The organism is Aestuariicoccus sp. MJ-SS9, from assembly GCF_032586235.1.
Classification (GTDB): domain Bacteria; phylum Pseudomonadota; class Alphaproteobacteria; order Rhodobacterales; family Rhodobacteraceae; genus Aestuariicoccus.
Genome location: NZ_JAWHTD010000024.1, coordinates 1 through 54326, shown reverse-complemented (window position 1 = coordinate 54326; position 54326 = coordinate 1). Strand labels below are relative to the sequence as shown.

60 protein-coding genes and 1 pseudogene (1 of these 61 running past the window's edge) are annotated in these 54326 nt (G+C 66.1%); 29 read left to right on the top strand and 32 right to left on the bottom strand.

The features are described from left to right. From RXV88_RS15295 to uvrC, 5 genes are all read left to right on the top strand, one after another. Window positions 1-614, top strand: the 3' portion of a protein-coding gene (locus RXV88_RS15295; protein ID WP_316294360.1) for a S49 family peptidase. 184 nt of this gene lie to the left of the window's left edge; only the last 614 of its 798 coding nucleotides appear in the window; its start codon lies off the left edge, out of view; it ends in the stop codon at window positions 612-614. Between the two features lie 4 nt (window positions 615-618). Further along, window positions 619-786: a hypothetical protein gene (locus tag RXV88_RS15290; protein ID WP_316294359.1), complete on the top strand. Its 168-nt coding sequence runs from the start codon at window positions 619-621 to the stop codon at window positions 784-786. A gap of 1 nt (window position 787) precedes the next feature. Next, window positions 788-1735, top strand: a complete 948-nt coding sequence (locus tag RXV88_RS15285; RefSeq protein ID WP_316294358.1) for a calcium/sodium antiporter — start codon at window positions 788-790, stop codon at window positions 1733-1735. An 11-nt stretch (window positions 1736-1746) separates the two neighbouring features. After that, complete coding sequence (locus tag RXV88_RS15280; RefSeq protein WP_316294357.1) at window positions 1747-2526, top strand: SDR family oxidoreductase; 780 nt, start codon at window positions 1747-1749, stop codon at window positions 2524-2526. A gap of 316 nt (window positions 2527-2842) precedes the next feature. After that, the gene (uvrC, locus tag RXV88_RS15275) at window positions 2843-4711 is read left to right on the top strand and encodes an excinuclease ABC subunit UvrC (protein ID WP_316294356.1); all 1869 of its coding nucleotides are present in this window, start codon (window positions 2843-2845) and stop codon (window positions 4709-4711) included. A 133-nt stretch (window positions 4712-4844) separates the two neighbouring features. Here uvrC and fsa read toward each other — a convergent pair whose 3' ends face one another. Next, a complete protein-coding gene (gene fsa / locus RXV88_RS15270; RefSeq protein WP_316294355.1) occupies window positions 4845-5498 on the bottom strand; it encodes a fructose-6-phosphate aldolase in 654 nt (217 codons plus the stop codon). Between the two features lie 55 nt (window positions 5499-5553). Here fsa and RXV88_RS15265 point away from each other — a divergent pair, with 55 nt between their 5' ends. Continuing rightward, entirely contained in the window at window positions 5554-7761 is a 2208-nt protein-coding gene (locus tag RXV88_RS15265; RefSeq protein ID WP_316294367.1) for a primosomal protein N', read from the top strand. Window positions 7762-7825: 64 nt separating this feature from the next. On the opposite strand, the gene RXV88_RS15260 is transcribed toward RXV88_RS15265, so the two are convergent. The 5 genes and pseudogenes from RXV88_RS15260 to RXV88_RS15240 all read right to left on the bottom strand — a co-directional run. Beyond that, window positions 7826-8746, bottom strand: coding sequence for an OmpA family protein (locus tag RXV88_RS15260; RefSeq protein WP_316294354.1), 921 nt, complete (start codon window positions 8744-8746; stop codon window positions 7826-7828). A 7-nt stretch (window positions 8747-8753) separates the two neighbouring features. After that, window positions 8754-9323: a peroxidase-related enzyme gene (locus RXV88_RS15255; RefSeq protein WP_316294353.1), complete on the bottom strand. Its 570-nt coding sequence runs from the start codon at window positions 9321-9323 to the stop codon at window positions 8754-8756. Window position 9324: 1 nt separating this feature from the next. Beyond that, entirely contained in the window at window positions 9325-10071 is a 747-nt protein-coding gene (locus RXV88_RS15250; RefSeq protein WP_316294352.1) for a GNAT family N-acetyltransferase, read from the bottom strand. 148 nt (window positions 10072-10219) lie between these two features. Next, the gene (locus tag RXV88_RS15245) at window positions 10220-10945 is read right to left on the bottom strand and encodes a competence/damage-inducible protein A (protein ID WP_316294351.1); all 726 of its coding nucleotides are present in this window, start codon (window positions 10943-10945) and stop codon (window positions 10220-10222) included. 395 nt (window positions 10946-11340) lie between these two features. Further along, window positions 11341-12163 (bottom strand): annotated as a pseudogene (locus RXV88_RS15240) (IS5 family transposase); the annotation flags it as partial. Window positions 12164-12193: 30 nt separating this feature from the next. Here RXV88_RS15240 and RXV88_RS15235 point away from each other — a divergent pair. The 3 genes from RXV88_RS15235 to map all read left to right on the top strand — a co-directional run bounded on the left by RXV88_RS15235 (window position 12194) and on the right by map (window position 14819). Then, window positions 12194-13030, top strand: coding sequence for a M48 family metallopeptidase (locus RXV88_RS15235; protein ID WP_316294350.1), 837 nt, complete (start codon window positions 12194-12196; stop codon window positions 13028-13030). Between the two features lie 34 nt (window positions 13031-13064). After that, complete coding sequence (gene sfsA, locus RXV88_RS15230; protein ID WP_316294349.1) at window positions 13065-13775, top strand: DNA/RNA nuclease SfsA; 711 nt, start codon at window positions 13065-13067, stop codon at window positions 13773-13775. A gap of 231 nt (window positions 13776-14006) precedes the next feature. Beyond that, the gene (gene map / locus RXV88_RS15225) at window positions 14007-14819 is read left to right on the top strand and encodes a type I methionyl aminopeptidase (protein WP_316294348.1); all 813 of its coding nucleotides are present in this window, start codon (window positions 14007-14009) and stop codon (window positions 14817-14819) included. Between the two features lie 301 nt (window positions 14820-15120). On the opposite strand, the gene RXV88_RS15220 is transcribed toward map, so the two are convergent. The 4 genes from RXV88_RS15220 to RXV88_RS15205 all read right to left on the bottom strand — a co-directional run bounded on the left by RXV88_RS15220 (window position 15121) and on the right by RXV88_RS15205 (window position 18158). Further along, window positions 15121-16086, bottom strand: coding sequence for an MBL fold metallo-hydrolase (locus tag RXV88_RS15220; RefSeq protein ID WP_316294347.1), 966 nt, complete (start codon window positions 16084-16086; stop codon window positions 15121-15123). A gap of 75 nt (window positions 16087-16161) precedes the next feature. Continuing rightward, window positions 16162-16350, bottom strand: a complete 189-nt coding sequence (locus RXV88_RS15215) for a hypothetical protein (protein ID WP_316294346.1) — start codon at window positions 16348-16350, stop codon at window positions 16162-16164. Between the two features lie 45 nt (window positions 16351-16395). Then, on the bottom strand, window positions 16396-16956 hold the full coding sequence (rsmD, locus tag RXV88_RS15210; protein WP_316294345.1) for a 16S rRNA (guanine(966)-N(2))-methyltransferase RsmD: 561 nt from the start codon (window positions 16954-16956) through the stop codon (window positions 16396-16398). Next, the gene (locus RXV88_RS15205; protein ID WP_316294344.1) at window positions 16953-18158 is read right to left on the bottom strand and encodes an NAD(P)/FAD-dependent oxidoreductase; all 1206 of its coding nucleotides are present in this window, start codon (window positions 18156-18158) and stop codon (window positions 16953-16955) included. The genes rsmD and RXV88_RS15205 overlap by 4 nt, the downstream gene beginning before the upstream one ends. 85 nt (window positions 18159-18243) lie before the next feature. On the opposite strand from RXV88_RS15205, the gene RXV88_RS15200 reads away from it, so the two are divergent. Together RXV88_RS15200 and RXV88_RS15195 are read left to right on the top strand one after the other, a co-directional pair. Further along, a complete protein-coding gene (locus RXV88_RS15200) occupies window positions 18244-18732 on the top strand; it encodes a peroxiredoxin (protein WP_316294343.1) in 489 nt (162 codons plus the stop codon). Window positions 18733-18824: 92 nt separating this feature from the next. Next, a complete protein-coding gene (locus RXV88_RS15195) occupies window positions 18825-19643 on the top strand; it encodes an N-acetyltransferase (protein WP_316294342.1) in 819 nt (272 codons plus the stop codon). Between the two features lie 9 nt (window positions 19644-19652). Here RXV88_RS15195 and RXV88_RS15190 read toward each other — a convergent pair whose 3' ends face one another. The 6 genes from RXV88_RS15190 to RXV88_RS15165 form a co-directional block, all read right to left on the bottom strand. Then, complete coding sequence (locus RXV88_RS15190) at window positions 19653-19943, bottom strand: 4a-hydroxytetrahydrobiopterin dehydratase (RefSeq protein WP_316294341.1); 291 nt, start codon at window positions 19941-19943, stop codon at window positions 19653-19655. After that, complete coding sequence (locus RXV88_RS15185; protein ID WP_316294340.1) at window positions 19940-21139, bottom strand: GNAT family N-acetyltransferase; 1200 nt, start codon at window positions 21137-21139, stop codon at window positions 19940-19942. The genes RXV88_RS15190 and RXV88_RS15185 overlap by 4 nt, the downstream gene beginning before the upstream one ends. A gap of 45 nt (window positions 21140-21184) precedes the next feature. Next, window positions 21185-21937 (bottom strand): glycerophosphodiester phosphodiesterase family protein, encoded by a 753-nt coding sequence (locus tag RXV88_RS15180; RefSeq protein ID WP_316294339.1) that lies wholly within the window; start codon window positions 21935-21937, stop codon window positions 21185-21187. Further along, window positions 21934-22398, bottom strand: coding sequence for a RidA family protein (locus RXV88_RS15175; protein WP_316294338.1), 465 nt, complete (start codon window positions 22396-22398; stop codon window positions 21934-21936). The genes RXV88_RS15180 and RXV88_RS15175 overlap by 4 nt, the downstream gene beginning before the upstream one ends. 164 nt (window positions 22399-22562) lie before the next feature. Further along, complete coding sequence (locus RXV88_RS15170; RefSeq protein ID WP_316294337.1) at window positions 22563-23867, bottom strand: HlyD family type I secretion periplasmic adaptor subunit; 1305 nt, start codon at window positions 23865-23867, stop codon at window positions 22563-22565. After that, entirely contained in the window at window positions 23864-25597 is a 1734-nt protein-coding gene (locus tag RXV88_RS15165; protein ID WP_316294336.1) for a type I secretion system permease/ATPase, read from the bottom strand. The genes RXV88_RS15170 and RXV88_RS15165 overlap by 4 nt, the downstream gene beginning before the upstream one ends. A gap of 205 nt (window positions 25598-25802) precedes the next feature. Here RXV88_RS15165 and RXV88_RS15160 point away from each other — a divergent pair, with 205 nt between their 5' ends. Both RXV88_RS15160 and RXV88_RS15155 read left to right on the top strand, forming a co-directional pair. Continuing rightward, on the top strand, window positions 25803-26546 hold the full coding sequence (locus RXV88_RS15160; RefSeq protein WP_316294335.1) for a VacJ family lipoprotein: 744 nt from the start codon (window positions 25803-25805) through the stop codon (window positions 26544-26546). 11 nt (window positions 26547-26557) lie between these two features. Further along, window positions 26558-27151, top strand: coding sequence for an ABC transporter substrate-binding protein (locus RXV88_RS15155; protein WP_316294334.1), 594 nt, complete (start codon window positions 26558-26560; stop codon window positions 27149-27151). 27 nt (window positions 27152-27178) lie between these two features. Here RXV88_RS15155 and RXV88_RS15150 read toward each other — a convergent pair whose 3' ends face one another. Next, window positions 27179-29350, bottom strand: coding sequence for a transglycosylase domain-containing protein (locus RXV88_RS15150; protein WP_316294333.1), 2172 nt, complete (start codon window positions 29348-29350; stop codon window positions 27179-27181). Between the two features lie 255 nt (window positions 29351-29605). Here RXV88_RS15150 and RXV88_RS15145 point away from each other — a divergent pair, with 255 nt between their 5' ends. The 3 genes from RXV88_RS15145 (at window position 29606) to RXV88_RS15135 (ending at window position 32202) form a co-directional block, all read left to right on the top strand. Further along, the gene (locus tag RXV88_RS15145; protein WP_316294332.1) at window positions 29606-29944 is read left to right on the top strand and encodes a P-II family nitrogen regulator; all 339 of its coding nucleotides are present in this window, start codon (window positions 29606-29608) and stop codon (window positions 29942-29944) included. A gap of 27 nt (window positions 29945-29971) precedes the next feature. Then, window positions 29972-31312 carry an ammonium transporter gene (locus RXV88_RS15140; RefSeq protein ID WP_316294331.1) on the top strand — a complete coding sequence of 447 codons (1341 nt, stop codon included), beginning with the start codon at window positions 29972-29974 and terminating at the stop codon, window positions 31310-31312. Window positions 31313-31440: 128 nt separating this feature from the next. After that, the gene (locus RXV88_RS15135) at window positions 31441-32202 is read left to right on the top strand and encodes a hypothetical protein (RefSeq protein ID WP_316294330.1); all 762 of its coding nucleotides are present in this window, start codon (window positions 31441-31443) and stop codon (window positions 32200-32202) included. Between the two features lie 52 nt (window positions 32203-32254). Here the strand turns inward: RXV88_RS15135 and RXV88_RS15130 are convergent, their stop codons facing one another. From RXV88_RS15130 to pgsA, 4 genes are all read right to left on the bottom strand, one after another. Next, a complete protein-coding gene (locus tag RXV88_RS15130; protein WP_316294329.1) occupies window positions 32255-33025 on the bottom strand; it encodes a FadR/GntR family transcriptional regulator in 771 nt (256 codons plus the stop codon). Window positions 33026-33106: 81 nt separating this feature from the next. After that, complete coding sequence (locus RXV88_RS15125; RefSeq protein WP_316294328.1) at window positions 33107-33550, bottom strand: molybdenum cofactor biosynthesis protein MoaE; 444 nt, start codon at window positions 33548-33550, stop codon at window positions 33107-33109. Window positions 33551-33554: 4 nt separating this feature from the next. Next, window positions 33555-33800 (bottom strand): molybdopterin converting factor subunit 1, encoded by a 246-nt coding sequence (moaD, locus tag RXV88_RS15120; RefSeq protein WP_316294327.1) that lies wholly within the window; start codon window positions 33798-33800, stop codon window positions 33555-33557. After that, window positions 33800-34465 carry a CDP-diacylglycerol--glycerol-3-phosphate 3-phosphatidyltransferase gene (pgsA, locus tag RXV88_RS15115; protein WP_316294326.1) on the bottom strand — a complete coding sequence of 222 codons (666 nt, stop codon included), beginning with the start codon at window positions 34463-34465 and terminating at the stop codon, window positions 33800-33802. The genes moaD and pgsA overlap by 1 nt, the downstream gene beginning before the upstream one ends. Window positions 34466-34536: 71 nt before the next feature. On the opposite strand from pgsA, the gene RXV88_RS15110 reads away from it, so the two are divergent. Further along, complete coding sequence (locus tag RXV88_RS15110; protein WP_316294325.1) at window positions 34537-34932, top strand: META domain-containing protein; 396 nt, start codon at window positions 34537-34539, stop codon at window positions 34930-34932. On the opposite strand, the gene recO is transcribed toward RXV88_RS15110, so the two are convergent. The 3 genes from recO to era all read right to left on the bottom strand — a co-directional run bounded on the left by recO (window position 34910) and on the right by era (window position 37035). Next, entirely contained in the window at window positions 34910-35641 is a 732-nt protein-coding gene (gene recO / locus RXV88_RS15105) for a DNA repair protein RecO (protein WP_316294324.1), read from the bottom strand. The genes RXV88_RS15110 and recO overlap by 23 nt on opposite strands. Window positions 35642-35801: 160 nt before the next feature. Continuing rightward, a complete protein-coding gene (locus RXV88_RS15100; RefSeq protein ID WP_316294323.1) occupies window positions 35802-36134 on the bottom strand; it encodes a DUF1491 family protein in 333 nt (110 codons plus the stop codon). Beyond that, window positions 36127-37035 (bottom strand): GTPase Era, encoded by a 909-nt coding sequence (gene era, locus RXV88_RS15095; protein WP_316294322.1) that lies wholly within the window; start codon window positions 37033-37035, stop codon window positions 36127-36129. The genes RXV88_RS15100 and era overlap by 8 nt, the downstream gene beginning before the upstream one ends. Before the next feature lie 139 nt (window positions 37036-37174). Between era and RXV88_RS15090 the strand changes: the two genes are divergently transcribed. Beyond that, window positions 37175-38044 carry an NAD(P)-dependent oxidoreductase gene (locus RXV88_RS15090; protein ID WP_316294321.1) on the top strand — a complete coding sequence of 290 codons (870 nt, stop codon included), beginning with the start codon at window positions 37175-37177 and terminating at the stop codon, window positions 38042-38044. Window positions 38045-38098: 54 nt separating this feature from the next. On the opposite strand, the gene rnc is transcribed toward RXV88_RS15090, so the two are convergent. From rnc to RXV88_RS15070, 4 genes are all read right to left on the bottom strand, one after another. Next, window positions 38099-38776: a ribonuclease III gene (rnc, locus tag RXV88_RS15085; RefSeq protein ID WP_316294320.1), complete on the bottom strand. Its 678-nt coding sequence runs from the start codon at window positions 38774-38776 to the stop codon at window positions 38099-38101. Continuing rightward, window positions 38773-39609 (bottom strand): signal peptidase I, encoded by an 837-nt coding sequence (lepB, locus tag RXV88_RS15080; protein WP_316294319.1) that lies wholly within the window; start codon window positions 39607-39609, stop codon window positions 38773-38775. The genes rnc and lepB overlap by 4 nt, the downstream gene beginning before the upstream one ends. Window positions 39610-39682: 73 nt before the next feature. After that, on the bottom strand, window positions 39683-40645 hold the full coding sequence (locus tag RXV88_RS15075) for an acetyl-CoA carboxylase carboxyltransferase subunit alpha (RefSeq protein ID WP_316294318.1): 963 nt from the start codon (window positions 40643-40645) through the stop codon (window positions 39683-39685). An 81-nt stretch (window positions 40646-40726) separates the two neighbouring features. Then, window positions 40727-41320: a LysE family translocator gene (locus tag RXV88_RS15070; protein WP_316294317.1), complete on the bottom strand. Its 594-nt coding sequence runs from the start codon at window positions 41318-41320 to the stop codon at window positions 40727-40729. Between the two features lie 72 nt (window positions 41321-41392). Here RXV88_RS15070 and RXV88_RS15065 point away from each other — a divergent pair, with 72 nt between their 5' ends. Continuing rightward, a complete protein-coding gene (locus RXV88_RS15065; RefSeq protein WP_316294366.1) occupies window positions 41393-41845 on the top strand; it encodes an Lrp/AsnC family transcriptional regulator in 453 nt (150 codons plus the stop codon). Between the two features lie 12 nt (window positions 41846-41857). On the opposite strand, the gene RXV88_RS15060 is transcribed toward RXV88_RS15065, so the two are convergent. After that, the gene (locus RXV88_RS15060; RefSeq protein WP_316294316.1) at window positions 41858-42817 is read right to left on the bottom strand and encodes an L-malyl-CoA/beta-methylmalyl-CoA lyase; all 960 of its coding nucleotides are present in this window, start codon (window positions 42815-42817) and stop codon (window positions 41858-41860) included. On the opposite strand from RXV88_RS15060, the gene RXV88_RS15055 reads away from it, so the two are divergent. The 3 genes from RXV88_RS15055 (at window position 42804) to dgcA (ending at window position 46394) form a co-directional block, all read left to right on the top strand. Then, entirely contained in the window at window positions 42804-44180 is a 1377-nt protein-coding gene (locus RXV88_RS15055) for a hypothetical protein (RefSeq protein WP_316294315.1), read from the top strand. The genes RXV88_RS15060 and RXV88_RS15055 overlap by 14 nt on opposite strands. A 130-nt stretch (window positions 44181-44310) precedes the next feature. After that, on the top strand, window positions 44311-45312 hold the full coding sequence (gene dgcN, locus RXV88_RS15050; RefSeq protein ID WP_316294314.1) for an N-acetyltransferase DgcN: 1002 nt from the start codon (window positions 44311-44313) through the stop codon (window positions 45310-45312). Window positions 45313-45428: 116 nt separating this feature from the next. Then, the gene (dgcA, locus tag RXV88_RS15045; RefSeq protein WP_316294313.1) at window positions 45429-46394 is read left to right on the top strand and encodes an N-acetyl-D-Glu racemase DgcA; all 966 of its coding nucleotides are present in this window, start codon (window positions 45429-45431) and stop codon (window positions 46392-46394) included. A gap of 6 nt (window positions 46395-46400) precedes the next feature. Here dgcA and RXV88_RS15040 read toward each other — a convergent pair whose 3' ends face one another. Next, window positions 46401-47405: a DUF5671 domain-containing protein gene (locus RXV88_RS15040; RefSeq protein ID WP_316294312.1), complete on the bottom strand. Its 1005-nt coding sequence runs from the start codon at window positions 47403-47405 to the stop codon at window positions 46401-46403. Between the two features lie 163 nt (window positions 47406-47568). Here RXV88_RS15040 and RXV88_RS15035 point away from each other — a divergent pair, with 163 nt between their 5' ends. Continuing rightward, window positions 47569-48432 (top strand): D-amino-acid transaminase, encoded by an 864-nt coding sequence (locus RXV88_RS15035; RefSeq protein ID WP_316294311.1) that lies wholly within the window; start codon window positions 47569-47571, stop codon window positions 48430-48432. A gap of 184 nt (window positions 48433-48616) precedes the next feature. Here RXV88_RS15035 and RXV88_RS15030 read toward each other — a convergent pair whose 3' ends face one another. Further along, window positions 48617-48931, bottom strand: coding sequence for a DUF1244 domain-containing protein (locus RXV88_RS15030; RefSeq protein WP_316294310.1), 315 nt, complete (start codon window positions 48929-48931; stop codon window positions 48617-48619). Window positions 48932-48949: 18 nt separating this feature from the next. Next, entirely contained in the window at window positions 48950-49687 is a 738-nt protein-coding gene (locus tag RXV88_RS15025) for an N-formylglutamate amidohydrolase (protein WP_316294309.1), read from the bottom strand. Window positions 49688-49819: 132 nt separating this feature from the next. On the opposite strand from RXV88_RS15025, the gene pyk reads away from it, so the two are divergent. The 6 genes from pyk (at window position 49820) to pheS (ending at window position 54192) form a co-directional block, all read left to right on the top strand. Next, window positions 49820-51265 carry a pyruvate kinase gene (gene pyk, locus RXV88_RS15020; protein ID WP_316294308.1) on the top strand — a complete coding sequence of 482 codons (1446 nt, stop codon included), beginning with the start codon at window positions 49820-49822 and terminating at the stop codon, window positions 51263-51265. A 39-nt stretch (window positions 51266-51304) separates the two neighbouring features. After that, window positions 51305-51529, top strand: coding sequence for a hypothetical protein (locus RXV88_RS15015; protein ID WP_316294307.1), 225 nt, complete (start codon window positions 51305-51307; stop codon window positions 51527-51529). Window positions 51530-51646: 117 nt separating this feature from the next. Further along, entirely contained in the window at window positions 51647-51847 is a 201-nt protein-coding gene (gene rpmI, locus RXV88_RS15010) for a 50S ribosomal protein L35 (protein ID WP_316294306.1), read from the top strand. 17 nt (window positions 51848-51864) lie between these two features. Then, the gene (gene rplT / locus RXV88_RS15005) at window positions 51865-52230 is read left to right on the top strand and encodes a 50S ribosomal protein L20 (protein ID WP_316294305.1); all 366 of its coding nucleotides are present in this window, start codon (window positions 51865-51867) and stop codon (window positions 52228-52230) included. Window positions 52231-52332: 102 nt separating this feature from the next. Continuing rightward, window positions 52333-53052 (top strand): gamma-glutamylcyclotransferase, encoded by a 720-nt coding sequence (locus tag RXV88_RS15000; RefSeq protein WP_316294304.1) that lies wholly within the window; start codon window positions 52333-52335, stop codon window positions 53050-53052. Between the two features lie 66 nt (window positions 53053-53118). Beyond that, complete coding sequence (gene pheS, locus RXV88_RS14995; RefSeq protein WP_316294303.1) at window positions 53119-54192, top strand: phenylalanine--tRNA ligase subunit alpha; 1074 nt, start codon at window positions 53119-53121, stop codon at window positions 54190-54192. Window positions 54193-54326 lie beyond the last annotated feature (134 nt).

Sequence of the window (54326 nt, the reverse complement as noted above, 5' to 3'; positions counted from 1 at the left end):
CGCCGGTGCAATCCTCGCTGATCGGGGCGCGCATCCGGCGGCTGGCCGACGAAAACGAGGTGCCGGTCTATGCCTTCGTCGAGGACGTGGCGGCGAGCGGCGGCTACTGGATCGCCTCTGCCGCCGACGAGATCATCGCCGATCCCAGCTCGATCCTGGGGTCGATCGGGGTCATCTCGGCGGGCTTCGGGGCGCATGTGTTCCTGCAGCGGCAGGGCATCGAGCGGCGGGTCTATACGGCGGGCAAATCCAAGAGCATGCTCGACCCCTTCAAGCCCGAGAACGAGGAAGACGTCGCGCGGTTGAACCGCATCCTGCTGCAACTGCACGAGAATTTCATCGCCCAGGTCAAAGAGCGGCGCAGCGGCAAGCTGAAAGAAGACCCCGATCTATTCACCGGCGAGGTCTGGCTGGGGCAGGCGGCGGTCGACGTGGGGCTTGCGGATGGCATCGGGCATCTGGCGCCCTTCATGGAGGACAAGTTCGGCGACAAGGTGCAGTTCCGCCGCTACGACATGCGCCGACCGCTTTTGTCGCGGCTGGGGGCGCAGATGGCGGGCGACGTGCTGGGCGGTCTGGAAGAGCGTGCGGGTTTCGCGCGCTACGGGTTGTGACCGCATGATCATCAAGATCGTGACGCTGTTTCTGATCGGCATGGGGGTGCTGGCCATGTTCGGCAAGCTTCGTGTGCCCGGGGCCCGGCGTCTGGCCGCGGCCAAATGCCCGAAATGCGGACGCTACAGGATCGGCAAGGGTCCGTGCCCTTGCGGCAAGGGGAACGCGTAGCATGGTCTGGATGATGGCGGTTCTGGGGCTGGCCATCCTGCTTTTGGCCGGCGACGCGCTGGTCAAGGGCGCGGTGAACCTGTCGCTGCGCGTCGGCATCCCGGCGCTGATCGTCAGCCTGACCATCGTGGCCTTCGGCACCTCGGCCCCCGAGCTGCTGATCTCGATCAAGGCCGCGCTCGAGGGCGTGCCGGGCATCGCGCTGGGCAACGTGGTCGGGTCGAATACGGCCAATGTGCTGATGGTGCTTGGCATTCCGGCCCTGCTGGCGGCGATGCACACCAGCGCGCATGACACCCGCAAGAGCTATGTGCTGATGGTCATGGGCACGCTTTTGTTCATCGCGCTGGCGTTCCGCGGCGTGTTCGACTGGATCGCCGGGCTGATCCTGCTGGTCGCATTGGCGCTGATCCTGGCCGATTCCACCCGCGACGCGCTGAACCACAAACGCGCAGGCGCGGCCGAAGAGGATCTGGAAGAGCCCGAGGGCGCCGATCCCGACATGCCGTGGTGGAAGATCGCGGTCTTTCTGGCTCTGGGCCTGATCGGGCTGCCCCTGGGGGCCGACCTGCTGGTGGACAGCGCGACCGAGATCGCCTTGCGCTTTGGCGTGTCGGACACGGTGATCGGCCTGACGCTGGTCGCGGTGGGCACGTCGTTGCCCGAGCTGGCGACCACCGTCATGGCCGCGCTGCGCCGCCAGGCCGACGTGGCGCTGGGCAATGTCATCGGGTCGAACATGTTCAACCTGCTGGCCATCATCGGCATCGCCTCGCTGATCGCGCCGATGCCCGTCGATCCCGAATTCCTGCGCTTCGATCTTTGGGTGATGCTGGCAAGCTCGCTGATCCTGATCCCCTTCGTCTTTCTGGGCCGCGATCTGGGCCGCCGCTGGGGTGTGGTCTTGTCGGTGCTGTATCTGGGCTATCTGGCCGTGGTACTAAGCTGAGGAGGCATCGCATGACACGAGCATTGGTCACCGGCGCGGGAAAACGGCTGGGCCGCGCCATGGCGCTTTATCTGGCGGATCGCGGCCACGACGTGGCGGTGCATTACAACGCCTCCGCCGACGAGGCCGAGGCCGTCGCCGACGAAATCCGTGCGCGCGGCCGCAAGGCCGCCGCCGTGCAGGGCGACCTGCTGAACGAGGATGACACCCAGGCGCTGACCGCCCGCGCCGTCGAGGCGCTGGGCGGGCCGTTGCAGGTGCTGATCAACAACGCCTCGATCTTCGAATACGACAATATCGGCACTGCCACACGCGACAGCTGGGACCGCCATCTGGAAAGCAACCTGCGCGCCCCCTTCGTGCTGACGCAGGCGCTGGCGGCGCAGGTGCCCGAGCCACTGACCGACGACATGGGCGAACCGGTGCCGCAGGGGCTGGTGGTCAACATGATCGACCAGCGGGTGCGCAAACTGACACCCGAATTCATGACCTACACCATCGCCAAGATGGGGCTGTGGGCCTTTACCCAGACCGCCGCGCAGGCGCTGGCGCCAAAGGTGCGGGTCAATGCCATCGGCCCCGGCCCGACGCTCCGCGGTGGCCGCCAGTCCGAGGCGCATTTCGCCAAGCAGCGCGCGGCGACGGTACTCAGCCGGGGGGCGAATGCCGATGACATCACCGGGGCGCTGGGATACTTTCTGTCGTCTCCGGCGGTGACCGGGCAGCTTTTGTGCATAGACGGTGGACAGCACCTTGCATGGGAAACGCCGGACGTCATCGGGGTCGAATAGCAGCCACTGCGACAAGTTGTGCACCGATGGCCGTGGCGTTACCAAATCGTTACAAAAGTCCTAATGATTTCAGTATTTTGGCGACTGCGCAAGAAAATATCTATGAAAAACAATATGTTAATAAGGTGCGTAAAAAATGAGCAAATTAACGAACCATGCCGAAAACAACGGAAATTTCCGGTTCCCGGAATTTTGTCCGCGGACTTGTCCACAGGTTGGGTGGATGCTTTCAGGGTTGCATTGAAATGGCTTGCAATGCAGCCAGACCAGAGAATCACGGGTTTGTGAGGCCGGACCCGACGAAACCGCGAAGACCATGACCGACGACAAACAATCCACAGAGCACCTGACCGGCCACGCCTGCATCCAGAGTTATCTGAAAACCCTGGACAGCAGCCCCGGTGTTTACCGCATGCTCGATGCGCAGGCGCGGGTTCTCTATGTCGGCAAGGCCCGCAACCTCAGGTCGCGGGTGTCGAATTACGCCCGGCCCTCGGGGCACTCAGGCCGCATCGCGCGGATGATCCGCGAGACCGCGCAGATGATGTTCCTGACCACGCGCACCGAGACCGAGGCGCTGCTGCTGGAACAGAACCTGATCAAGCAGCTCAAGCCGCGCTACAACGTGCTCTTGCGCGACGACAAGAGCTTTCCCAACATCCATGTCAGCGACCACGCCTTCCCGATGATCAAGAAGCACCGGGGCGCCAAGAAGGAGAAGGGCAGCTATTACGGCCCCTTCGCCAGCGTCGGCGCGGTGAACCGGACGCTGAACCAGCTGCAAAAGGTCTTTCTGCTGCGCAATTGCACCGACGCGGTGTTCGACAGCCGCACACGGCCCTGCCTGCTCTACCAGATCAAGCGCTGCTCGGCACCCTGCGTCGGCAAGATCTCCGAGGCCGATTATGCCGAATCCGTGCGCGATGCGCAGCGATTCCTGTCGGGCCGGTCGACGCAGATCCAGGAAACGCTGGGCAAGCAGATGGCCAAGGCCTCCGAAGAGATGGAATTCGAACGCGCCGCCGCCCTGCGCGACCGCATCCGCGCGCTGACCCAGGTGCAGACCGCGCAGGGCATCAACCCCCGCGGCGTGGCCGAGGCCGACGTGATCGCGCTGCATCTGGAAAAGGGGCAGGCCTGCGTGCAGGTCTTCTTCATCCGCGCGAACCAGAACTGGGGCAACCGCGATTTCTATCCCCGCGTGGGCGAGGATGTTGACGAGGCCGAGGTGCTCGAGGCCTTCCTGGGCCAGTTCTACGACACCAAGGAACCGCCGCGCCTGCTCCTGCTCAGCCATCCGATCGAGAACGCCGACCTGATGTGCGAGGCCCTGTCCGACAAGCTGGGCCGCCGGGTCGAGATCGCCGTGCCGCAGCGGGGCGAAAAGGCCGAACTGGTCGAGGGCGCGGCCCGCAACGCCCGCGAATCGCTCGCCCGCAAGATGGCCGAAACCGCGACCCAGGGAAAACTGCTGAAAGGCCTGGCCGAGGCCTTTGACCTGCCCGCCCCGCCGCAGCGGATCGAGGTCTACGACAACAGCCACATCCAGGGCAGCAACGCGGTCGGCGCGATGATTGTCGCCGGGCCCGAGGGCTTCCTCAAAAGCCAGTACCGCAAGTTCAACATCAAGGGCGACGATCTGGTCCCCGGCGACGATTTCGGCATGATGAAAGAGGTTCTGACCCGCCGCTTCAAACGCCTGCTGAAGGACGATCCCGACCGCGACAAGGGGCTCTGGCCCGATCTGCTGCTGATCGACGGCGGCGCCGGTCAGGTCAGCGCGGTGCGGTCGATCATGGCCCAGCATGGCGTCGGGGATATCCCGATGGTCGGCGTCGCCAAGGGGCTCGACCGGGACGCGGGCAAAGAGGAATTCCACCGCACCGGCCAGCGGCCCATGGCGCTGCGCCACAACGATCCGGTGCTCTATTTCATCCAGCGTCTGCGCGACGAGGCGCATCGCTTCGCCATCGGCACCCACCGCGCGAAACGCGCCAAGGCCGTCGGCGCCACCCCGCTCGACGAGGTGCCCGGCGTTGGCGCTGCGCGCAAACGCGCGCTTCTGGCGCATTTCGGCTCGGCCAAGGCGGTCAGCCGCGCCAATCTCGCGGATCTCAAGGCGGTGGACGGCGTCAGCGCCGCACTGGCCGAACGCATCTACGCGTTCTTCCACGAAAACGGCTGAGCGTTATGACGCCCCATTGCCAATGCGAAAACCTTCCAGCTTCTTCTTGGCAAAAATACTCCGGGGAGCGCGAGGGGTAGAACCCCTCGCATGGATCGGATCGGCGCAGCCGATCCGAAACCAGAAAGCACTGTCAGAGGATCTTGATTCCCGCCTTCTCGGCGTCCTTGACGAACTGATCGAGCCCCTTGTCGGTCAGCACGTGGTTCGCCATCGCCTTGATCACGTTCGGCGGCGCGGTGGCCACGTCGGCGCCGATCTTGGCGCAATCGGACATATGGTTGGGCGTGCGGATCGAGGCGGCGAGGATGTTCGTCTCGAACCCGAAATTGTCATAGATCGTCCGGATCTCGGCGATCAGGCCCAGACCGTCGGTGTTCAGATCGTCCAGACGGCCGATGAAGGGCGAGATGAACGTCGCGCCGGCCTTTGCCGCCAGCAGCGCCTGGTTGGGCGTGAAGCAGAGCGTCACGTTGACCATGTTGCCTTCGTCGGTGAGCACCTTGCAGGCCTTCAGCCCGTCCCAGGTCAGCGGCACCTTGACGGCGATGTTGGGTGCGATCTCGGCCAGCTTGCGGCCCTCGGCGATCATGTCCTCGGCCTTCAGGGCCACCACTTCGGCCGAAACCGGACCCGAGACCATGTCGCAGATCTCTTTCGTGACCTCTAGGATGTCGCGACCGGATTTCATGATCAGCGACGGGTTGGTGGTGACGCCGTCAACCATGCCCAGGGCGTTGAGCTCGGCGATGGCATCGATTTCAGCGGTGTCGACAAAGAATTTCATGGACGCGCTCCTTTGGTGGGTTGGCCTTCGATGCACAGGGGTCTACCCCAAGAACATGCCGCAAGGAAGCCCGGAACAGACCTTCTTCGATCATGGCGCGCTGGTGGGCGTGCTGACCGCCCAGCCGCTGGACCGGGTGCTGGACTACCGCGCGCCCGAGGGCGGCTGTTTCCTGGGGGCATTCGTCGAGGTACCGCTGGGGCCGCGCAAGGTGCTGGGCGTGGTCTGGGGGCCGGGGCAGGGCGATTACGACCTTGCCAAGATCCGGCATGTGATCCGGGTGCTCGACGCCGCACCCATGCGAGACGAGCTGCGCGGATTTCTGGAACGCGCGGGCGATTATACGCTGACCCCGCTTTCGGCGATGCTGCGTCTGGCGACCCGTGCGCCCGGGCTGGGCGACCCGCCATCCATGCGCAAGGTCTATCGCCTTGGCAACGCGGAACCCGACCGGATGACCGACGCGCGCCGCCGGGTGCTCGAGGTGCTGCGCGATCTCGGAGGGCTGTCGCTGACGCTCAAGGAACTGGCCGAAGCGGCGGGGGTGACGTCCTCGGTCGTCAAGGGCCTCGTCAAGCAAAGCGCGGTGCAGGAAGAGGACAGCCCCCGCGACACCGCCTTTGCCCGGCTCGATCCCGAGTACGGCGGCAAGGCGCTGACCCCCGATCAGGCCGAAGGCGCCGCGGCGCTGCGCGCGGCGCAGCAGACCGGGCGCTATGGCACGACGCTTCTCAAGGGCGTCACGGGCTCCGGCAAGACCGAAGTCTATCTCGAGGCCGTGGCCGAGTGCCTGCGCCAGAACCGGCAGGCGCTGGTTCTGCTGCCTGAAATCGCTCTGACGGCGGAATTCCTGACCCGGGTCGAGGCGCGCTTCGGCGCGCGGCCCGCCGAATGGCATTCCGGCGTCACGATGACCGAACGCCGCCGCGTCTGGCGCATGGTCGGCGAGGGCGGCGCGCAGCTGGTGGTGGGGGCGCGGTCGTCGCTCTTCCTGCCGTTCCGCGATCTTGGGCTGATCGTCGTGGATGAGGAACACGACACCTCGTACAAGCAGGAAGACGGCGTGCTCTACAACGCGCGCGACATGGCCGTGCTGCGTGCCTCGCTCTGCGATGCGCAGGTGGTGCTGGCCTCGGCCACGCCCAGCCTGGAAAGCTGGGCCAATGCCGAGGCGGGCAAATATAGGCGGCTGGAGCTGACGTCGCGTTTCGGCGCGGCAGTGATGCCCGAGATGCGTACGGTCGACATGCGGGCCGAGGATCTGCCGGGCAACCGCTGGGTGTCGCCCACGCTTAAGACCGCAGTGGCGCGGCGGCTCGAGGCGGGCGAGCAGGCGCTCTTGTTCATCAATCGCCGCGGCTATGCGCCGGTGACGATCTGCCGGGCCTGCGGGAACCAGATCGGCTGCCCGCATTGCGACGCGCGCATGGTCGAGCACCGGTTCCTCAAACGGCTGATGTGCCACCAATGCGGCGAGACGACCCCGATCCCCAGCACCTGCCCCTCGTGCGAGGCCGAGGACCGGCTGGCCGCCGTCGGCCCCGGTGTCGAACGGCTGGCCGAAGAGGTGGTGGGACTCTTTCCCGAGGCGCGGGTGGCGGTGCTGTCGTCGGATTTGTTCGGTTCGGCCCGCGCGCTCAAGGCCGAGATCGAGGCGATCGCCGAGGGCGCCGCGGACATCATCATCGGCACCCAGCTGGTGGCCAAGGGCCACAACTTTCCGCTGCTGACGCTGGTGGGGGTGATCGACGCCGATCTGGGCCTGCAAGGGTCCGATCTGCGCGCCGCGGAACGGACCTTTCAACTGATGCGTCAGGTGGCAGGGCGCGCGGGCCGGGCGGACAAGCCCGGCACCGCGATGATGCAGACGTTCCAGCCGGAACACCCGGTGATCCGGGCGATCCTGTCGGGCGATGAAGAGGCGTTCTGGCGCGCCGAGGCCGAAGAACGCCGCGTCGCCGGGATGCCGCCCTACGGCCGGCTGGCGGGGGTGATCCTTTCGGCCCCGGAAGTGCAGGCGGTGTTCGATCTGGGCAACGCGATGGCGCGGCAGGACGCGCCGCTGCGGCGGGTCGGAGCGCAGGTCTTCGGCCCTGCGCCTGCGCCCATCGCGCGGGTGCGCGGCCGGCACCGGGTACGGCTTCTGGTCAAGGCGCCCAAGGGCGTCGCTCTGCAGACAGCGCTGTCCGAATGGGCCGGGCAGTTCCGGCTGAAGGGCGATCTGCGCATGTCGATCGACATCGACCCGCAGAGTTTCTACTGACGTAGCGAGGACGCCCGCAAGGGCGGAGGAGCAGCTCATCCGCCCTTGCGGGCGTCTTCGCGGGTCATTCGGTCGAGATCAGCACCGCCTCGACCCGCCGGTTGGCCTCGCGTCCCGCTTCGGTCAGGTTGGTCGTGACCGGCGAAAGATACCCCACGCCATCCGCGCCGATCTGGTCGCGCGGGATGTCATGCCGCTGCCGCAGGTAGTCGGCCGCCGCCTGCGCGCGGCGGCGCGACAGCGCGATATTGGCCTGTAGCGAGCCGGTGGCGTCGGTGTGGCCCACGAAGAGGATGTCCCGCCGCGGATTGGCCTTGAGATAGGCGGCGATCTCGTCCAGCGACGCGACGGCGTCGTCGCCCAGCGACGCCGCGCCGCTTGCAAACTCCAGATCGGTCAGGATGGCGAAGCCGTTTGCCTCGAGCCTTTCCGTGATCGACCCGTCTGTGGGCGGCTTTTCCGTAACCGTCGCCGTGCGCGGCTTTGTCCGGGTTTGCACGATGGCCGCGGTGGCCGCGCGCGCGGCCTTGCCGGCGCGGACGATCTGCACATAGCTCGCGGCCTCGCTGCGGCTGACCAGCAGCGTGACGTAGGACCCCTCGCGGTCCTGCGCCGACAGGAAGCGGTAATCGGTCAGATCGACGTACATCTCTGGCCCCGGCAGGACCGGCGTCTCGAACCGAAAGTCGAACCCGCCGCAACCGGCGCTGGCGCATTCGAAGAGGATCTCATGGCCCGCCTCCTGCAACTGCTCGCGCAGCGGGGCGAGGATCTGAAGCGTGGTCGCGGCCCCGCCGTCGATGCGCCAGGCCTCGAGTTCGATGCGGCCTTCGACGCGTCTGGAGGGAATACCCGTCTCTTCGGCCCAGGCGCCAAGCGGCACGTCATAGCTGTCGTAGGGGCGGTTTTCCTCCTGCGTCAGAAACGCGCCCTGCGGCAAGGACAGATCGGCGGCCCAGACCGGACCGGCGGCCAGCAACAGCACCAGGGGTTTAGCGCGCCTGTGAATGGTAATCGTCATTCGGACGCATATCGGTGGCGCTGGCCACGCGGTTCGTCATGTTGAAGAAGGCAGCGACATTGGCGATGTCCCAGATGTCACGCTCGGAGAAGCCCGCGTCGCGCAAGGCCTCGCGGTCGTATTCGGCGATCTCGGCGCTGGATTTGGTCATCTTCTCGGCAAACGACAGCATGGCGCGGTGGCGGTGCGGCAGGTCCGCGACGCGCCAGTTCATCACCAGCATCTCGCCCAGCTTGGGATCGCCCGACAGCTGGCGCACCGCCGCGCCATGCGCGGTCAGGCAGTAAAAGCACTTGTTCACCGAGCTGACCACGACCGCGATCATCTCGCGTTCAAGCTTGGAGAGGCCGCTGTCGGCCAGCATCAGCTCGTTGTACATCGCAGTGAAGGCGTTGAGCTTGGCGATGTCGAAGGCATAGGCGCGCAGCACGTTCGGCACCATCCCGAGCTTGTCCTGGCAGATATCGAAGTAATTCCGCGTGTCGTCGGGCAGAGGGTCGGCCATGGGAAGGTCGAGCGCGGTGGGCAGGTCTTTGGTCACGTCAGTCCTCGGCAGGTTCGGGCAGGATGCGATAGTGGTACTCTCCCACGTCTTGGAAGCCCAAGGAAGCGTAGAGCGCATTGGCCGCCCGGTTTTCCTGGGTGCAGAGCACGACCATCCAGCGCGCGCCGTTGCAGGCGGCCCAATGGCCCGCGCAGCGCATCATCCATTTTCCCAGCCCCTTGCCGCGATGCCGTTCGAGGATTTCCAGCGCATGAACCATGGCGATGTCGCCGTCGATGGCGCAGAAACCCGTGCCGGCGGGCTGATCGCCGGTGCGGCCGAATATCCCGGTCTTGGGACCCTGGACGCGGTCCATCACCGCAAGGCGCGCGGCGCCGATGCCGCCGCTGGCCCAGATCTCTCGCATGATGGCCAGAGGTTCCCAGATGGCGAAGGCGGTGACCCGGGGCAGAGGCCGGTCGGTCAGGGCGGTGACGGGCGTCAGCCAGAACCTCACCGGGTCCTTGATCCGGTAGCCGCGCTGTTCCAGCGCCGCGTCCAGCGCCTCGTCGCCCTGCCGGATCATGAAAAGCGGCGTCTGGCCCATCATGCGCATCGCTTCCTCGGCGGCGGGCACGTCGTCGACGCGCCAGGCGTCCCGGGCCGAAGCGGCCGAGACGCGCATACCGCCGCCCGCGCCCTCGCGCAGGGTCCATGGCCCGGCCGCGAGGGTCGCGGCGGGCGGCCAAGTGGCCTCGATCGCGGCATAGAGCCGGGCGGTGTCTGGGGCGTTCTGCTCTGTCACACAGGCTTTATGGCGGGCCTCGCGCGCCCTGTCCATCCACTGGCGAAACGGTGGAGGCCCCGGATCAGGTCCGGGGCCAGGCCGTGCCCGGCGACACCATGCGGCCCCGGGCTCCTCCCCTCGGGCCTTCCCAAGGCCTTTGAGCGCGTCAGCCGGGCGGAAACAGTGCGGCCAGACGGGTCATGGCGGCGTCGACGCGGGCGCCGTCGGTGCCGCGCACCACCACGTTGGCGCCGTAGACGCCGTCCTTCTGATAGGGGTAGCTGCCGAATTGCAGATCGTCGAATTCCTGCGCCAGCGCCGCCAGCGGTCCGGCGATGTCCCCCTCGCCGCGCTGAATGCGCAGGGTCTGGCTGAGCAGCGGCGCGCCGCCGGTCAGTGTCGGCAGAACGCTGGCAACCATGGCCTGAAAGACCGCGGGCACCCCCGCCATCACATGCACATTGCCGATGCTGAAGCCCGGCGCGACAGACACCGGATTGTCGATCAGGCGCGCCCCGTCGGGAATGCGCGCCATGCGCAGCCGGGCCGCGTTCAGCTCGGCCCCTTGCCGATCGTAATGCGCCTGCAAGAGCGCGCGCGCGTCGTCACGCACGTCGATCCCCACGCCAAAGGCCTGGGCCACGCAATCGGCGGTGATGTCGTCATGCGTCGGACCGATGCCGCCGCTGGTCACGACATAATCGTGACCGGCCCGCAGCGCGTTCAGCGCCGACACGATCGCCTCGGGCTTGTCGCTGACGATGCGAACCTCGGTCAGGTCGATGCCGTGGCGGGTAAACTCGCCCGCGAGGAAGTGCATGTTCGCATCGCGCGTCCGGCCGGACAGGATCTCGTCGCCGATCACCAGCATGGCGGCAGTAGGGCTGGGCATGGCGCGCTCCGGCTTGGAGGACCTCAACAGAAGCCTTCCGTCCCCAATTTGGGACAAGGTTTGATGATCGTTACACCATTAACCTTCCGGGGGCCAAAATCAAAATCCGCAATGCGGCCTTTCAGGATGCTCTCGCCATAGGCAACGGTGAAGAAGTCCCGCCCGCAGCCGCACACGTAGCCGAACTTTCGGATCTTGGCGTAATCGCGAACGCCCACGGTTGTTTTGCGTCCTTTGCCCGCCACGTCGTCAAGGGCGTAGAGAGTGGTGGTTTTGTAGAGCCCGTCGATCACCGCGCCGGGCTGGCATTCCGCGGCCACGCTTAAACCGGCGGCAAAGGGCTTTGTTGCGCAAAACGGATGAAGGCCGCATGCCCCCTTTCCCAGACGGAATTCTGCCATGAGTTTTCGGCCCAACCGCTTCACGCAATGCATCTTCGTCTCGGCACGGCTTCGGCGGTGGTATCCGCTCCACTTTCGCCAGATCGCTCGGCCAAGATATTTTGAAGCGCAAAGCGCCTCGTTCCGTGCGATCGCGCCTGCAGTCGAAGGCTTCCACAGTTTGGCTTTCTTGCGCGGCGGAATGACGGCATGGTCCCGACGGCAGGCGACCGCATCATGGCACTTGCGTGTATCGTCGGCCCCGTCGGCGGTGACTGAGCCTGTCTCCACGTCGGCGGGGATCTGGCTGAGCAGCTCCGGTAGCATAGGCGCGTCGCCGACGCTGCTCCCGGTGATCTCGATGGCCCGGAGCTCCAGCGTCTGTCCATCGACGCCGATGTGAAATTGCGCCAGAGACGGCGTTTTGCGCCACCGTGCTTGCGGGCATTCCATTCGCCTTCACCTTCCGACTTGATACCAGTGCTGTCGATAAAAAGGTTCAGCGGCCCCTGCGAGCCACGGTAGGGCATCGTCAAGGCGAAGGTCTTCTGACGCCTGCTCAGCGTGCTGAAGTCCAATCGAGGCCGACGAGTTGCAGAAGGCTCTCCACGAACCCTGTCGTTTGCCGTAGTGCCATACCAAAGAGAACTTTCATCGTCAGACAGGTCTGGATCGTGGCATCTCTATGCTGCAGCTACCTGCCGCGCCTGCCGGTTGCTGGCGGCACCCATGCCATGTCCGGATCGAACCAGATTGTCCGGGAGCCACGCCGCTTCAGCGCTTCGTTATAGGCCGGCCTGTTCTTGGTTTTGTAGCTCGGCGGGATTGGTCTGCTCATGCAGACCAGCTACCACCTTGGATTCACGAGATGAATCCCCCTTCGCATTTGCGCAACAAAGCCGCATGTGAGGGAACGCCAGAGCAAAACGCCGCCGCCAACGCCGCAAAAGTTCTGATCACGACCAGCGCGGACCCGGATACGCAGAGAAACGTTGCGGTGACGGCGTTGCCGGATGTCCTGAGGGGCAAGAAAAGAAGCGAATTCCGGGATGTGGAACGCTATCTGCAAGGCATTGTGGACCGCATCGACCGCGCCAACGATCTCGACGATTTTTCGTGGGATGTCTATCTGTTGAGCGACCGGTCCGCGAACGCATCGACGCTCGGCGGCGGCGTGATCTGCGTGAATGAGGGGATACTGCTACACACCCGGAACGAGGCCGACATCGCGATCATTCTCGCTCATGAAATGGCGCACTCGACCGAAGGCGACGCGGTCAATCGCCAGCGGAACGATGCGATCTTGGCGGCGGGTGTCGTCGCCATGCGTCAAGAGGTGCGCAGACAGGGGAAAAGCGGGAACCAATGGATCGACCTTGCGATAAATCTGGGCACCGCAGCGGTCGTCGGAGCATCGAGCCAGGGCCGCGAGGCGCGGGCTGACAGGATCGGTTTTCACTATTACCGGAAGGCGGGGTATCAACCTGCCGCGGCGCCCGCGATTTTCGATCGGCTTCGGAAAGTCGAGGGCAGCAACCGTTCTGCGCTGGCGGTGTTCAACAGCCATCCGGGGTCGCGCCAGCGCGCCGACACGTTGAGGCAGTTGGCGGCGAAAACCGCGAACCGGAATTCCGGGCGGGTCAACACCAGGACCTGGTCTGGATTGATTGCAAAGGTTGAGAAAAAGTATAAGCGAAAGGACTAGGGGCCGAGCCCCGGTTTCCGTCTCAACCGAAATTATGCGCTATCAATCGGACCTGATCCCCGCAACGCTCCTGCGCCGCTACAAACGCTTTCTGGCCGATTGCCGGCTGGAGGACGGGCGCGAGGTGGTGGCCCATGTGGCCAACCCCGGCTCGATGCTGGGGCTCGCCGAGCCCGGCAGTCGCATCTGGCTGGAACCCAACGACGACCCAAGGAAAAAGCTGAAATACGCCTGGCGCCTGCACGAGCGGGACGGGCATTTCACCGGGGTCGACACCGGTGCGGCCAATCGCGTGGTGCGCGCGGCGCTCGAGGCGCGGTCGGTGCCGGGGCTGGAGACGTTCGACACTGTGAAAGCCGAGGTGAAATACGGCGCCGCCAGCCGGGTGGATTTTCTGCTGACCGGCGCGGGCGGGCCGGACACCTATGTCGAGGTCAAATCCGTCACCCTGTCGCGCCAGCCCGGCGTGGCAGAATTTCCCGACAGCGTCACGGCGCGCGGCCTGAAACATCTGACCGAGCTCGAGGCGATGGTCGCGGAAGGGCATCGCGCCGTGATGCTCTATCTGGTGCAGCGCACCGATTGCGCGCGCGTGGCCCTGGCGGCGGATATCGACCCGGCCTATGCGGCGGGTTTCTCGCGGGCCATGGCGGCCGGTGTCGAGGTGCTGGCGCTGGGTACACGGATCACGCCCGAGTCCATCCAGCCGGGCACGCTTTTGCCGTTCACGCGGCCGAAGGGGTGAGCGACGCAGGGTTTGCGGCCCGGGTCTGCGGTCTTTGTCGGGGCGCACATATTTTCTCGCACAAGGCCCATGCTGTCCTTGGACCGCCTCGCCTGGTTGCGCGTTTCCGGGTGCCGGTCAGGAGGTGATCGTTTCGCGGATCCGGCCAGTGCCCCGCGGTGGGCGGCCCCTCTGGCATTGCGCGGCAAAGAGGTCTAGATAACGGACATTAGACAAAGAGGCCCGAACGCCGTGAACCACGATACTGGCGGCCGTCTGACCAAGGACGGCATCCGCATCTACCAGCCCTCGGATTTCGCCGGCATGCACCGTGCGGGCGCGCTCGCCGCGCAGATTCTCGATGAGGTGGCCGATCTGGTCGAGGTCGGCCAGACCACGGCCGCGCTCGACGATTTCATCCGCCGCCGGGTCGAAGACGCCGGCGCCACCAGCGCCACCATTGGCTACAAGGGCTATCAGCACGCCAGCTGCATCAGCGTGAACCACGTGGTGTGCCACGGCATCCCCGGCGACAAGAAGCTGAAGGACGGCGATATCCTGAACATCGACGTCACGGTGATCGTCGACGGCTGGTTCGGCGACACTTCGCGGATGTATGTGGCGGGCAAGCTGTCGCGTAAGGCCGAGCGGCTGATCCAGGTCACCCACGATGCGCTGATGCTTGGGATCGAGGCGGTCAAGCCGGGCAATACGTTTGGCGACATCGGCCATGCGATCCAGACCTATGTCGAGGCGCAGCGCATGTCCGTGGTGCGGGATTTCTGCGGTCACGGTCTTGGTCGTGTGTTCCACGCGCCGCCGAACGTCCTGCATTACGGCCGCCCGGGCACCGGGCCGGTGCTGGAGGAAGGCATGTTCTTCACCATAGAGCCGATGGTGAACCTGGGCCGGGCCGACACCAAGGTGCTGGCCGACGAATGGACGGCGGTGACGCGGGACAAGTCCCTGTCGGCGCAGTTCGAGCATTCGGTTGGGGTGACCTCCGACGGGGCGGATATCTTTACGCTCTCGCCCGTGGGCAAGTTCCACCCGACCTACGGCTAACCTTTGTTCTTCTGCAATGTCTGCTTTCGCCGCGCGATGCGCGGCGACCGGGGGGGGGGGGGGGGGGGGGGGGGGGGGGGGGGGGGGGTGTGGGGGGGGGGGTGGGGGGGGGGGGGGGGCCCCCCCCCGGCTGGGGGGCGCTGCCCCCCAGACCCCCCGGAGTATTTGAACCAAGAAGAAGGGGAAAAGGGCGCTCTTGGCTTCTTCTTGGTGAAAATACTCCGGGGAGCGCGAGGGGTAGCACCCCTCGCATCGGTCGGATCGCTTTAGCGATCCGACACCTGAGCGTAGAGGGCGACCGTTAGTCCCACCGCCAGAGCGCGGGTACGAAGCGGTAGGCGTCACCGTCGCGCATCACATGCCCGACGCCGGGGAACGGGAAGTGGTAGCCCAGAACCGCCATTCGGTCGGCGGCGGCCATGTCGAGCAGACGTTTGCGGGTCGTTACGGTCTGCGCGCCGTCGATGTCGGTGCCATTGTACCATTCCGGATGCGCGAAGTTCGTCCAGGCGTGGGTGAGCGCGTCGCCGAGGGCGATCAGCTGTTCGCCGCCGCTTTCGACCACCACGCTCAGGTGGCCGGGGGTGTGACCCGGCGAGGCGAGGACCCGGATCCCCGGTGCAACCTCGTCGCCGTCGCCGAGCGAGGTCCAGTCGGCGCCCTCGACCCCAAGGGAATTGACCGCGCCGACGACGAATTGCTGCATCTCGGCCGACACCTGGTTGACCAGCCCATCCTGCAGCCAGAATGCGCGCTCCTCCTCGCCGACGAAATAGGCGGCGTCGGGCAGGATCGCCTCATCGAAATCGTCGCGCACGCCCCAGATGTGATCCGGATGTGCGTGGGTGATCACCACATGGGTGATGCCGCCCGCGTCGATCCCGGCGCTGTCGAGATTGTCCATCAGACGCCCGGCGGTGTCGAGGAACCGGTTGCCCGAGCCAACGTCGACCAGCACCTTGGCCTCGCCCAGTTCGATCAGCAGGTGGTTGGTGTGCGAATAGCTGGTTTCGGGTGACAGGAAGTGCCGGGTCAGGAAGGCCTGAACCTCGGCCGGATCCGCGTTCACCCCCAGCCCGCTGGTGGGCAATTGCAGCGAGCCGTCCGAGATCACGGTCAGTTTCGCCTCGCCCAGGGTAAAGCTGAAATGCGTTGGGTTTTCCATATGCGGGCCGCCCAGATCGGCGCGGGCGAGCGCCGGCAGGGTCAGCGCGGGCATAGCGGCGGCCAGTTTCATCAGGTCGCGGCGTGTGGGGCGGAGCGTCATGGGATCACCTCGTCTCATTCAGGAATTCGAATAAGACGATAAGGCGTGCGGGTCGAAAGACCAAGCCCTTTGACGTCAGCTGTCGCCGCGCGACTCGTCCCAAAGCCGCCACTGGGCCAGCAGCAGCGTCGCGTGGTCGGCCCCGGTGCTGCAATCGTGGATGAAGACAGGGCCGGTGGGCGGGCCCTTGGGCTTGGCGCGTTCCGACGCCTGCGGCGGAGCGGCTTGAAAGAGCGTCAGGAAGGGTGCGGCGAAGCTGGTCATATGGGAAGTCTGCCACAGAACCGGGCGATGCCAAAGGCAATCTGATCAACCGGCGCGGAGGACCGTGACCCAGGTGTCGCCATAGCGCCGGGTTTCCAGCGTCTCGAACCCCTCGGGCGCGCTTTGAGGGGCGTTTTCCTCCCACACGATCAGCGCGCCGGGGGCGATCCAGCCGCCCTCAAGCGCCTTGGCCAGGGCCTTTTCGCCGAGGTGCCGGCCATAGGGCGGGTCAAGGAAGATCAGGTCGCAGGGCGTGTCGGCGGAGGGAAGCAGGCGAGTGGCGTCGCGGGCGAGGACGCGCGTCCGGTCGGCCACGTCCAGCAGGCGGATGTTGTCGCGCAGGAGCCGCTGCGCGGCGCGCCCGTCGTCCACGAATGTGACTGAGGCCGCCCCGCGCGACAGCGATTCGAGCCCCAGTGCGCCGGTGCCGGCGAAGAGATCGAGCACGCGGGCCCCGTCGAACGGGTCGCCAAAGCGCCCGCCTGCCAGCATGTTGAAAAGCGCCTCGCGGACGCGGTCGGTCGTGGGGCGCAGATGGGCGCGCGGGTCGCCCTTACCGACAGAGGCCAGCGCGCGGCCCCGGAATTGCCCGGCGACGATCCTCACGCCTTGAGCAGCGCCTTGAGGTTGGTGGCCGGATCGGCGACCGCCTCGGGCGCGGGGGATTTGCCCATCTCGATCAGGCGCTTGCCGACCATGTAGGCGCGCGAATCGTTCATCGCATCGAGCGCCAGCAGGGTGTCGCCCGCGTAGTACCAATGCGACAGCGCCGCCCCGTCTTGGCGCACGACGATGCGGTCGTAGCCGGTGTTCAGACCGGCGATCTGCAGTTTGGTGTCGTATTGATCGGACCAGAACCAGGGCTTGGCCACGTAGGGTTGGTCCGCGCCCATGATGTTGTCGGCCACGCATTCGGCCTGGTCGATGGCGTTGCCCACCGATTCCAGCCGGATCCGGCCATCTCGCCATGGGAACGAGGCGCAATCGCCCGCCGCCCAGATATGCGGGTCCGAGGTGCGGCCCCGCGCGTCGGTCTTGATGCCGTTCTCGATCTTAAGCCCCGCCGCCTCGGCCAGCGCGGTGTCGGGCTGGATGCCGACACCGGCGATGACGAAATCCACCGGCAGGGTGCTGCCATCGCTGAGTTCGGCCGCAGTCACCGCGCCGTCGCCGGTGAGCCGTGTCAGGCCCACGCCCTCGCGGATGTCCACGCCGCGGGCGCGGTGCAGTTCGCGGAAGTAATCCGAGGTCTCGGGCGCTGCGACCCGCTGAAGGATACGGTCGGCCATTTCGATCAGCGTGACCTGCAGGCCCAGCTTGGCGGCCACCGCCGCGGCCTCGAGTCCGATATAGCCGCCGCCGACGATCAGCGCGCGCGCGCCTGCGGTAAAGCGCGGGGCCATGGCGTCGACATCGGCCAGCGTGCGCACGACAAAGACGCCCTCCAGATCGCCGCCGATCGCGGCGGGCAGGGCGCGCGGGCGCGAGCCGGTGGTCAGGACCAGCTCGTCATAGGGGAGCGTTTCGCCGTCCAGCATCACCTGCCGCGCGGCGCGGTCGATGCCGGTGACGGGCCGGCCCATGCGCAGGGCGATGTCGTGCTCGGCGTAAAACGCTTCGGGCCGCAGGTAGAGCCGCGCTTCCTCCATCTCGCCCAGAAGATAGGCCTTGGACAGGGGCGGGCGCTGGTAGGGTGGCACCGGTTCTTCGCCGATCAGGGTGATGCCGCCGTCGAACCCCTTGGTCCGCAGACGCGTGACCAGAGACGCACCCGCCTGTCCCGCGCCGATCACAACCACCTGTCGCATGTCGTTTGTCCCGTTTGCCATTGGTCTTCGTCACCGCCAGCCTATATGGCCTGAAGTGCTGAATATGAAAAGGGAGCGACATCATATGGCCATTTCCGCTGGCGACACCTTGCCCGACGCCACCTTGTTGCAGATCGGTGAAAACGGCCCCAAGGAGGTGTCGCTTGCGCCGCGCCTTGCAGGCCGCAAGGTGGTGCTTTTCGCCGTTCCGGGCGCGTTTACGCCGACCTGCGATTCGGCCCATGTGCCGAGCTTCATCCGCACCAAGGATCAGTTCGACGCCAAAGGCGTGGACGAGATCATCTGCCTGTCGGTCAACGATCCCTTCGTGATGAAGGTCTGGGGCGAAACCACCGGCGCCACCGACGCGGGCATCACCATGCTGGCCGATCCGGGAAGCGCCTTCACCAAGGCGATCGGCATGGATTTCGACGCCCCGCCGGCTGGTTTGCACGGCCGCTCTCAGCGCTATGCGATGCTGGTCGAGGACGGCAAGGTCGTGCTGTTCCACGAAGAGCTGGGGCGCGGCGTCTGCGAAGCCACCGCCGGAGAGGCGCTGCTGGCCGCCATGTAATTGGGAACACCCGGCCAGACCAAAGGCGGGGCCGCCGATGCGGTCTTGCCTTTTTTCTTGGCCCGCACGTCCGTGTCATGCGATCCTTTGTCATGACGGATCGGACGGATGACCCCTATTTCGGATCGCCCGAACAGCGCGCCCTGCTGCGCCGGGGCCGCGCCTTGTTCGAAATTCTCAAGGACGAGCCGGGCTATACCTATTACGGGCGCACGGTCGGTCTGGCCACGCCCGGCGATGGCGGTATCGCGCGGCTGGCGGCGCTGGCACGGCTGCAGGGCAATTCCAACATCAGCCGTCTGCCCGACGACATCCTGCCCGAGCTTGTCGCGGCGACCGAGGCGGCGGAGCTGACACCGGCTGTCTATGCGCGCTGGGTCGGGGCCGAAGACGCGATCCGCGCCGCGCGGCGGATCGTCGAAGAGACATCCCTGCCGCCGGGCCTGACTGCGATGTGGCTAACCCCGGAAACGCCCCGCCCGGTGCTCGACGCTTTCGCCGAGACCGCTCTGTCCTGTGCGGTGCTGCCGCCCAGCCTGGAGGTTCTGACCGGTTGCCTGCGCCCGGGGCTGACCCGTATCGCGGTGGCGGAGGACGGCAGCGTCGCTTCTTGCGCCGCGGCAGCGGCCTATCTGCACCCCGGCCACCCGCACGGCGCGACGGAATGCTGGTGGGGCATGCTCGCCACGGCAGAGCGCTGGCGCGGGCACCGGCTGTCCTTGCGGCTGGGGGCCGAGGCGTTGCTAGAGATGCGGGCACGGCACGGCTTCACCACCTTCTTTACAGGGGTGGAGCCGGGCAATGCGCCGTCCGAGGCGGTCTGCGCCCGCATCGGATTGCAGAAAGAGCCGTTCGCGACGTTGGGCGTCGCCGACCCGTCGCTGGTGCCGGGCGGGCGGATGACGAAATAACCGCGCGGCTCAGAGCGTATCCATCTTCCGCGCCAGCTTGGCGTCGAGCGCCGACAGCCCGCCCACGTCATGCGTGGTCAGCGTCACCTCGACGGTCTTGTAGACATTCGACCATTCCGGATGGTGGTTCCACTTTTCAGCGTAAAACGCGGCGCGGGTCATCCAGGCGAACGCCTCGGTGAAGTCGCCGAAGACGTAGGTCTTGTTGATCGCGTCGCGCCCCTCGGTCATGGCCCAGCCGTTGGCGAACAGCGGCTCCAGCATGGTCTTGCGCGCGGTGTCTGACAGTTTCTCGGTCATTGCTGTTCCTCTCTGGTTTCCTTTCGGAAGGGGCCGTATTGCGTCAGGATCTCGATATCCTGGTCCACCGCGTCGCGCTCGGCCTCGAGATAGCGCGCGATGGCGTCGGCAAAGCCTGGATCGGCGACCCAGTGCAGCGAATGGGTCTGCACCGGCAGATAGCCGCGCGCAAGTTTGTGTTCGCCCTGCGCCCCGGCCTCGACCCGCGCCAGCCCCTCGGCGATGGCAAAGTCGATGGCCTGATAATAGCACGCTTCGAAATGCAGGCAGGGGTGATCCTCGATACAGCCCCAATAGCGGCCATAAAGCACATCCCGCCCGATAAAGTTCAGCGCCCCGGCCACGTATTGCCCATCGCGCTCGGCCATCACCAGCGCCATGTCGTCGCGCAACACCTCTTGCGCGATGTCAAAGAACCAGCGGGTCAGGTACGGAGAGCCCCATTTCCGCGCCCCGGTGTCCTGATAAAAGACCCAGAACGCATCCCAGTGCTCTGGCTTGATCTCATCGCCGGTCAGGGTGCGGATGGTGCCGCCGAAATCCTGCGCGCGGGCGCGTTCCTTGCGGATGTTCTTGCGCTTGCGCGAGGACAGCGACGCCAGGAAGGCGTCGAAATCCGCGTAATCGCGGTTGATCCAGTGGAATTGCTGAGTGACGCGCCGCATCAGCCCCATCTCGGCGCCCGCGATGGCCTCGGCCTCGGTGCAGAAGGTGGCGTGCAGCGATGACAGCCGCGCCTCGGCGGCGACCTGCACCGCGCCCTGGATCAGCGCCGACATGCCCGTCGCCTCAAACCCCGGACGGGTCAGAAAGCGCCGCCCGGTGGCCGGGGTAAAGGGCACGGCGATCTGCAGCTTGGGGTAATACCGCCCGCCCGCGCGCTCATAGGCATGGGCCCAGTTGTGATCGAAGATATATTCGCCCTGACTGTGGCTCTTGCCGTACATCGGCGCGACGGCGATGACCTTGCCGTCCATCTCGGCCACCAGATAGCGCGGATCCCAGCCGGTGCCGGTGCCGACCGACCGCGAGTCTTCAAGCGCCTTGAGAAAGCGGTGCGTCGTGAAGGGGTCATGCGGCCGCCCGCCACCCGCCGCCTCGGGACAGGCGCAAGCATCCCAATCCTCGGCCGTCACCTGGTCGAGAGAGGATAACACGTTGATGGCGATGGTCTTGTCCGGGCTCTGGTCGGTCATGCGCGCCCCCTTGCCCCGTGCTATGTGGGCCCGTCCCGCGCCGCTTCAAGCGGCGTAGCCCTCGAATGTCACATTCTGCGCCACCCGCCGGGCCTGCGCCTCGGCCTCGGGCGACCGGATGGTCCAGCACAGAATCGTCAGCCCCCGCGCCTTGAGCTCGGCCACCCGGGGGCGGCCCAGATCGCGCGCGTCGTGGCTGATGAACGAGGCCTCGACCCGGTCCGCATCGGGAATGCCGCGCAGCCGGTCGCGCACGGGTTCGGGTACGTTCGGCCAGCTTGTCGCGGTGAAAGCATCGGTCACCAGCCCGCGCGGCACCTCCGGCAGCAACCGTGCGCATTCGGCCACCGAATGCGGGTTGAACGACATTAGCGCAACCGGTCCCTCATAGCCCGCCAGCGCCGCCGCCACCGCGGTCTCCAGCGGGCCGACATCCGGGCCCATCGCGCCGTCCTGATCCTTGAGCTCGATCAGCAGCGGCACCTGGCCCGCGACCAGATCCAGCACCTCTTTGAACGGCGGGATGCCCTCGCTGCCGCCCACCAGCGGGATGGCGGCCAGTTCCGCCGCCGCGCGCTGGCGGACCGCGCCCGAGGCGCTGGTCAGGCGGTCCAGATGGTAATCGTGGAACACCTTGGCATGGCCGTCGGCGCTTAGCTGCAAATCCATCTCGATCGGATAGCCCGCCTCGATCGCACGCCGAAAGGCCGCGCGCGAGTTTTCCGGCGCATGCGGGCCATGATAGCCCCGATGCGCGATGGGCCGGTCCAGAAACGGCTGCGGCAGCGGAACCCTCATTGGATCTCGAAAATACCCTCGATCTCGACGGCGACGTTGAAGGGCAGCGCGCCCGCCGACACCGCCGACCGCGAATGCCGCCCGGCATCGCCGAGGATCTCGACCAGTACGTCCGAGGCGCCGTTGATCACCTTGGGCTGATCGGTGAAATCGGGCACGGAATTGACGAAGCCCGTCAGCTTGACCACCCGCTTGAGCCGCATCAGATCGCCCTCGCAGGCCGCACGCACCTGTGCCAGCAGACTCAGCGCGCAGCCTTTCGCGGCCGCTGCCCCCTCCTCGACGCTCAGATCGCCGCCCAGCTTGCCGGTGACAAAGGCGCCGTCTTTCATGCTGACCTGCCCGGACACGAACAAAAGATCGCCCGAGCGCACATAAGGCACGTAATTCGCCGCCGGCGCGGGGGCGTCGGGCAGGGTCAGGCCAAGCTCTGTCAGGCGGGTTTCAATGGCGTTCGTCATGTCGCATCCTTCCACGGTTTCGCGCCGACGCTAGCCATGGGCCTGCCAAATGAAAAGCCCATTCGAACAGGTTTCGTCCGTCGGCCATTCGCACCCGCCGGCGGAACCGGCCAAAGGCGGGTTCCGCCAAATCCTGTGCGCGCAAGCGCCCCTTCGGATCAGCCTCAGCTTTCGCGGAACGCCTTGGCGAAATAGTCGGTGAAAGGTTTCACCAGATAGGCCAGCGGGGTGCGGTCCTGGGTGCGGATGAACGCCTCGACCGGCATCCCGGGGATCAGCGTGGTGCCTTCGGGCAGACGGTCGATCTCGCCTTCCGAAAGCACGATCTCGGCGCGGTAATAGCTCACACGGGTGCTTTCGTCCTGGAACGCATCGGCCGAGATCTGCACCACTTGCCCGAACAATTCCGGCGTCTGGCGCTGATCCAGCGCCGAGAACCGCAGCGACACCTCCTGATCCAGGAACAGCTGGTCGATGTGGATCGGCAGCACCTGCGCGGCGATGACCAGCGGGCGGTCCTGGGGGACCAGGTACATCACCGGGTCGGCCGGCCGGATGACCGAGCGCGGCGTGAACACCGTCAGGCCGTAGACCACGCCCGACACCGGCGCGGTGATGTCCATGCGCGTCAGCCGCTCTTTCAACGCGCGGCGCTGTTCGGCCAGTTCGCGTTCGCGGAACTGCAGGTCGCGCAGGGTGGTGATCGCCTCTTCGCGCCGCCGTGTGTCCAGCTTGAGGATCTCGATGTCGATCTCGGTCATGCGGCCTTCGGCCTGCGCCTTCTGCGCCGTCAGCTCGCCCACGGTGCCCGAAAGCCGCGCCTCTTCGCGCTGCAGGCCCAGCACCCGGCTGGCCTGCGCCAGCCCGCGATCCAGCAGGGATTGCTGGTCGGTCAGCTCTTTCTCGATCAGCTCGAGCTGGGTCACCAGCGCGGCCTGTTGCGCCTCGATCCCGCGCACTTGGTCGCCGATCTGGTCGCGCCGCTTGCTCAGCTGCTCGGTCTCGCGCCGCAGTGTATCGAGCCGCGCCAGAAACAGGTTGCGCTGGCCTTCAATCAGTTCGGCCACCTCGGCGTCGGTGTCGGCGCGGGCCAGAAGCTCTTCGGGAAAGACGATCTCTTCGGCGTCGTCGCGTTCCGCCTGAAGCCGCGCGCGGCGGGCCATGAGCTCGAAATACTGCCCTTCGGTGATGGTCAGCTCGGATTGCACCAGGTTGGGGTCGAGCCGGATCAGCGGTTGCCCGGCCTCCACGGCGTCACCTTCGTCGACCAGAATCTCGGCCACGACCCCGCCATCGGGATGCTGCACGATCTGGCGGTTCTGATCCACCTCGATCTGCCCCGAAGCGATGATCGCCCCCGAGATATTGGTGGTCGCCGCCCAATACCCAAAGCCGCCCACCAGAATGCTGAGCGCGAGGATCCCCACAGTCATCGGGGCCTTGATCGGAAAGTCGCTTTTGCTGCTCATCGCACGCCCCCCGGCGTCACCGCCTGCTGGATCTGCTGGTGGTTCTTGACCATCTTGGCCAGCACTTCGTCCTTCGGCCCAAAGGCGGCGCGGCTGCCGCCCTCGAGCATCAGCAGCATGTCGCATTCCTTGATGGCGGCGGGGCGGTGGGCCATGATCAGCACGGATTTGCCCTGCTCCTTCATGCCGCGAATGGCCTTGTTCACCGCTTCCGAGCCTTCGTTGTCGAGGTTCGAATTGGGCTCGTCCAGCACCAAAAGCACCGGATCGCCGTAAAGCGCCCGCGCCAGGCCGATGCGCTGCATCTGCCCGCCCGACAGCCGCCCGCCCGCGGCGGTGACCTTGGTGTCGTAGCCATCGGGCAGCTTGAGGATCATGTCATGAGCCGCGGCCTTCTTGGCCGCCGCGACGACGGCCTCGGCATCGGGCTGCGGCGACAGGCGGGCGATGTTCTCGGCGATGGTCCCGTCAAAGAGCGTCACCCGCTGCGGCAGATAGCCGATGTGCTGGCCCAGCACGTCCGGCCCGTATTGATCGAGCGACGCGCCATCCAGCCGGACCTTGCCGCCCGCCGGACGCCAGACGCCGGTCAGCGTGCGTGCCAGTGTCGACTTGCCCGCGCCCGATGGGCCGATCACGCCCACGGCCTGCCCCGGCAGCACGTTGAACGACACGATGCGCAGCGCCGCCTGTTGCTCGCCCGGCGGCACCACGGTCAACTGCTGCACGTCCAGCTTGGCCTGCGGGCGCGGCAGCGGGGTGCGCGGCGGTTCCGGCGGCACCTCGGACAGCAGTTGGGCGAGGTTATCCCAGCCCTTGCGCGCGCGCTGCACCATCTGCCACTGGCCGATGGCCAGTTCGATCGGCGCCAGCGCCCGGCCCATCAGGATCGACCCCGCGATCATCGCGCCGGGCGTCAGTTCGTTCTGCAGCACCAGATAGGCCCCCAGCCCCAGCATCGCCGATTGCAGCAGCAGCCGGAAGGTCCGCGTGGTGGTGGTGAACGTCCCCAGAAGGTCCGCCGCAGCGATCTGCCCTTTCAGCGAGGCATCGCGCGCCCCCGACCAGCGCTGAAACGCCGCGCCGCGCATTCCCATCGCCTGCACCATCTCGGATTCGTTGCGAATCTGGTCCGAGATCTTTTCGGACTGGAACACCGCGATGTTCGACTTCAGCGTCGGATTGCGCGTGACCCACTGGTTGATGATCGTCACGAAGATCAGAACCGACCCGCCAGCGATCGCCAGATAGCCCAGCCACGGATGAAAGAGCGCGATCCCGAAAAGAAAGACCGGCGTCCAGGGAATGTCGAAGATCGCCATCAGCACCGGCGACGACATCAGCCGCTGCACCGATTCCAGATCGCGCAGGCCCGTCGCCGCCAGCTCGTCTGGCTGCACCGCCGACCGGCGCACCACCGCGTCGAACACCCGCGTGTCCAGCTTTGACTGAAAGCGCGCCGCGACCCGTCCCATCACCCGGCCCCGGACATAGTCCAGAAGGCCCATCATGCCGTAAAGAAACACCACCAGCACCGACAGCGCGATCAGCGTCGCCACCGACCGCGACCCCAGCACCCGGTCATAGACCTGCAGCATGTAAAGCGGGCCGGTCAGCATCAGAAGGTTGACGAAAAAGCTGAAGATCCCGACGAACCAGTAGTAGGGGCGGCTTTCGCGCCGCGCCGCCTTCAGTTCTTCGCGACCCTTGTCAAAGTTTTGCGTGCTCATGAGCGTGGATCCGCTCTCCTTGCCCGGGTCCTGCGGCGGTATACTTGGCAGCCGTGGACCGTGTGATAAATCATGTCGCCGTTAGGCCACAGCCGGCGTCTATACTGGGTTCCCGGTTGGGCCTTTGACTAAAAGCAACTACATAGCCGTTTTACAGGACCGGGAAGGATTTCCAATGGGCAGGCGGGGGCTTTTTCATCGTTATGTGGCGCGCGGGGCAGTCGTGCTGGCGCTTGTGGCTGTATCGGCATGTACCGTGCCCGGCCCGGGCGATGTCGAGAACGGCATTTTCGACCCTTACGAGGACGCCAACCGCGCCCGCCACGAACGCGGCAAGCGGTCCGACACGCGGTTCCTGCGGCCCGTGGCGATGGCCTATGTCGACGCCGTGACTGAGGGCGTTCAGACCAACGTCAGCAACCTTGCCGACACCGCATCGCTGCCCAAGACCGTGGTCAACCAGGTGCTTCAGGGGCGGCTGGGCGACGCCACGCGCAACACGGTCCGCTTTGCCATCAACGCCACGCTGGGTTTCGCCGGTCTGGCCGATGTCGCCTCTGACATGGGCCTGCCGCGGGATAAGAGCGATTTCGGCGAAACGCTTTTTGTCTGGGGTCTGCCCGAGGGGGCGTATCTGGAACTGCCGCTGCTCGGCCCCTCGACGGAACGCGACGCCGCGGGCGAGGTGGTGGATCTGTTCCTCAACCCCTTCGGCGCGATCGTTCCCGCGCCCGAACGCTATGTCTACACGGTCGCCAAGGTCGGCGACACGCTGACCGAACGCGGCCGCTTTGCCGGGACGGTCGATTCCATCCTGTACGAGAGCGCCGACAGCTATTCCCAGCTGCGGCTGATTTATTTGCAGAACCGCCGGTTCGAACTGGGGGACGACACGGCCATGTCGGCCGAGGACGAGGACCCCTTCGCGCTGGATACGGAGGGATTTTGATGCGGAACTCTTTGACCAGACGTAATTTTGTGGCGTGTGGCGCGACGCTTGCCGTCGCCGCTGCGGCGCCCTTGCCGTCGTTCGCCCTGACCGAAGGCCAGGCACGCGCCATGGTCGACCGGCTGGTGGCCGAGATCAACGCTGTGATCGACAGCGGCAAGTCCGAGGCCGGGATGATCCGCGAATTCGAAAGCATCTTCCGCCAGTATTCCGACACCTCCTATGTCGCGGCCTATGCAATGGGTGTCGATGGCCGCCGCGCCACCGCCGCGCAGAAACGCGCCTTTTCGAAAGCGTTCAACGCCTACGTCGCCCGCAAATACGGCAAGCGGTTCCGCGAATTCATCGGCGGGCGGCTGGAAGTGGCGGACGTCAAGCAGGTCAAGCGGCATTACGAGGTGACGACCATCGCCTATCTCAAGGGCGAAGCGCCGTTCGACGTGACCTTCTTCGTGTCGGACCGGACCGGCAAGGATCTCTTCTTCAACATGTATATCGAAGGGATCAACATGCTGCTGACCGAGCGGGAAGAGATCGGCGCGATGCTGGATCGCAATCGTGGCGATATCGACGCGATGATCGCGGATCTGAAAAAGGCGGGCTGAGAGCGCCGCGTTCCGCGCCCCGCCGGATCAGTTGCGCGGCGGCCCGAAGATGTCGGTCAGGATCTGGTCGATGATGTTGCGCCTGGGCTCGCGGCGCTCTTGCCGGGGCTCGGGCGTGCGCACCGGTTGGATGGGCTGGATCATCGGCAGCGGACGGGGCGACAGGCCCTCGTGCACCCGGGTCATCACCTTCTGCCACATGCTGGCCGGCAGGCCGCCGCCGGTCACGCCCGAAAGCGGCGTGTTGTCGTCATAGCCCATCCACACACCTGCCACGTAGTCGGCGGTAAAGCCGACGAACCAGGCGTCGCGCTGCTCGTTGCTGGTGCCGGTCTTGCCCGCCGCCTGCCAGCCGTCCAGCGCGGCGCGGCGCCCGGTGCCCTCGGACACGACCTTTTCCAGCATCCAGATCAGCTGTCCCGCTGTTTCGGGCCGCACCACCAGCTCGCGCACCCCGGCCTCGGCATCGCCGGCGATGCCGTAGGGTTCCACCCGATGGCCCTCGGCCAGGAAACCGGCGTAGGCGGCGGTCATTTCCAGCAAAGACGCCTCGGACGCGCCAAGCGCCAGCGACGGTGTGTCGATCAGCGTGCTTTCGACGCCGAACTGGCTGGCCACGGCCTGCACCGTGGGCCGCCCGACCCGTTCGCTGATCTTGACCGCCGGGATGTTCAGCGACCGTTTCAGCGCCTCGGCCAGAGTCACCCGCCCGGCATATTCGCGGGTGTAGTTTTCCGGGCACCATTGCCCGGACCCGGGGATCGTCATGCAGAAGGGTTCGTCCACGACGATGTCGAACGGGCTCATCCCGACGTCGAGTGCTGCGGCATAGATGAAGGGCTTGAAGGCCGATCCGGTCTGCCGCACCGCCTGGGTGGCGCGGTTGAACCCGCCCGCCGCCTTGGCGTCGCGCCCGCCGACCATGGCGCGCACCGCGCCGTCGGCGCTCATCACCACGATGGCGGCCTGCGCCTTGGACCCTTCCTTGAGCTCGGCGATGGTCTCTTCCATCACGTCCTCGGCGATCGTCTGTATCCTGGGGTCGAGCGTGGTCTGCACCACCTTGTCGCGCTCGGCCTCTTCCAGCGCGCGCAGGATGTCGTCGGCAAAGCTGGTGCGGTTGTCGTCCTCGGCGGTCGCGCCGTCCTCGGCCCCCTGGCCCAGCAGCGAGCGGATCACCCAATCTGCGAAATAGCCGCCCGAATTGTCCTGCGCCGCGCGGCTGAGCGTGGCCGGATCGGCCTGATATTGCGCGGTTTCCGCGTCCGACAGGTAGCCCTGTTCGTTCATCAGCCGCAGCACCGTCGCCGCACGGTCCTGGCTGCGCTTGAGGTTCGCCGTGGGCGCCAGCGACGACGGCGCGGTCAGAAGCCCGGCCAGCATCGCCGCCTCGGCCGGATTCAGCGCCGCCGCGGGTTTCGAGAAATAGCGCTGCGCGGCGGCCTCGGCCCCGTAGGCGCCGCCGCCCATATAAGCGCGGTTGAGGTAGATCGAGAGGATTTCGTCCTTGGAATATTTCGCCTCCATCGCAAGGGCATAGATGGCTTCCTCCATCTTGCGCCGCAGCGATCCGCGCCTGCAATCGGCGACATAGGCGGCCTCGTTCTCCCATTCGGCGGGGTCGTATTGCACGCCCAGGCACAACAGCTTGGCGGTCTGTTGCGTGATGGTTGACCCGCCATGGCCCGACAGCGGCCCGCGCCCTTCGGCAAGGTTGATCCGGATGGCCGAGGCGATGCCGCGCGGGCTGACGCCGAGATGGCGATAGAACCGCTTGTCCTCGGTCGCCACGATCGCATCCACCAGATGCGGCGAGACCGTGTCGGTGGTCACCGCGCCGCCGAACTGGTCGCCACGCCGGGCAAAGACCTCGCCGGTGCGGTCCAAAAGCGTGACCGAGCCTTTCGCGCGCCCGTCCAGCACGGCCGAGAACTCGGGCAGACCGGCATAGGAATAGGCCACGGCCCCGGCCACGATCAGCGCGACAACCGTCGCGGCATAGGCGGTCAGCCGAAAGATCAGGCGAAAAATCCAGCCGAAGAAACCGGTGACATAGCCGATCAGTCCCCGCCGTTTCGGCGCGGTCCGGCGCGCGGTCTTGCGCCGCTTCGGTTTCGCCTTCGCCTTGGGGGGCGCGGGCTTTTTGGGGTAGCGTCGGTCGGCCACAAGCCGGCCCTTTCGCGGACGTGAATCACTCATGCTCTTTTTGCCCGGCACACTGCTCTTTTCGCCACGATAGCCCGATTTGCGGCGGTTGTAGACAGCCCGCGCCGCCCGGATACGATATTATTGCTGCACAAATTTTACGCTAAAAAAATATATCGCTTAAAAAATATGCATACAACCCCGGCGGAAGTGTGAATTTCGGGCCGCCGGACTTTCAAACCGCGTCCCAAGCGCTCTTTCTGCCCCCATACCGCAGGGCGCGTCCCTGCTCAGTCGAAAGGGACCAAGGTGAAACTGATCATTGCAACGATCAAGCCGTTCAAGCTCGAAGAGGTGCGCGAAGCACTGACCGACATTGGCGTGCGCGGCATGATGGTGACTGAAATCAAGGGCTTCGGCTCGCAGTCGGGCCACACGGAAATCTATCGCGGTGCAGAATACGCGGTGAACTTCGTGCCCAAGATCAAACTCGAAATCGTCGTGGCGGAATCGATGACCGACCAGGTGGTCGGGACGATCACCAAGACAGCGCAGACCGGCAAGATCGGCGATGGCAAGATCTTTGTTCTCGACGTGGAACAGGCCGTGCGTGTGCGTACCGGCGAAACCAATGCAGACGCCCTCTAACGGCGCGACATAAGGGAAAACGGACAAATGAAACTTCTTAAGACACTTGCCCCGGCTGCCGCGCTGATCGCGCTGCCGACGCTGGGTCTGGCGCAGGACGAAGGCCCGGTCCCCGGCGTGAACGCTTCGACCGACAGCGTCTTCATCTTCAACTCGCTGCTGTTCCTGATCGGCGGTTTCCTGGTGTTCTGGATGGCGGCGGGCTTTGCCATGCTCGAGGCCGGCCTGGTGCGTTCCAAGAACGTGACCATGCAGCTGACCAAGAACATCTCGCTGTTCTCGCTGGCCGCGATCTTCTACTACCTGATCGGCTACAACCTGATGTATCCGTTGGGCACCTGGTCCGTCGACGGCATCCTGTCGGGCGTCTGGGGCCCCGGCGTTCTGGAAGCCGTAGGCGTGACCGCGGATGCGGCCGACGATTACGGCTATGCCTCCACCGGGTCGGACTTCTTCTTCCAGCTGATGTTCTGTGCGACCACCGCCTCGATCGTGTCGGGCACCCTGGCCGAGCGCATCAAGCTGTGGCCCTTCCTGATCTTCGTCATCGTGCTGACCGCGATCATCTACCCGCTGCAGGCCAGCTGGAAGTGGGGCGGCGGTTTCCTCGACGAGATGGGCTTCCTCGACTTCGCCGGTTCGACCGTCGTGCACTCGGTCGGTGGCTGGGCCGCTCTGGTCGGCGCCATTATCCTTGGGCCGCGTATCGGCAAGTACTCCAAGGAAGGCCGCACCGTGCCGATCCCGGGCTCCAACCTGGCGCTGGCAACCCTGGGCACGTTCATCCTGTGGCTCGGCTGGTTCGGCTTCAACGGCGGCTCGCAGCTGGCCATGGGCACGGTGGGTGACGTTGCGGACGTAAGCCGTATCTTCGCCAACACCAACACGGCTGCCGCCGGTGGTGCCATCGCCGCGCTGATCCTGTCGCAGATGATGTACAAGAAGCCCGACCTCACAATGGTGCTGAACGGCGCACTGGCCGGTCTGGTGTCCATCACCGCCGAGCCGCTGACCCCGTCGCTGGGCGCAGCCACGCTGATCGGTGCCGTGGGCGGTGTGATCGTGGTCTTCGCAGTGCCGTTCCTCGACAAGCTCAAGATCGACGACGTCGTCGGCGCGATCCCGGTGCACCTCTTCGCCGGTATCTGGGGCACCATCGCGGTTGTTCTGACCAATGGTGACGCGTCGCTGATGGTTCAGCTCTACTCGATCATGGTCGTGGGCATCTTTACCATCGTCGCCTCCGCGATCGTGTGGTTCATCCTCAAGTCCACCATGGGCATCCGTGTCGGCGAAGAGGAAGAGATCAACGGTCTCGACATGTCCGAGCTGGGCATGGAGGCCTATCCCGAATTCTCCAAAGGCTGACATCCTCCCTTCCAGTCAGTCTTGTGACCAACTGCCCGGGCGTTCGCGCCCGGGTTTTTTGTTGTCCGCCCCGGGGCGCTGCGCATTTCCCCTCTGGCCGCGCGCTGGCGCCGTGCTAGATTTCCCTCATGCGCACAACCTGCCTGATCGCCCTTCTTCTCGCGGCACCGGCCGCCGCCCTGGACCTGCGGCTGACCAATACCTACGCGCTCAACCGGCCGGCCAGTCTCGACTACGATCCGGCCTTCTGCGGCCTCTGGATCGCCAACGAGGGACCCGAGGCGGTTCTCGTGACGCTCGATGGCCTCGAACTGCGGCGCATCTCGTCTGATCTGCGCCGCATCAAGGCGATCTCGCTCGAGGGCAACGACCTGCTGGTGGCCGACGGCATGGGTGCGTTCCAGCGCCTGACCAAGAACGGCGAGGCGCTCGGCGAGCCGTTCCGCGTCTCAGACGGCTGGGCCGACACCGAGGGCATCGCCATCGACGCCGACGGCAGCGTCATCACGGTCGAGGACGACCCCGAGCGGCTCAGCTGGTTCACCCCGGATGGGCAGCTGCTGCGCCGGATCAACACGCTGACGCTCGATCCGCCTCTGACCGAGGCGCAGGGCATCGCCCGCGACCCGCGCACCGGCCACCTGCTGATCGTCGACGATTGGGAAGGCAGCAACAGCCTTTACGAATTCGACGCCGAGGGCACGCTGCTGGCCACCGCGTCGCTGCTGGAATACGGCACCGATCCCGAGGGGGTGGCGATCCGTCCCGGCTCGAACCAGCTTTTCGTGGCGTTCGACAGCGGCGCGCGGATCGCCGCCTTCGATTACACGCCGACCCTGCCGCCCGGGTCCGACCCGCTGCCGCCCGCCGCCGACTGCGTGATGTTCTGAAAATTCTCGCGACACCGTAGGGTGCGCCTTCACGGCGCACCGCCCCCTCGCGTCACGCCCGGTTCTGCACCCGTTCGTAGCGCTGGCGCGCGATGTCCTCGTTCTTTTCGTTGATGCGGTCCTTGCGCAGCGCATCCTCGACAAAGCTCAGATGCGCCTCGACCGCGGCCCGCGCCGCTTTCGGATCGCGGGCCTGCAGCGCGTCGTTGATGGCGCGGTGCTGGTCCAGCAGCGTGCTGCGCGTCGTGCGCTGCTTGAACATGATCTGGCGGTTGTAGAACACGCCCTCGCGCAGCAGCTGATACATCGACCGCATCATGTGCAGCATGATCACGTTATGGCTGGCCTCGATGATCGCGAGATGGAAATCCGCGTCCAGCCGCGCCTCGTCCGCCGGATTGCGCTTGGCATGGGCGGCTTCCATCTTGTCAAAAAGCGACTGGATCACCTTCAGATCGGTCTCGGTGCCCAGCGACGCCGCGCGTTCGGCTGCCAGCCCCTCCATGTCGCGGCGGAACGACAGGTAGTCGAAGACCGCCTCGTCATGGTCCGAAAAGAGCTTGACCAGCGCGTCCGAAAACGCCGAGCCAAGCACATCCGCCACAAAAATCCCCGCCCCCGCGCGGCTGGTCAAAAGCCCGCGTTCGTGCAATTCGGCGACCGCCTCGCGCAAGCTGGGCCGCGACACGCCCAGCCGGTCCGACAGCTCGCGTTCCGAGGGCAGGCGTTCGCCGGGGCGCAGGACGCCGCGCAGAATCAACTGCTCGATCTGGCGCACCACCGCGCTCGACAGCTTTTCGGATTGAACGGGGCGAAAGGGCATGAGCGCGACCAAATAAAGGAAATTGGTCAGATCATATGACCAGACCTGCAAGCTGGCAAGCTGCCATCGCGCGCCGCGCCGCTACCAGCGGGTCAACGCTGCTTCGTCTTCGTCCTTGGCGGCCACCCAGCCCGCACCGGCGCGGCCGTGTTCCTTTTTCCAGAACGGCGCGCGGGATTTCAGATAGTCCATCAGGAACTCCGCCGCCGCGAACGCGTCCTTGCGGTGCGGCGCGGCGGTGGCCACCATCATGATCCGCTCGCCCGGCGCCATGCGGCCATAGCGGTGGATGACCAGCGCGTCGCCAAGGCTCCAGCGCGCCACGGCCTCTTCGGCGATGGCGGTCAGCGCCTTTTCGGTCATGCCGGGGTAATGCTCGATCTCCATCGCGTCGAGATCGCCACCGGCCAGATCCCGCACGATGCCCGTAAAGGTCACGACCGCGCCCATGTCGTGGCGCCCGTCGGCAAAGCGCGCCGCCTCGGCGCCGAAATCGAAGGGCTCTTGCTGCACGACCACGCGCATCCGCTCAGCCCCCGGTCATCGGCGGAAAGAACGCCACCTCGCGCGCACCGGCAAGAGGCGCGTCGAAATCCACCAGTTCCTGGTCCAGGGCCACCCGCAGCGCGCTGAGGTCGGCGAAGGCCGCCGCATAACGGTCCTCGCGGGCGCTCAGTTCGGCCACCAGATCGGCCACCGTCGCGGCCTCGCTGTCCACCCGTTCCTTCGGTAGCCCGATGCGTTCGCGCACCCAGGCGAAATAGAGCACATCCATCAGCGTTCCTCTCTCAGATGCGGCACCGCCTTTTGCAGGTAATCCCAGCCGGTGACCAGCGTCAGCGCCGCGGCGACCCAGAGCAGCGTCAGCCCGATATGCCCGGACCAGACCATGCCCGCGTGTTTCCAGCGCAGCCCCTGCAGATCCTCGACCTGACCCGCCATGATCTGCTCGAAGAGCGCCTGGTCCATGCCCCAGGCGCTCATCCCGAGGTAATGTTCAAAGACGCCTTGGGCGAACAGCACCGAGATGGCGATCATCTGGGTCGTGGTCTTCCACTTGGCCAGCGGCGTCACCTTCAGCGTGCCCGCCGTGTCGCCGAGATATTCCCGCAGCCCCGACACGAACACCTCACGGAAGAGGATGAAGGTCGCGGGCAGCACCAGCCAGGGCGACATCGACGAATAGCCCACGATCACCATCAGCGCGATCACCACCATCGCCTTGTCAGCGATGGGGTCGAGCATCGCGCCCAGCTTGGTCTCCTGTTTCCAAGAGCGCGCCAGATAGCCGTCGAACCAGTCGGTCACGGCGGCGGCGATAAACAGCAAAAGCGCGCACCAATCCGCGAAGGGCCGATGGAAATACAGGAACATGACCGCCACGCCGGGGGCGGCGAGCAGGCGAAGCACGGTCAGGATATTGGGCAAGGTCCAGCGCATCGCCTTACTCCTAACTTGGATTCGGGACATAAGGAAGATACCCGGAACGGGTATCGCCAAGAGGAGGTCACATGCGACGCGCCATCATTGGGCTGGGCCTGTTTCTGGCGGGCTGCGCGGGGGATGAAACGCTGCACGGATATGGTGCGGCGGGCGGGTCCTGGCGGTTGGCCGAGGTCGATGGGCTGGATGCCGACGGGCCGCTATCCTTGCAGTTTCCCGCGCCGGGGCGGGTGACGGGGCAGGGGCCGTGCAACCGGTTCACCGGGGCTCAGACGGCCCCCTACCCGTGGTTCGACCTGACCGGGCCGGCCATGACGCGGCGCGCCTGTCCCGAGCTGGCGGCCGAGGCGCGGCTCGTTGCGGCGTTGCAGGCGATGACGCTGGCCGAGGTCGCGGGCGATCTGCTGATCCTGTCGAACCCGGAGGGGGCCGAGATGGTCTTTACCCGCGTACCCGGCGGCTGAACCGGTCGACGAAGGCGCCGCGCGCCGCCGGTAAGGGCCGGTCGCGCAGGTCCGGGGCGAGCCGGTTTTCCAGGAAATACCCGGTGGTTTTCAGCGCGGTCAGCACCTCGGCGTCGTCGCCTGGCCCTTCGCCGCGCAGCACCGGCGGCAGCGGCAGCAGCCGGTCGGCCCAGTCGCCCGCGCCCACAGCCGACACCGCCCGCCCGGTGCGGGGCGAGACATAGGCCAGCGCCTCGGTCGCGCCGGTCGCGGCACAGCGGGTCAGGTCGAGCCCGAAGCCCATCTCGTCGAGCAGCGCCAGTTCCCAGCGCAGGTAGGCCAGCGGCCAGACCTCGGTCTGGCCCAGCAGGTCGAGCAGCGCTTCGGTGCGATCGTAGAGCGCGCCGTGGGCCTCGCGTTCGGGCAGGCAGAAGGACAAGAGCGCCACCACCGCGTTCAGGCCCGCCAGCGACAGCCGGTCGCCCATGGCGGCGGCGGCGCGCGAGCGCAACGGCTCGGCGGTGAAGGCGCCCAGGTGATCCTCGAGCCGGGCGCGCCAGGTCAGGTCGAGCTGCGCGCCGGGTTGCAGCATCGGTGCGACGCGGCGCGAGGCGCCGCCGCGCAGCACGCCGGCATGGCGGCCGTGCGATGGCGTGAACACCTCGAGGATGACCGAAGTTTCGCCGTGCGGCCGGGAGCTGAGCAGGATACCTGTGTCACGCCATTCCATGCCGTGACCGTGGGCCGCCCGCGCGCCCGGCGCAAGCCTTGATCCGGCGGAGCGCGCCTGCGGCGCGCGCTGGATATCTCGGACCCGCCGTTGGCGGGACCTCGGGCTCGAGGGGCCAGCCCCTCGAGCTCCCCGGAGTATTTTTGCCAAGAAGAAGGGGTCAGAGGCCGTCCTGGTCGAGCAGGTGGGTGCCCGAGCGGCTTTCCACCTCGATCACCCAGAGGTCGGGGTCGGTCTTGCGCTGGCGGGCGATGAGGGCGTCGATCTCGGGTTCCGGCCCGGCGGCCAGTTCGGCCCAGTGCAGCGCGCCGGTCATCAGGTCGTAGCTGCGGCTGAAGGCGCGGGCGTCCCCGTCGAGCGTGGCGCATTTCACCAGCACCGCGCCTGCCGTGTCGTCGCCATGGGCGGTGACGTAGGCCGGGATGTCATGAAGCGACAGGCGGCGCAGGTAGGCCTTGACCCAGAAGTCCGTCGCGAGCCGGGGCTCAGCCATTGCCATCGCGGAAGTTGAGACCCATTTCCGAATAGCGCTCGGCCTCGTCCTGCCAGTTCTCGCGGACCTTGACCTGGAGGAAAAGATGGATGCGGCGGCCGAGAAATTCCTCGAGCTCTTCGCGGGCGGCCTTGGAGACGGCCTTGATCGTTTCGCCTTTCTTGCCCAGCACGATGCCCTTGTGGCCGTCGCGGGCGACGTAGACTATCTGGTCCACGCGGGCGGAGCCGTCGGGGCGTTCTTCCCAGTTCTCGGTCTCGACGGTCAGCTGGTAGGGCAGTTCCTGGTGCAGCCGCAGGGTCAGCTTTTCGCGGGTCATCTCGGCGGCGATCATGCGCATCGGCAGATCGGCGATCTGGTCTTCGGGGTAGAGCCAGGGGCCTTCGGGCAATTCACCGGCGAGCCATTGGCGCAGGGCGTCCACGCCGTGGCCCTTTTCGGCGGAGATCATGAAGGAGCGCTCGAACGGGTAGGCCTCGTTGAGCTTGGCCGAGAGGGCCAGCAGCGCCTCGGCCTTGACGCGGTCGATCTTGTTGATGGCCAGCGCCACCTTGCGGCCCTTGCCGATCTCGGCCAGCCCTTCGAGGATGCGCTGCACGCCCTCGGTCAGGCCGCGATGCGCCTCGACCAGAAGCACCACCACATCGGCATCCGCCGCACCGCTCCAGGCCGCCGCCACCATGGCGCGGTCGAGCCTGCGTTTGGGCCGGAAGAGCCCGGGCGTGTCAACGAAGACGATCTGGGTCTCGCCTTCGATGGCGACGCCGCGGATGCGGGCGCGGGTGGTCTGGACCTTGTGCGTCACGATGCTGACCTTGGCGCCGACCATGCGGTTGGTCAGCGTGGATTTGCCTGCGTTGGGCTCTCCGATCAGGGCGACGAAGCCGGCGCGTGTGGTCATGTGGGCGATCCTGTTCTGCGACGCCCGGGTCTAGCCGATCTGGCGCCTGGGGGCCAGTCCTGTCGGGCGTGGGGCCGGGAATATCCGTTCGAGGCCGTTTCTGATATGACGAGACCACTTTTTCAGAAAGGATTTCGACATGACGGATATTTCGGTGATCGGGCTGGGCAACATGGGCGCCGCGCTGGCGGCGACGTTGTTGAAGAGCGGGCGAAGTGTGACGGTCTGGAACCGGTCGCCCGACAAGGCGGCGGATCTGGTGGCGCGGGGGGCGACGCTGGCCGCCAGCGTGGAGGACGCGGTCGGGGCCAGCCCGGCGACGCTGACCTGTCTTCAGACGCATGAGACGACGCACGATCTTTTGGCGCCGCTGGGCCCGGCGCTGGCGGGCAAGGTGGTCCTCGATCTGTCGACCGGCGGCGCGGAAGAGGCCGAAGCGCTGGTGGCGATGCTGACCGGCGCGGGCGCCACCTGGCAGATCGGCATGATCAACGCCTATCCCTCGGGCATCGGTCAGGACGAGACGGCGATCCTCTGCGCCGGGCCGGAGGAGGTCTGGCGGGACTGGGGGCCGGCGATCCGGGCGCTGGGCGGGGCGTCGGCGCATGTGGGGACAGAGCCATCGGCGGTGCCGGCGCTGTTCGCGGCGATGTTTACAGCACGGCAGGGGTTCATGTTCGGCCTGATCTACGGCGGTGCGCTGTGCCGCAAGGCGGGGCTGCCGATGGAGTCCTTTGCCGCGCAGATCCCGGTGACGCACGGTGTGGCGGGCAATTACGGCAAGTTGTTCGCGCGGACCGTGCCGGGCCGCGATTACGACAATGCCGAGGCGACGATGGAGGTGTACCTGCGCGCGCTGGACGACGTCATGGCGACCTTCAAGGCGACCGGCACATCGGACGCCTTCCCGCGACTGATGCGCGATCTGACGCAAAAGGCGCTGGATGGCGGAGAGGCCGGGCGGCAGTTGACCGCGCTGGTCGAGATGCTGGCAGAGGACCGGGTCTGAGGGGCTGGCCGTGCTTATGCGCGGGCCTGTCCTGCGCTGAGCCGAAGCGAGGCCCTACCTCAGGCGGTCGAGCAGGGTCTTGGCGGCCTGCTGTTCAGCCTGTCGCTTGTTGCCCGCCGTGGCCAAGGCCGTCTGGCCAGAGGACAGCCGCGCCTCGATGGTGAAGACCGGGGCGTGGTCGGGGCCGTCGCGGGCGACCTCGACATAGGCGGGCGGCTGCAGGCCGCGCGCCTGCGCCCATTCCTGCAGCGCGGTCTTGGCGTCCTTGCTGTCGGCGTCGACCGTGGCGATCCGCTGGCCCCAGAGCCGCAGGATCATCTCTTGCGCGGCCTCGAACCCGGCGTCGAGATAAACCGCCGCGATCACCGCTTCCATCGCGTCGCCGAGCAGCGCCTGCTTGCGGCGTCCGCCCGACAGCATCTCGGAACGGCCGAGTTTCAGCGCCGCGCCGAGGTCGATCTGGCGGGCGACGTCGGCGCAGGTTTCCTTGCGCACCAAGGCGTTGTAGCGCGGGGCGAGCTGGCCCTCGGTCGCCTTGCGGTCGTGTTCCAGAAGCGCCTGCGCCAGAACAAGGCCTAGCACCCGGTCGCCGAGGAATTCCAGCCGCTGGTTGTCGTCGCGGCCGGGGCCGGACATCGAGGCGTGAGTCACCGCGCGCAAGAGCAGTTCGGGCCGTTCAAACTGGTGCCCGAGACGGGCCGCGAGGGCCTGAAGCTCGGCGCTCAGCTTCACTCGATCTTCTCGAAGAAGCGGTCGCCGCGCCAGGTCCAGAAGAACAGCATGCTGGAGCCCGCCGAAGAGAACATCACCCGGTCGGCGCGGCCGACGAGGTTTTCGAACGGCACGAATCCGACGCCGCCCACGGCAGACGGCACCCGGCTGTCGGCGGAATTGTCGCGATTGTCGCCCATGAAAAAGTAATGCCCCTCGGGCACGGTGTAGACCGGCGTGTTGTCCGAACCCTGCATCGCGATGTTCAGGATGTCGTGGCTGACGCCGTTGGGCAGGGTCTCGGTCAGGCGGGTCTTGGTGCAGAGACCGCCCTCGCCGACGGGGCCGTTCTCGCAGCGCGGGCGCAGGCGCTGCGGGCCCTGCGGTTCGGCGGTCTCGTCGAAGGTGCCGTTGGGCTGGAGCGTGACCGGCGCGCCGTTGATGTGCAGAACGCCCTCGATCACCTGCACGGTCTCGCCGGGCATGCCGACCAGGCGCTTGATGAAGTCGCGCCCCGACACCGGGTGGCGGAACACCACCACGTCGCCGCGTTCGGGTTCGCCAGCCAGGATGCGCGTGTTGTCGCCGTCCAGAAAGCCGCAGATGTCGGCGGCGTCGATGTCGATGCCCACGGCGGGCAGGTAGAGCGACGGGCACGAGGCGTAGGAATAGCCGTAGGCCATCTTGTTGACGAAAAGGAAGTCGCCGATCAGCAGGGTGTCCTTCATCGACCCCGAGGGGATCCAGAAGGGCTGAAAGAAGAGGGTGCGGAACACGCCCGCGATGGCCAGCGCATAGATGACCGTTTTCACGGTTTCCAGAAAACCGCCGCCGGTCTTGGAGTTCGATGCCATATGCCCTGCCTCTCGTCGCTTGGTCAGGCGCTACATGCGGGGGCGCGCAAAGGGTGTCAAGGTCGGGAGGGGGTCAGGCGGCCAGCCCCTTGGCGCCCATGCTCAGGTATTTGCGCCGTCGTCCGGCGATCAGATCGGCCGGAGCGCTGTCCTCGAATTCGCCCAGCATGGCGGCGATGGTGGCCCCGACTGCGGCGATGGTGCTGTCGCGGTCGCGATGCGCACCGCCCAAAGGTTCGGGAATCACCCGGTCGGCCACGCCCAGCCGCAGCAGATCCTGCGCGGTCAGGCGCAGCGCCTCGGCGGCCTCGCGCATCTTGTCGGCGTTCTTCCACAGGATCGAGGCGCAGCCCTCGGGGCTGATGACCGAATAGACCGAATGTTCCAGCATCGCGACGCGGTTGGCGGTGGCAAAGGCCACCGCGCCGCCTGATCCGCCCTCGCCGATGATGACCGACACCAGCGGGACGCCAATCTGCAGGCACTTTTCGGTCGACCGCGCGATGGCCTCGGACTGGCCGCGCTCTTCGGCGCCCTTGCCGGGATAGGCGCCGGGGGTGTCGATGAGGGTGATCACCGGCAGGCCGAACGTATCGGCCATCTCCATCAGGCGGATGGCCTTGCGATAGCCCTCGGGACGGGCCATGCCGAAGTTGCGCGCGATGCGGCTCTGGGTGTCGTTGCCCTTTTCGTGGCCGATCACCATCACCGGCAGGTCGTTGAACCGCGCCAGCCCGCCCATCACCGCGTGATCGTCGGCAAAGTTGCGGTCGCCGGCCAGCGGCGTGTATTCGGTGAAGAGCGCCTCGATGTAATCGCGGCAATGCGGCCGGTCGGGGTGCCGCGCCACCTGGCATTTGCGCCAGGGCGAGAGCTTGACGTAAAGCTCTTTCAGCAGATCCTCGGCCTTGCGGTCGAGCGCCGCAGCCTCCGACTCGATATCCATTTCGGCATTGCCCCGCGCCATGGCGCGCAGTTCTTCGGCCTTGCCTTCGATTTCGGCCAGCGGTTTTTCAAAGTCGAGGTAATGGGTCATGTCGCGGCATCCTGGGTGTCCCCCGTCATATGACGCGGGTGGCGCGGCTTTGCAACGCCCGGCGGCACAACGCGGAGGCGCCTAGGGCATTAGCACGGGCAGCAGCGACGCGACCAGCAGCGCCGCCATCGCCCAGTTGAACATCCGCAGCCAGGACGGTTTCGCCAGCAGCCGCCGTACCGCCGTTCCCAACACCGTCCAGCTGGTCGTCGACATGCAACCCATCATCACATAGGTCCCCGCCACCCAGAGGATCGCCGTCAGATCCCGACTGGCCGCATAGAGCGTGATCGCCCCCAGCGCCATCGACCAGGCCTTGGGGTTGACCCATTGAAACGCCGCCGCCTGCAGAAAGGTCAGCGGCCGGCCCTCGGCCTGCGCCTCTTTCGGCGGGGCCGCGTTGGCGATTTTCCAGGCCAGCCACAGCATGTAGGCCACCGACACGACCTTGAGCAACGTGTAGCTTTGCGGCACGAGGTCGAAGAGCTGCATCGCGCCGAGCCCCACCAGCACGATCATCATCGGAAAGCCCAGCCCGACGCCGAGGATATGCGGCATCGAGCGGCGGAAGCCGAAATTCGCCCCCGACGCCATCAGCATGAGGTTGTTCGGCCCCGGCGTGATGACGGTCACGAAGGCAAAGGTGGCGAGGGCGGTGTACAATTCAGGTGTCATGCGTGTCAGTTTCACCGGATTTCCCGGTCAGTGGTTGCAATTCACGGCGCCCGGGAGGAATAAATGCAATTGATGACCGATTTGAACGCCACAGACACCAGAATATTGCGCGAACTGACGCGCGATGGCCACATCAGCAATCTGGCGCTGGCCGAAAGGGTCGGTCTGTCACCGTCGGCCTGCCTGCGCCGGACCGCGGCGCTGGAGAGGGCGGGCGTGATCAAGGGCTACCGCGCCGTGCTCAGCCCCGAAAAGACCGGCGTCGGCTTTGTCGCTTATGTCACCGTCGGGCTCAACCTGCATACCAAGGCCAGCCAGAAGGCCTTTGAAAGCGCCATAGCGCGCGCGCCCGAAGTGCGCGAATGCCACAACATCACCGGCGGTGTAGAGTACCTTCTGCGGGTCGAGGCGGCCGATCTGCCCACCTACAAGCATTTCCATACCGAGGTTCTGGGCGCGCTGCCGCAGGTCAACACGCTGCAGACCTACGTCGTCATGGGGTCGCCCAAGGACGAGCGCGCCTGACCCGGTGCCGGATCAGCCGGCGGCGATCATCTCGGATTGTTTCACGATCACCTCGGCCTGCTTGATGCTGGCGATGTCCACCAGCCGGCCCTTGTAGACGGTCGCGCCTTCGCCCTTGGCCTTGGCCTCTTCCATCGCGGCGAGGATCTCGCGCGCCTCGGTCACGGCCTTTTCGGACGGGGTGAAGACCTCATTGGCCAGCGCCACCTGTTTGGGGTGGATCGCCCATTTGCCGACCATGCCCAGCGTCGCCGAGCGCAGCGCCTGGGCGCGGAAGCCTTCGTCGTCGCTGAAATCGCCGAAAGGCCCGTCGACCGGCAGCACGCCATGGGTGCGGCAGGCGGCGACGATGGCGGTCTGCGCCCAGTGCCAGGGGTCGGACCAATGCTTTTGCCCCTCGTGCAGCATGTAGTAATTTTCCTGCGTGCCGCCGATGCCGGTGGTGGACATGCCCATGGAGGCGGCGAAATCGGCCGCCCCGAGGCTCATGGCCTGCAGGCGCGGCGAGGCGGCGGCGATCTCTTCGACATGGGCGATGCCGGCGGCGGATTCGATGATGACCTCGAAGCCGAGGCGCTTGCCGCGGCCCTTGGCGGTCTCGATCGCGGTGACCAGCGCGTCGACGGCATAGAGATCGGCACCGCAGCCCACCTTGGGGATCATGATCTGGTCGAGCCGCTCGGGCGCCTGTTCCAAAAGATCGACCACGTCGCGGTACCAAAATGGCGTGTCCAGACCGTTGATCCGCACAGAGAGCGTCTTGTTGCCCCAGTCGATGTCGCCGATGGCCTGGATGATATTGGCGCGCGCGCTGTCCTTGTCGGAGGGCGCGACGCTGTCCTCGAGATCGAGGTTGATCACATCCGCCGCCGAGGCCGCCATCTTTTCGAAGATCGCCGGGCGCGAGCCGGGGCCGAAGAGCTGGCAGCGGTTCGGGCGGGCGGGTGCTGCGGGCTGGATGCGGAAGGACATGGCGGGGCCTCTTGGTAAGGATATTTCGCAGGTGCTGGTCGCCGGGTTATTAAATTGCGCGAGTCCGCGCAAGCGAAATTCTGCGCCGCGGCATTTCTGCGAGGGTGTTGTGACAGCCAGTTTCCATGCTAGCGTCGCTGCATTCACTTTAAGATTGAATGGAATGAAGAATATTCAACGATACGACACCGCACTGGTAGGCTTTTTGCTGGTGTTCTGCACACTCTACGGGCTGACCCGGTTGGATGTGATCTTTGAGACAGTCGTGGCGGCGGACCGGCTCTGGCATCCTTATCCGTTGGACGCGTTTCTGACCCGTAATCCGAACGGCATTCTGGGAATGATCCCTTCGGTCACCTGCAGCCCTCCGTCCCCCCAATGCCTGGAACCCCGCGACATCGAACTGGGTAAATTGGCCGATCCGATGATGGCCAGCGGTTACATCGCGGTGTTCAGCGGATTGTGGCTGTCGATGTGGCTGGACGGGCTTTATCGCGGCATGTCCGGCCAGTTGCGCACCGAAGGCATTGTCCCCTGGACGGACAGTGACGACCAGAACATCGAGGACCGGCGTTTTCGGTTTGCCTGGGTGACAGCCTGGACGGTGGTTGTGATCGTATTCTGCGGCATGGTGTTCAGCCATTTCCGCGGTTTCCCGTCAGAACGTGATGACTGGGAATTCATGCTTTCCGCGATGTTGTTGGGCGGTTTGGCCGGTCACCGGCTTGGGTCCTGCGCGGCATATGGGCTGGTGGCGCAACGGCTCAACAACGCCCAACGACAGGTGGCGCTGATCGTTGGCCATGCCGATGGGGCGGGCGGCGCGCGGCGTATTGGTGAATTCATGGCCTTTCAAGGCATTCTGGTGTCGATCCCCATCGCTTGGCTGACCTTTTGGTTGGTGGTCGAATGGCACTATGACGCCATCGGAAGCGTTTATGGAAATTGGATTTTCATGCATCTGGCGCTGTTCGCCCTGGCGAGCCTGATCAGCTGGTTCGGGTTTCTACGGCCGCTGCTGATCTTTACGGCGCACTACCGCGCGTGCAAAGCCGAGATTTTGCAAACCTGGCATCGTATGACCGATGGGTCGCTGGAAGGGTTGCGCAGCAAATACCGCGAGGCCAGCAGCTGGGAAGATGCTGTCGATGCGATCGAAGCCTGTGAGGGCATCACGGAAACCACGCAAAAGATCACCGCTCTGCATAGCGTACCTCTGCGCCCGGCGGTGCGCGGCATATTTTCGTTCGCGACCCTGTTCCCGGCGGTCACGTTTGTTGTCGAGCTGGCCGCGCCCGAAGAATCGGTACTGGTCAATAGTATGACAACCATCATCCGTTTGGTGGCGGGTTTGCTGGCATAGGGTGTAAAACCTTGTGCAAAAAACCGATTTGTCCGAAGAATTTTGCGGAATTCCTGCCAATCGGATGCGGGATGCAATCGCTTTGCATGGGCGATGGGCAATGATGAGGCGATTACCCAAGGAGACCGCCATGATCCAGACACCCTATCTTTTGTTCCTCGGCGATGCGCCCGATGCCCTGTCCGCAAAGGTGGCGCAGGGGATCAAGGACTGGCGGCCGGAGAATTGCGTGGGCCAGTTCCGGATGGACGGCTGCAAGGCCGACATGAAGCTGACCGATATGACCCTGGCCGAGGCCAAGGCCGCCGGTGCGAAGACGCTGGTGGTGGGCGTGGCCAACCGTGGCGGAAAGATCAGCCCGGCATGGAAGAAGGTGCTGGTGAATGCGCTGGAGGAAGGCTTTGATCTGGCCTCTGGCCTGCACAACCTTCTGCGCAACGAACCCGATCTGGCGGCGGTGGCCGCGGCGACGGGCCGGGCGCTGCATGACGTGCGGGTGCCCGAGGTCGATTATCCCATCGCCGACGGGGTCAAGCGCCGGGGCAAGCGGGTGCTGGCCGTGGGCACGGATTGCTCGGTCGGCAAGATGTACACGGCGCTGGCGCTGGACGCCGCCATGCGTGAGCGCGGGATGAAGAGCACCTTCCGCGCCACCGGGCAGACGGGCATTCTGATCACCGGCGACGGCGTGCCGCTGGACGCGGTGGTGGCGGATTTCATGGCCGGTGCGGTGGAGTGGCTGACGCCGGACAACGACGACGATCACTGGGATATCATCGAGGGGCAGGGGAGCCTCTTTCACGTGTCGTTCTCGGGTGTGACCATGGCGCTGGTGCACGGGGGGCAGCCGGATGCGCTGATCCTGAGTCACGAGCCGACGCGCACCCATATGCGCGGTTTGCCGGGCTATGCCCTGCCGAGCCTCGAAGTGCTGCGCGATACCGCGCTGGGGTTGGCGCGGGTGGCGAACCCGGCGTGCCAGGTGGTGGGCATCTCGGTCAACACCCAGCACATGGGCGCGGCCGAGGCCGAGGCCTATCTGGCGGAGATCGAGGCGCAGATGGGCCTGCCGACGGTCGATCCGTTCCGCCAGGGCGCCGGGAGGCTGGCCGAGGCTCTGGCCGCGGTCTGACGGGAGGCGCGCGTGCCAAGGCACGACGCCCCACCCGCCATCCCGCGGGGCGCTTTGGTTTCGTGATTTGCGCTTTGGGGCGCCGGGTGTTCGGGGACAGGAAAGGGAGATGGATTTTGCAGCTTGAGGTAACGCGCGACGTATTCCGCCTGGCGCAGGCTTTCACGATCAGCCGCGGGTCGCGGACCGAGGCGAAGGTGCTGACCGTGCATATAAGCGACGGGCCTTGGCGGGGGCGCGGCGAATGCGTGCCCTATGCGCGCTATGACGAGACGCTGGACAGCGTCGAGGCGCAGATCGCCGGTCTGCCGGGGTCTTTCACCCGCGACGACCTTGCCGGGCTCTTGCCCGCCGGGGCGGCCCGCAACGCGGTGGATTGCGCCCTGTGGGATCTGGAGGCCAAGCGGGCCGGGCGCCGGGCGTGGGACCTGGCCGGGCTGGCTGCACCCGGGCCCGAGGTCAGCGCCTATACGCTGTCGCTCGATACGCCCGAGCGGATGGAAGCCGCCGCGCGCACCCATGCCCACCGCCCGCTGCTGAAGATCAAGCTGGGCACGCCCGACGACATGCCCCGGCTCGAGGCGGTGCGGCGCGGTGCGCCCGAGGCACAGATCATCGTGGATGCCAACGAGGGCTGGAGCGCGCCCGTCTATGCCGATCTCGCGCCGCATCTTCAGCGGCTGGGCGTGGCGCTGGTGGAACAGCCCTTGCCTGCGGGAGAGGACGACGCGCTGGTCGGGCTCGACCGGCCAGTGCCAGTCTGCGCCGACGAAAGCTGTCACGACCGCGCCAGCCTGCCCGGGCTCAAGGGCAAGTACGATGTTGTGAACATCAAGCTCGACAAGACCGGCGGGCTGACCGAGGCGCTGGCGCTGCGGGACGCGGCCCGTTCCGAGGGCTACGGGATCATGGTGGGCTGCATGGTCGGATCGAGCCTGGCCATGGCGCCGGCGGTGCTTGTCGCGCAGGGCGCCATGGTGACCGATCTGGACGGGCCTCTGTTGTTGGCCGAGGACCGCGATCCGCCGCTGCGCTACGACGCCGACGGGGTGCATCCGCCCGAAGCGGCGCTTTGGGGCTGACCCGGTTTATTCCGCTTCGCGCCAGACGCAGACCCTGTTGCCATCGACACGCAGATCGTAGCCCGAAAGGGCCGGTGGAAACTCGACCTCGATGCAGAGCTCGTATTCCGTCGCGCTGATCCGCCGGTAGGTGACGTCGCTGGCGTATCCGGTCAGGTTGGACGGATTGCGCGCGCAGGTCATGGGGTCGAGCGTTTCGGGCAGGGTCGTTCGGTCGATCACGTCGCAGACGGCCACATCGCGGGCCAGAGTGCGCAGGTCGTCGATCCGCCAGCGGTCGCGCTGTTCCATCTGGCCCTGGCCCGGGCCGCCGATGATCCAGAGCGACAGGCCGAGGGCGAGCGCCGCCATCCCGACCAGCACCGCATTGGCGGGTACCGGCAGCGCGGCGAGCCGCAGGCCACGGTCCTCGCGGAAATAGATCAGCACGACGGTGGCCAGCAGGGCCACGGTCAGCGACTTCACGAGGAACCGCGCGGTCACCTGGCCGTCGAGCCACGTGTAGATCAGGAACAGCGCATCCCCCAGCAGGGTGATCACGGCGATCAGCATGGCCAGCGCCGACAGCCAACGGCGTATCTTGCCATGCCTGCGCGACGGATCGGCGGTGGTGGCGCGCCCGTCGGATCGGTCGAGAAAGAAGAACGCCGGGGTGAAGACGATCAGCGCCGCCATCGACCAGCGCAGCCCGGCCAGCCGGTAATAGCTGCCGCTCTCGCCCGGCTCGGGCATCCAATAGTCGATCTGCCCCAGGAAGAGCGTCAGCACATTGCCCGCCACCATGCCGAAGACGACGAAGAGCAGCGCGTAGAACAATGCATCCCGCGCCGCGCTCGACCGCATCGGGCGGGGCACCGCCGCGCCCTCCTGCACCATCCATCCGGCAAGGGCGGCGTCGATCTCGGTCCGCGTCCAGCCGGCCTTGTCCAGGGTGGCGCGAATGGCGTCGGGCGTGTCGCCGCGCCTGAGAGCGGCCTGCACATAGTCCGAAAGCTCCGGCGTTACTGCCATTGGAATACCCCTGGTTTCAATCCGTCCCAGCGTAGCAGATTGTTCTGGCGCCGTACAAAGCCTTGCCGACCCCGGACCGAATCGGCTTGAAGATACGCCGGTCGGGCCGCTAAAGCAGGGCAGTAAGCGACCCTTCCGCAACCCAGCCCGAAAGACCGACATCATGACCCGTATCGTCTATCTCAACGGTGACTACCTGCCCGAAACCGAAGCCAAGGTGTCGATCTTCGACCGCGCCTTCCTGATGGCCGACGGCGTCTACGAGGTGACCAGCGTTCTGGACGGCAAGCTGATCGACTTCGACGGCCACGCCGTGCGGCTTCAGCGGTCGCTGGACGAGCTGGACATGCGCGCGCCCATCGGCAAGGATGCCCTGCTCGAGGTGCACCGCGAACTGGTCCGCCGCAACGGCATCGACGAGGGGCTGGTCTATCTGCAGATCACCCGCGGTGCGCCCGCCGACCGCGATTTCGTCTTCCCCGACCCGGAAACGACCGAGCCCACCATCGTGCTTTTTACGCAGAACAAGCCTGGTCTGGCCCACAGCCCTGCCGCGAAAAAGGGCATGAAGATCATCAGCATCGAGGACCAGCGCTGGGGCCGCCGCGACATCAAGACGGTGCAGCTGCTCTATCCGTCCATGGGCAAGATGATGGCCAAAAAGGCCGGGGCCGACGACGCCTGGATGGTCGAGGACGGCTTCGTGACCGAGGGGACCAGCAACAACGCCTATATCATCAAGGGCAACAAGATCGTCACCCGCGCCCTGTCCAACGACATCCTGCACGGGATCACCCGCGCCGCCGTGCTGCGCTTCGCCCGCGAGGCGCAGATGGAGGTCGAAGAGCGGAATTTCTCGATCGACGAAGCGCAGGCGGCGGACGAGGCCTTCATCACCTCCGCCAGCACCTTCGTGATGCCGGTGGTCGAGATCGACGGCGTCGCGCTGGGCGACGGCACACCGGGCGCCCGCGCGCTGCGCCTGCGCGAAATCTACCTCGACGAATCGCGCAAACAGGCGATCTGAGGTACCCGCACCCGTCTTCATCGATCCAAAAATATCCCCGGGGGTCCGGGGGGCAGCGCCCCCCGGCCGGGGGGGGGGGGCCCCCCCCCCCCCCCCCCCCCCCCCCCGCGCCCCCCCCCCCCCCCCCCCCCCCCCCCCCCGGTCGCCGCGCAACGCGCGGCGAAACCCGGCACAGGGCGCTCCGTTACCCCTTGTCGGTGACGTTTTCCTTGAAGGCCTTCTCGAAGGCCTGCTGCTTGTCGGCGCCGGCGTCGGTCTGGTAGTTGGCCTTCCATTCGGCCATCGTCATCCCGTAGAACACCTCGCGGCCCTCGTCCTTGGACATCTCGATGCCGCGTTCGTTGGCGGCCTCCTGATACCAGCGGCTCAGGCAATTCCGGCAGAACCCGGTGAGGTTCATCATATCGATGTTCTGCACATCCGTGCGGTCTTGCATCAGATGCTGGCGCAAACGGCGAAAGGCGGCGGCCTCGATCTCGATGCGGGTCTGGTCGTCCATGGGGGTCTCCTTGTTCTGTCAGTCGGCAACCTGCGCCAGCGCCGCCTCGAGCAGCGGGGCGAGCCGCGCGCCCCAATGGGCCTGCGCGGCATCGGTTTCGATCAGGTCGTTGCGCAGTTCGATCAGCGTGTTGATGCGGCCATGCCGCAGGCCGTGCCGGTCGATGGCGTCGCCGGGCAGATGGCCCGGATAGGGCTCGTTGCGCCCCACGGTCAGGTCCGGCTCGGCCTGAAGCAGTTCGATCAGCGGATCGGACAGCCGCGCGTCCCAGGCGTGCAGGATCCCCACATGCCAGGGCCGCGACGGCCGGGCGCGCAGCCGTCGGGTAAAGGAATGCACGGCGATTATGGCGATGTCGTCGCGCCGCGCGGCAAGCTCTTCATACGCCTGATGATAGGGGCGGTAGTAGGCGTTCAGCCGCCGTTCGCGTTCCACCGCATCGGCGTCACGGTTGCCCGGGATGACCGACCCGTCATAGATCTTCATCAGCAGGGTGGGGTCGTCCTCGCCCCGGTTCGGGTCGATCACCAGGCGCGAGAAATTCGACAAGAGCACCGGCGCACCCAGCGCCCGTCCCAGCGCCCGCGACACGCCCGCCGCGCCGACGTCATAGGCGATATGGCGTGCCATATCGGCATCGGGCAGCCCCAGAGTTCCGCCCAGATCCGGTGGCACGACGTTAGACGCATGGTCGCAGGTGATCAGAAACCGCGAGTGGCGGTCTTGCCCCTCGATGTGGAATGGTTGGTATATCATAGACCTGTCGTACCTCTCGCGCATGACATAGTCAGTTGCGCGGGGATTGGGAATGGACAATAACGCCGGGGATGCGTTAGCGGTAACAGGGCTCCGCCAACCGCTTTGAACCGAAATTTGGGATCCGATCATATGAGACGTTTGCGCAATGTGAAAATCGTGGCCACGCTTGGCCCGGCCAGTTCGGACTATGACATGATCCGCAAGCTGCACGAGGCCGGGGCCGACGTGTTCCGCCTGAACATGAGCCACGGCAGCCACGACGAAATCCGCGAAAGACACGCCATCATCCGCAAGGTCGAACAAGACCTCGACAGCACCATCGGCATCCTCGCGGATTTGCAGGGGCCGAAGCTGCGGGTCGGTGTCTTCGCCAGGGGCGAGGAAGAACTGGTCGAAGGCGCGTCCTTCCGCATGGACCTCGATCCGGCGGAGGGTGACGCCAATCGCGTGAACCTGCCGCACCCCGAGATCTTCAAAGCTCTTGAGGCGGGCGCGCATCTGCTGGTCAACGACGGCAAGATCCGGCTGCGGGTGGAAAGCTGCGGCGCCGACTTCGCCGATTGCACGGTGATCACCGGCGGCACGATCTCTAACCGCAAGGGCGTGAACGTGCCCGATGTGGTGCTGCCGCTGGCGGCGTTGTCCGACAAGGACCGAAAGGACCTCGAATTCGTCTGTGAACTGGGCGTCGACTGGCTGGCGCTGTCCTTCGTGCAGCGCGCCGCCGACGTCGAAGAGGCGCGGGAACTGGCGGGCAAACGCGCGGCCATTCTGTCGAAGATCGAAAAGCCCGCGGGGGTGAAGGCCTTCGACGAGATCCTGGCGGTCAGTGACGGCATCATGGTGGCGCGCGGCGATCTGGGTGTGGAACTGCCGGTCCAGAACGTGCCGCCGATCCAGAAGCGTCTGATCCGCAAATGCCGCGCCGCCGCCAAGCCGGTGATCGTGGCGACGCAGATGCTCGAATCGATGATCGATTCGCCCATGCCGACCCGCGCCGAGGTGTCGGACGTGGCCACGGCGATCTACGAGGGCACCGACGCGATCATGCTCTCGGCGGAATCGGCGGCGGGCGACTATCCGGTCGAGGCCGTGACCACCATGAACAACGTCGCCGTCGAGGTCGAAAGCGACCCGACCTACACCGAAGTCATCGAGGCCAGCCGCGCCGCCAAGCGCGAAACCATCGCCGACGGCATCGTCGCGGCGGCCCGCGAGATTGCCGAGACCACCGATATCAAGGCGATCTGCTGCTACACCCAGTCGGGAACCACCGCGCTTTTGGTGGCGCGCGAACGCCCGCGGGTGCCGATCCTGGCGCTGTCGTCGCAACAAAGCGCGGCGCGGCGTCTTGCCCTGACCTGGGGGACGACCTGCGTGATCACCACCGAATTGCATCGTTTCAAGGAGGCCGTGGTCGTCGCCGCCCGCGCGGCGACGGAACTGGAATACGCCGGCAAGGACGACCAGATCGTCGTCACCGCAGGTGTGCCGTTCAACACGGCCGGCACGACGAACATCCTGCGCGTGGCGCCCTGTGACGAGCGTTTGATCTACAGCACCGATCCGGGGTAATTTCGGATTGTCGTCAACTGCGACCCGAGGTTGACCGTCATGGACCCCGATACGAGCCTGGTCATGGGCCTGGCGATCGCCGTGCTGTCGGTGCCCGCCATGGTCTCGGCCATGTCCGACGGACGCTCTCCGCGTGCCGCCGCCGTGGCGCTGATCCTCGGCGGTGGGCTGATGGTCTATGCGGTCCAGGCCCGGGAGGGTGGCTACCGGATCGACGAGGTGCCCACGGCGATCTACCGCGTGATCGCCAAATTCACCGGCTGAGCGTCGACAAACGCCCTTGCATCGCAAATAGCGAGCGCCTATACGGCGCGTCTGATCCGCGTGGCCGGCCGGAACGGCATGCCGAGTCGCGCGTGAACGACCCTGAAGGAGAGCGAAATGCCAAAGATGAAGACGAAATCCAGCGCCAAGAAGCGCTTTAAGGTGAGCGCCACCGGCAAGGTGATCAGCGCTCAGGCCGGCAAGCGCCACGGCATGATCAAGCGCACCAAGAAATTCATCCGTGATGCACGCGGGACGACCACCCTGTCCGAGCCCGATGCCAAGATCATCAAGGGCTTCATGCCCTACGACCGCTGAAGCAGGAGGATTAGAGAATGTCCCGAGTCAAAGGCGGAACCGTCACTCACGCACGCCACAAGAAGGTCATCAAGGCCGCAAAAGGCTATTATGGCCGCCGCAAGAACACCTTCAAGGTGGCGGCGCAGGCTGTGGACAAGGCCAACCAGTATGCCACGCGCGACCGCAAGAACCGCAAGCGTAATTTCCGCGCCCTGTGGATCCAGCGGATCAACGCAGCCGTCCGCGCCCATGACGAATCGCTGACCTATTCGCGCTTCATCAACGGCCTGACGCTGGCGGGCATCGAGGTGGACCGCAAGGTACTGGCCGATCTCGCCGTGCACGAGCCCGATGCGTTCAATGCCATCGTGGATCAGGCCAAAGGCGCCCTGGCCGCCTGAGCGCCATACCAACGCTTCACGAAAGGCCCCCGCCGCCCGGCGGGGGCCTTTTTGTTTGCGGTTCACGCTGGCGCGGCCGGAAGATCCTGCTAGCCTGCGGCAATGTCCGATCCCGACGATCCTTTCCGGCACCACCCGGGCCTGCGCGGCAAGATCAAGCCGCCGGTCGAATCGTATTTCCGCGACACCCACCCAGACCGGCTCCACGCCCGCCTGACCGAGGCCGGGGCCCCCACCGACGATCTCTATTCGGTCGACGAGATCGAGGCCCTGCGCGCCCGGTTCCTGGCGCGCCATCCAGGTGGCGATCTCTGGGTCTTTGCCTATGGCTCGCTAATGTGGGACCCGGCCTTCGACTTTGTCGAAATCCGCCGGGCCCGTGCGCCTCTGCACGAGCGCCGGTTCATCCTGAAGGACACCAAGGGCGCGCGCGGGACGGCCGATGCCCCGGGGCTAATGGCCGCGCTCGACGAAGGGCAGGGTTGCCACGGGCTCGCCTTCCGCATCGCGGCCAAGGACGTGTCGCGGGAAACCCGCCGCATCTGGTTTCGCGAACAGATTGCCCCAGCCTATCACGCCAGGCTGATCCAGCTCGATACCGACCACGGCAAGATCGACGCGTTGGGGTTCGTCGCCAACCACGCCGCCGCCTCGATCGAGGCCGATCTCAGCTTCGAGGAACAGGTGCGCTATTGTGCGACCGGGCAGGGGTTCCTGGGCACCTCGCTGGAATATGTCGAGAACCTTTGCGGGCATTTCGCCGAGCTGGGCATCGTCGATCCGGAACTGGAAAAGCTTGCCGCCGCCGCACGGGCCTACTGAGCCCCGCGCTTGCACCCGTTGACCCATGCCGCTAGGGATGCGCGCAACGAATTTGGAGCCCGAGCGATGGAAGATCTGCGCCAGAAATATATCGACCTGATCGCCAGTGCCGCCGACGAGGCCGCGCTGGAAGAGCTGCGCGTGCAAGCAGTCGGCAAGAAGGGTGAAATCAGCCTGAAGATGCGCGAGCTGGGCAAGATGACGCCCGAGGAACGCCAGGTCGCGGGCCCTGCGCTGAACGCGCTCAAGGACGAGATCAATTCGGCGCTGGCCGCTAAGAAGGCGGCGCTGGCGGATGCGGCGCTCGACGAACGGCTGCGCGGCGAATGGCTCGACGTGACCTTGCCGGGCCGTGCGCGCCGCGCCGGAACGATTCATCCGGTCAGCCAGGTCAGCGAAGAGGTGACGGCGATCTTTGCCGACATGGGCTTTGCGGTGGCCGAAGGGCCGCAGATCGACACCGACTGGTACAATTTCGACGCCCTCAACATCCCGGGCCACCACCCCGCGCGGGCCGAGATGGACACGTTCTACATGCACCGCGACGAGGGCGACGATCGCCCGCCCCACGTGCTGCGCACGCACACCTCGCCGGTGCAGATCCGGCACATGGAAAAGCACGGCGCGCCCTGCCGGATCATCGCGCCGGGCCGCGTCTACCGCGCCGATTACGACCAGACCCACACGCCGATGTTCCACCAGGTCGAGGGCCTGGCCATCGACCGTGACATCAGTATGGCCAACCTGAAATGGGTGTTGGAGGAATTCTTTGCCGCCTTCTTCGAGGTCGAGGGCGTGAAGACCCGCTTCCGCGCTTCGCATTTCCCGTTCACCGAACCTTCGGCCGAGGTCGATATCCAGTGTTCCTGGGTCGACGGGCAGTTGAAAGTGGGTGAAGGCGACGGCTGGCTGGAGGTGCTGGGCTCTGGCATGGTGCATCCCAAGGTGTTGTCGGCTGCCGGGGTGGACCCGGACCAGTGGCAGGGCTTTGCCTTCGGCATGGGGATCGACCGGATCGCCATGCTGAAATACGGCATCCCCGACCTGCGCGCCTTCTTTGATTCAGACCTGCGCTGGCTGCGCCACTACGGTTTTGCCGCGCTGGACGTGCCAACGCTGCACGGCGGGCTGTCGCGGTAAGCGTTCCCCGGCTGCGGCGGCCTTTGGTGGCCCTGAATTTCGGCGCGCTACGCTGCGCCGACCGGGGGGGGGGGGGGGGGGGGGGGGGGGGGGGGGGGGGGGGGGGGGGGGGGGGGGGGGGGGGGGGGGGGGGG

Coding starts and splice junctions, on each gene's coding strand:
- RXV88_RS15290 (WP_316294359.1), top strand. CDS start 619: ATGATCATCAAGATCGTGACGCTGTTTCTGATCGGCATGGGGGTGCTG.
- RXV88_RS15285 (WP_316294358.1), top strand. CDS start 788: ATGGTCTGGATGATGGCGGTTCTGGGGCTGGCCATCCTGCTTTTGGCC.
- RXV88_RS15280 (WP_316294357.1), top strand. CDS start 1,747: ATGACACGAGCATTGGTCACCGGCGCGGGAAAACGGCTGGGCCGCGCC.
- uvrC (WP_316294356.1), top strand. CDS start 2,843: ATGACCGACGACAAACAATCCACAGAGCACCTGACCGGCCACGCCTGC.
- fsa (WP_316294355.1), bottom strand. CDS start 5,498: ATGAAATTCTTTGTCGACACCGCTGAAATCGATGCCATCGCCGAGCTC.
- RXV88_RS15265 (WP_316294367.1), top strand. CDS start 5,554: ATGCCGCAAGGAAGCCCGGAACAGACCTTCTTCGATCATGGCGCGCTG.
- RXV88_RS15245 (WP_316294351.1), bottom strand. CDS start 10,945: ATGCCCAGCCCTACTGCCGCCATGCTGGTGATCGGCGACGAGATCCTG.
- RXV88_RS15235 (WP_316294350.1), top strand. CDS start 12,194: ATGAATCCCCCTTCGCATTTGCGCAACAAAGCCGCATGTGAGGGAACG.
- sfsA (WP_316294349.1), top strand. CDS start 13,065: ATGCGCTATCAATCGGACCTGATCCCCGCAACGCTCCTGCGCCGCTAC.
- RXV88_RS15220 (WP_316294347.1), bottom strand. CDS start 16,086: ATGACGCTCCGCCCCACACGCCGCGACCTGATGAAACTGGCCGCCGCT.
- RXV88_RS15215 (WP_316294346.1), bottom strand. CDS start 16,350: ATGACCAGCTTCGCCGCACCCTTCCTGACGCTCTTTCAAGCCGCTCCG.
- RXV88_RS15205 (WP_316294344.1), bottom strand. CDS start 18,158: ATGCGACAGGTGGTTGTGATCGGCGCGGGACAGGCGGGTGCGTCTCTG.
- RXV88_RS15200 (WP_316294343.1), top strand. CDS start 18,244: ATGGCCATTTCCGCTGGCGACACCTTGCCCGACGCCACCTTGTTGCAG.
- RXV88_RS15195 (WP_316294342.1), top strand. CDS start 18,825: ATGACGGATCGGACGGATGACCCCTATTTCGGATCGCCCGAACAGCGC.
- RXV88_RS15190 (WP_316294341.1), bottom strand. CDS start 19,943: ATGACCGAGAAACTGTCAGACACCGCGCGCAAGACCATGCTGGAGCCG.
- RXV88_RS15185 (WP_316294340.1), bottom strand. CDS start 21,139: ATGACCGACCAGAGCCCGGACAAGACCATCGCCATCAACGTGTTATCC.
- RXV88_RS15180 (WP_316294339.1), bottom strand. CDS start 21,937: ATGAGGGTTCCGCTGCCGCAGCCGTTTCTGGACCGGCCCATCGCGCAT.
- RXV88_RS15175 (WP_316294338.1), bottom strand. CDS start 22,398: ATGACGAACGCCATTGAAACCCGCCTGACAGAGCTTGGCCTGACCCTG.
- RXV88_RS15170 (WP_316294337.1), bottom strand. CDS start 23,867: ATGAGCAGCAAAAGCGACTTTCCGATCAAGGCCCCGATGACTGTGGGG.
- RXV88_RS15165 (WP_316294336.1), bottom strand. CDS start 25,597: ATGAGCACGCAAAACTTTGACAAGGGTCGCGAAGAACTGAAGGCGGCG.
- RXV88_RS15150 (WP_316294333.1), bottom strand. CDS start 29,350: ATGAGTGATTCACGTCCGCGAAAGGGCCGGCTTGTGGCCGACCGACGC.
- RXV88_RS15140 (WP_316294331.1), top strand. CDS start 29,972: ATGAAACTTCTTAAGACACTTGCCCCGGCTGCCGCGCTGATCGCGCTG.
- RXV88_RS15135 (WP_316294330.1), top strand. CDS start 31,441: ATGCGCACAACCTGCCTGATCGCCCTTCTTCTCGCGGCACCGGCCGCC.
- RXV88_RS15130 (WP_316294329.1), bottom strand. CDS start 33,025: ATGCCCTTTCGCCCCGTTCAATCCGAAAAGCTGTCGAGCGCGGTGGTG.
- RXV88_RS15125 (WP_316294328.1), bottom strand. CDS start 33,550: ATGCGCGTGGTCGTGCAGCAAGAGCCCTTCGATTTCGGCGCCGAGGCG.
- moaD (WP_316294327.1), bottom strand. CDS start 33,800: ATGGATGTGCTCTATTTCGCCTGGGTGCGCGAACGCATCGGGCTACCG.
- pgsA (WP_316294326.1), bottom strand. CDS start 34,465: ATGCGCTGGACCTTGCCCAATATCCTGACCGTGCTTCGCCTGCTCGCC.
- RXV88_RS15110 (WP_316294325.1), top strand. CDS start 34,537: ATGCGACGCGCCATCATTGGGCTGGGCCTGTTTCTGGCGGGCTGCGCG.
- recO (WP_316294324.1), bottom strand. CDS start 35,641: ATGGAATGGCGTGACACAGGTATCCTGCTCAGCTCCCGGCCGCACGGC.
- RXV88_RS15100 (WP_316294323.1), bottom strand. CDS start 36,134: ATGGCTGAGCCCCGGCTCGCGACGGACTTCTGGGTCAAGGCCTACCTG.
- era (WP_316294322.1), bottom strand. CDS start 37,035: ATGACCACACGCGCCGGCTTCGTCGCCCTGATCGGAGAGCCCAACGCA.
- RXV88_RS15090 (WP_316294321.1), top strand. CDS start 37,175: ATGACGGATATTTCGGTGATCGGGCTGGGCAACATGGGCGCCGCGCTG.
- lepB (WP_316294319.1), bottom strand. CDS start 39,609: ATGGCATCGAACTCCAAGACCGGCGGCGGTTTTCTGGAAACCGTGAAA.
- RXV88_RS15075 (WP_316294318.1), bottom strand. CDS start 40,645: ATGACCCATTACCTCGACTTTGAAAAACCGCTGGCCGAAATCGAAGGC.
- RXV88_RS15070 (WP_316294317.1), bottom strand. CDS start 41,320: ATGACACCTGAATTGTACACCGCCCTCGCCACCTTTGCCTTCGTGACC.
- RXV88_RS15065 (WP_316294366.1), top strand. CDS start 41,393: ATGACCGATTTGAACGCCACAGACACCAGAATATTGCGCGAACTGACG.
- RXV88_RS15055 (WP_316294315.1), top strand. CDS start 42,804: ATGCGGAAGGACATGGCGGGGCCTCTTGGTAAGGATATTTCGCAGGTG.
- RXV88_RS15060 (WP_316294316.1), bottom strand. CDS start 42,817: ATGTCCTTCCGCATCCAGCCCGCAGCACCCGCCCGCCCGAACCGCTGC.
- dgcN (WP_316294314.1), top strand. CDS start 44,311: ATGATCCAGACACCCTATCTTTTGTTCCTCGGCGATGCGCCCGATGCC.
- RXV88_RS15040 (WP_316294312.1), bottom strand. CDS start 47,405: ATGGCAGTAACGCCGGAGCTTTCGGACTATGTGCAGGCCGCTCTCAGG.
- RXV88_RS15035 (WP_316294311.1), top strand. CDS start 47,569: ATGACCCGTATCGTCTATCTCAACGGTGACTACCTGCCCGAAACCGAA.
- RXV88_RS15030 (WP_316294310.1), bottom strand. CDS start 48,931: ATGGACGACCAGACCCGCATCGAGATCGAGGCCGCCGCCTTTCGCCGT.
- RXV88_RS15025 (WP_316294309.1), bottom strand. CDS start 49,687: ATGATATACCAACCATTCCACATCGAGGGGCAAGACCGCCACTCGCGG.
- pyk (WP_316294308.1), top strand. CDS start 49,820: ATGAGACGTTTGCGCAATGTGAAAATCGTGGCCACGCTTGGCCCGGCC.
- RXV88_RS15015 (WP_316294307.1), top strand. CDS start 51,305: ATGGACCCCGATACGAGCCTGGTCATGGGCCTGGCGATCGCCGTGCTG.
- rpmI (WP_316294306.1), top strand. CDS start 51,647: ATGCCAAAGATGAAGACGAAATCCAGCGCCAAGAAGCGCTTTAAGGTG.
- rplT (WP_316294305.1), top strand. CDS start 51,865: ATGTCCCGAGTCAAAGGCGGAACCGTCACTCACGCACGCCACAAGAAG.
- RXV88_RS15000 (WP_316294304.1), top strand. CDS start 52,333: ATGTCCGATCCCGACGATCCTTTCCGGCACCACCCGGGCCTGCGCGGC.
- pheS (WP_316294303.1), top strand. CDS start 53,119: ATGGAAGATCTGCGCCAGAAATATATCGACCTGATCGCCAGTGCCGCC.